The organism is Thioclava sp. ISO4 (assembly GCF_058105145.1).
The window spans coordinates 2420439-2477778 of sequence record NZ_CM176571.1 but is presented as its reverse complement, the minus strand read 5'-3'; the positions used below and the strand labels follow the sequence as shown (position 1 = coordinate 2477778).

The following is a 57340-nucleotide window of genomic DNA, read 5'->3' as shown; positions in this document are numbered from 1 at the left end:
GGCCCGACCCATTGGGACACTTTCGCCGCCACGCCGGGCAATGTCGTGCGCGCCGAGAACGGTGCAGTCGCCTGCGACCACTATCACCGCTGGGAGGAAGACCTCGACCTGATCGCCAATGCGGGGTTCGACATCTACCGCTTCTCGACCTCCTGGGCGCGGGTCATGCCGGAAGGCCGCGGCCCGGTGAACCGTGAGGGGCTGGATTTCTACGACCGGCTGGTCGACGGGATGCTGGAGCGCGGGTTGAAACCGGCGCTCACGCTCTATCACTGGGAACTGCCCGCCGCGCTCGCCGACAAAGGCGGCTGGCGCAATCGCGACATCGCCTCGTGGTTCGCCGATTTCACGCATGTGATCGCGGATCGGCTCGGCGACCGCATCTGGTCCGCCGCCCCCATTAACGAGCCGTGGTGCGTCGGCTGGCTCAGCCATTTCCTCGGCCATCACGCGCCGGGCCTTCGCGACATCCGCGCGACCGCCCATGCGATGCATCACGTTCTGCTCGCCCACGGCAAGTCGATCCGGGTGATGCGCGGCCATGGGATGAAGAACCTCGGCGCGGTGTGCAATCTCGAATACCCGATCCCCGCCGACGAGACGCCCGAGGCCGCGGCGGCCGCCAATCTCTATGATGCGTATTACAACCGCTTCTTCGTCGAGGGCATCTTCAAGGGTCGCTACCCGGAGGAGGTTATGGAGGCCTTCGCCCCGCACATGCCGCATAACTGGGAAGACGACTTCGCGCTGATCGGCGAGAAACTCGACTGGCTCGGCCTCAATTACTACACCTGCAAACGCATCGCGCCTACCGAGGGGCCGTGGCCTGCGCATCACGAGGTCGACGGCCCGCTGCCCAAGACCGCGATGGGCTGGGAGATCTATCCCGAAGGCCTCTATCAGTTCCTGACCCGGCTCGCGCGCGACTACACCGGCGATCTGCCGCTCTACGTTACCGAGAACGGCATGGCCGCGCCCGATGTGGTCGAGGATGGCAAGGTCGAAGACCCGCATCGCATCGCCTATTACCGAGATCACCTCGCCGCCGTGCAGCGCGCGATTGCCGAGGGTGTCCCGGTGAAGGGCTATATCGGCTGGTCGCTGATGGACAATTACGAATGGGCCCTGGGATACGAGAAGCGCTTCGGGCTCGTCCATGTGGACTTCGACAGCTTGCAGCGCACCCCGAAAGCGTCCTATCTGGCATGGAAAGACGCATTGGGGAGCCGCGGATGAGCGATCAAATCACCCTGCTGGCCGATATCGGCGGCACCAATACACGCGTGGCGATGGCCCGCGACGGCAAGCTGATCCATGCCACGATCCGCCGCTTCTCGAACAAAGGGCGGGGCGCGCTGGAGGACATTCTCGAGGAGTATATCCGCGACGAGGATTGCGGCGAGATCGCGGGCGCCTGCGTGGCCGCTGCCGGTCCGGTGCGCGACGACGTGGCCGAAATGACCAACCTCGCCTGGGTGATCCGCGCCGATAACATCGCGCGGCTGACCGGGACGGATCATGTCTTCGTGCTCAACGATCTGCAGGCGCAGGGTCATGCGCTGGGAAGCCTCGCCGACGATGCCGTGCACCCGATCCTGCCCGGCCTGCCTGCGAAGGAGGGTTCTGCGCGGCTGGTGGTCGGCATCGGCACCGGCTTCAACGCAGCTCCCGTGCATGAGGGGCCCGGCGGGCGCGTCGTGCCGCCCTCCGAGGCAGGCCACACCACCTTGCCGATCGAGACCGAGGCTGATTTCGCGCTCAAGACCTATCTCGATGCGAAACACGATTTCGCCAGCGTCGAGCATGTCGTGTCGGGGCGCGGTCTGGAACGGCTCTACGCCTATCTCAGGGGCGAGGACGACGCGACCACGTCGGGCCAGGAGATCCTCGAAGCGATCACCCGTGGCGAAGAGACAGCCGTCGCGGCCGGACAGCTTTTCGTGCAGATGCTGGGCCGGGTCGTGGGCGATCTGGCGCTGACCCACCTGCCCTTCGGCGGCATCTACCTGATCGGCGGGGCTGCGCGCGGCGTCGTCCCGTGGCTCGACGAGTTCGGTTTCGCCGAGGCGATGCAGGCCAAGGGGCGCTTCTCGGAATTCCTGCGCGCCTTCCCGGTCAGCGTGGTCGAGGACGACTACGCAGCGCTTCAGGGCTGCGCCTCCTATCTTTCTTCGCGCATGATGCGATAGGCGCGTTTCCGTCAAGGCTATTTTAACGGCTTGGGCTTAGACCTCTTTCACGGATGTGTTTGAAAGAGGTTGCCGATGCGTACGCTCTGCCTTCGTGACTTTGTGGTGGCGCCATGACCGCGCTTGCCCTGCCCGACCGGATCGACCTTGCGACCGTGCGCCCCCTGCAAGCGTCGCTGCAATGCGTGGCGACAGAAGATGTCGCCCTCGATGCCTCCAGCGTGACCCATTTCGGCGCGCTGGGGCTGCAACTGCTGCTTTCTGCGGCGAAGACTGCCCGCATCGCAGGTCACCGCCTCGAGATCGCGTCGAGTTCGGAGGCGTTCGACAGCGCCCTGACCCGGTTCGGCCTCTCGCGTGAGGATCTCCAGCACCTGCCGGATGCGGAGGCCCCATGTCACTGAAAGTCCTCGCGGTCGATGACAGTCGCACCATTCGCGACATGCTCAAGCTCACCCTCGAACATGCCGGGATGGAGCTGTACCTCGCCGAAGACGGCGTGCACGGGCTGGAGGTGCTCGACGGGCTGGAGCCTGACGCGATCATCTCCGACATCAACATGCCGCGCCTCGACGGGTTCGGCTTCATCGAGGCTGTGCGCGGGCAGGACCGCCACCGCGCGACCCCGATCCTCGTCCTCACCACCGAATCCGCGGCCGAGCTGAAAGCCCGCGCCCGCGCCGCCGGGGCGACCGGCTGGATCGTGAAGCCCTTCGACCCGACCAAACTGGTCAAGGCGCTCAACATGGTTGCCGGATAAGGAGCGCGACATGTCCGACCCGATGGCAGAAATCAAAGCGTCCTTCTTCATCGAATGTGAAGAACTGCTCGAAAGCCTGCAAGACGCGCTCTCCGACCTCGACGAGGGCGCTGACGATGGCGAAACGATCAATGTCGTCTTCCGGGCGGTCCATTCGATCAAGGGCGGCGCAGGCGCCTTCGGCCTCGATGCGCTGGTCGCTTTCGCGCATCGGTTCGAAACCGTGCTGGACGAGCTACGCGCCGGCAGGCTCGACCTGACGCCTGAGGCGGTCAAACTCTTTTTCCAGGCGGCCGATCTGCTTGCAGACGAAATCCGTGCCGCGCGCGAAGGGTCTCCCGAACCCGAGACCGCCGAGGAGTGCCTTCAGGCGCTTGAGGCGCTTTTGGGGGATCGGGGGGCTGCACATGCGGCTGATGCGGAAGACGAGGTGGAGACGGCAGATTTCCAGCCGATGGGCCTCGCGCTCGATCTCGACTTCGATTTCACGCCAGAGAATGCGTCCCCGACCGGCTTCACCCTGCAGTTCCGTCCGGACGGCGCGCTCTATGCTTCGGGCAACGAGCCGCTGCAGCTTCTCCGCGCCCTCGCCGAGATCGCGGAGATCTCGATCACGACCGATGCATCGGCGGTCCCGCCCCTCGATACGCTCGACCCGGAGGAGAACCATCTCTGCTGGACCGTCCAGATCACGGGGGATGTGACGGAAGGCGAAATTCGGGAGGTGTTCGAATTCGTCGAGGACGTCTGCCAGATCGATATTTCGTCGATGCTTGATTCATCTGAAACGCCCCTCCCGGAGCTGCCCGAATTAGAAAGCGAACCGTCCGGTGACCCTGACGAAGATGAAAAAATTGACCCCGCGGCGGCAGTGGATGGCCCCGGTTCCGTCAATCCCGCGCCGCCTCCAGCCGATGATGTAGCGAAGATCGCAACCGAAGCTCCCGCGCGCACGCCTGACCCGGCCCCGGCCGAGCAACAGGCAGAGGCCGCGAAGCCCTCCGCCGCTCAGCCTGCGGCATCCAACACCGCTCCCGCTGCAGAGCCCGGCGCCACCGTGCGCGTCGATATCGAGCGCATCGACCGCTTGGTGAACCTCGTCGGCGAATTGGTGATCAACCAAGCCATGCTTGCCCAATCTGTCGCCGAAGCCGGTCTGCCGCCCAACTCCGCCGTGAATACCGGGCTCGAAGCCTTCATGATGCTGACCCGTGACATTCAGGACAGCGTGATGATGATCCGTGCTCAGCCGGTGAAACCGCTGTTCCAGCGGATGGCCCGCATCGTGCGCGAAGCTTCTTCCGCGATCGGCAAGGACGTCCGGCTCAAAACCGAAGGTGAAACCACCGAGGTCGACAAGACCGTCATCGAGCGCCTCGCCGACCCGCTCACCCATATGATCCGCAACGCCGTCGATCATGGCCTCGAATCCCCCGACATGCGCGTAGCCGCTGGCAAACCACGCGAAGGAATCGTCACCCTCTCAGCCCACCACCGATCCGGCCGCGTCGTGATCGAAGTCAGCGATGACGGTGGTGGCATCGACCGCAAGAAGGTCTTTGAAAAAGCCATCGAAAAGGGGCTCATCGCTCCGGATGCCCAGCTTTCCGATAGCGAAATCGACAACCTTCTCTTCCTGCCCGGTTTTTCTACCGCAGACCAGGTTTCCGCGCTCTCGGGCCGCGGCGTCGGCATGGATGTCGTGAAAAGCTCGATCCAATCTCTAGGCGGTCGGATTTCGATCACCTCGGACCCCGGCAAGGGCAGCTGCTTCTCGATTTCCCTGCCGCTGACTCTTGCCGTGCTCGACGGAATGGTCGTCAATGTCGCTGGCGAAACCCTCGTGGTCCCGCTCTCCTCGATCCTCGAAACCGCGACGCTCACGAGCGAAGACATCCGCGCGCTCGGTCCATCGACGAATGTCATCCATCTGCGGGGCGCCTTCGTCCCTCTTTTCGATCTCGGTGCCGAACTCGGATATCGCGGACCGAAGCGATCCTACAGCGGCGACGTCGTTCTGCTCACCGCTCAGGAAGATGGTGCCCGCTCTGCCCTCGTGGTCGATTCAATTCTCGAGCAGCGCCAGGTCGTCATCAAGGGATTGCAGCAATCCTATGGCCATATTCCCGGAGTCGCTGCCGCGACGATTCTTGGCGACGGTCAGATCGCGCTTATTCTCGACCCTGCCGATCTCGTTCAAACCGCCTCGGGCAACACCCGCGCCATAGATATTTCACTCGCAGGATAAGCCATGACCGAAGACACCACACCCCAAAACGATGCCGCTGAAGTCGAGCTTCTCTCCTTTCGCCTCGGCGAAGAAGAATACAGCGTGGACATCATGTCCGTGCGCGAAATTCGCGGCTGGACTCGCGCGACACCGCTGCCTCACGCGCCCTCCTTCGTCCGCGGCGTAATCAACCTGCGCGGCACCGTCCTGCCCGTTGTCGACCTCTCGGTCCGCCTCGGGATGGAACCAGTCGCGGGAGATGCCCGGAACGTCATTATTGTCGTCCAAGTTGGTGGCCAGACCGCGGGGCTTCTCGTTGATGCCGTCTCCGACATCCTCGCCCTGCCCCGCTCAGAGATGCAATCTCCGCCCGATCTCAATGCCGACGTCTCGCAACGCTATATCTCTGTGCTTACGATCGTCGAAGGCCGGATGATCCGCATACTCGACCTCACGTCCGTACTGCCGCAAGAGGCAATCGAGGCCGCATGAGCGCGCACCCGTCCACCCTTGGGCAAGTCACGCCGACCGATGCCGAGTTCAGAGCGATCGCACAGCTCTTGTACGAGACGACAGGAATCGTGCTCGCACCCGGCAAAACCTCAATGGTGCAAAGCCGCCTTGCAAAGCGACTCCGGGCCCTGGGGCTCGCGCAGTACAAAGACTATATCACGCTGGTGAATTCCGACGCAGGTGGCGATGAACGCCGTCAAATGATATCCGCGCTCACCACAAACGTGACCCATTTTTTTCGTGAGAAACATCACTTCGAAACCCTGCGCAGAAACGTTCTTCCTTCCCTTCTGGAGGCTGCTCGGCGCGGCAGTCGCGTTCGACTTTGGTCTGCGGGATCGTCGAATGGTCAAGAAGCTTATTCGATCGCCATGACGATTGCCGAAAGCGCACCTGATTTCGCCAATCTGGATCTGCGCATTCTCGCTTCCGACATCGATCCTCTCATGATCGCCGCCGGTGCGAAGGGACGCTATCCCGCAGCCGCACTCGAGTCGGTGCCGGATATTTTGCGACAGAGATATTTCGAGCTGCAGGGTGAACAATATCAAGTCGTCTCGGGACTCCGCGATCTCGTCCAATTTCGTGAACTCAATCTCCATGATCCCTGGCCGATGCGCGGAAAATTTGACGTTATCTTCTGCCGAAATGTCGTCATCTATTTCGCTCCTGAGGCACAGGCCCGGCTATGGGAGCGGTTCGAGGAGCAGCTCACGCCGGGTGGTTTCCTGTTTGTCGGGCATTCTGAACGCGTAACCGACGGAAAACACACGAAGCTCCGCACCGCCGGCGTCACGACTTATCAATTGAACTCAATCTAACCGGACAGGATTTCACTTCATGGCATTGAGAGACCAATTGCGTATCCTCGTGGTCGACGACATGTCGACGAGCCGGGGGCTTATTATGCAAGCGCTCGACGCGATGGGCATCCGGCAAGTCGGATATGCAACTGATGGACAGAGCGCGCTTCAAAGCCTAGAGGCCAAGCCAGTCCACCTTGTCATCTCTGACTACAACATGCCGGGAATGGACGGATTACAATTCCTTCAAGCCATGCGGAAAAATGCCCGCACCAAAGGCTTAGGCTTTATCCTGATCACCGGGCGCGCCGATCGTGAAATCGTCGACACCGGCCGACGGCTCGGAATGAATAACTTCATAAAAAAACCGTTTACCCCGCCCGAACTAAAAGCCTGTATCGAAGCCGTTGTGGGACGTCTGTAATGCATCAACAACGACGCCGACTTCCGATTTCAGACCTCACTGCGCGCGTCGGGCGTGAGTTGGAAGCGCTCGCTCGTTTGTCTGTTGCGCTCCAACGCGCACTGAGCTACTCCCCATCTCTTGGACAGGATCTGACGTAAATTAAGCTACTCGTTGCACCTGCTGACCGGGTTGGTTGATATCATTTCTCTGCCAATACACCAGCGCCGGTGGCTTGCCGCCGAGGGCTGAGTGAGGGCGCTGGTGGTTGTAGAAGGTCATCCATTTCCGGATGGCCGCCTTCGTCTCCGATCCTGTCTCCCAAGCGTGCAGGTAGACGCACTCGTATTTCAGGGTGCGCCACAGCCTCTCGATGAAGATGTTGTCCAGGAAGCGGCCTTTCCCATCCATCGATATGCGCACGCCGGATCGACGCAGCGTGTCCGTCCAGGCGAAGGACGTGAACTGAGACCCTTGATCGGTATTCATGATCTCGGGCGGGCCGAACTTGTGGACGGCTTCGTTCAGCGCTTCGACGCAGAAGTCGGCCTCCAGCGTGTTCGAGATCCGCCAGGCCAAGACCTTTCGCGTGTGCCAGTCCATGATCGCAACGAGGTATAGAAATCCGCGCCTCATGGGCAGGTAGGTGATATCCGAGCACCAGACTTGGTTCGGGCGATCCACTCGCAGACCTCGCAGCAGGTAGGGATAGGTCTTGTGGCCCTTTGCGGGCCTGCTGGTGTTGGGCTTCTGGTAAATCGGCATCAGCCCCATCAGGCGCATCAGTCGCCGTATCCGCTTCTCGTTCACCAAGTGTCCGTCGTTACGCAGATGCCAGGTCATTTGCCGGACGCCGAAGAACGGGGTCTCCAGGAACTGCTCGTCGATCCGTCGCATCAGGCCGAGGTTCTGTTCGGTCTCGCCCTTGGGGGTGTAGTAGAAAGACGAGCGCGCGATCGACAGCAGCTTGCACTGCTGGCCGATCGACAGGTCCGGGTGGTGAGGCTCGATCATGCCGCGCCTCACTTCCCGCCCCAGGGCTTCAGCTTTCGTTCCAAAAAAGAGTTGGCCACCGCCAGCTCCCCGATCTTGGCGTGGAGCTCCTTCACCTGCTCCTCGTCGATCTCGGGCTTCTTGCGGCCCCCGCGCTCGAACACGCCGGACGCGCCTTCGAGCAGGGCCCGCTTCCATTGATGGATCATCGTCGGATGCACCCCGAACCGGCTCGCCAGTTCGGCCGCTGTCTCTTCACCCTTCAGGGCTTCCAGCGCGACCTTTGCCTTGAACTCGGGCGCGTGCTGCTTGCGTTTCGACATCTCTGATCTCCTTCTCGTCGAAGATCAGCAGACTGCAAATCGTAGCTTATGTCAGTGTCCGAATTTCAGGGGGTAGCTCAGGCATATGTTGTGCAATGAGCGTGGGCGGGCAATTACTGGGAAAGCCCTTCAAGACCGTTTCCAGAGCGTCAACACCACCTGTCGAGGATCCGATGAGTACGAATTGACCGCCCCAATGGAAGTTTTGTGCTGGCATGATCGAAGCTCGATCTCGCGCTTTCTGAGGCAGTCGAGCACTTGCGGCCGCGAGTAGAATATCTGGGAGCGACTCGAAACTTTTTTCGAGTTGACCAAATCGTGGTTTTCCAACGCAGTCGATCGCGCCGAGGGCAAGCGCTTCGATTGCGGAGCGGGATCCCTTATGCGTTTCGGTCGACACCATAACGACGGGGATCGGCCTCAGCCGCATGAGACGTTCGAGGAAATCGAGCCCGTTCATGCGCGGCATCTCGACATCGAGCGTAATTACATCCGGCAAAAGCGATTTGATTTTTTCACGCGCGTCGAACGCGTCAGCCGCTTCTCCGATCACAGCCAAGCGCGGTTCCTTTGTGATGCGTGCTCGAATGAGTTGACGCATCGTCGCGGAATCATCGACGATGAGAACGCTCTTGGGGGGCGGAACCACTTTCGGCATCGCGTTTCCTTCGTGCGACTTCAAAACTCTTCCCAATCTTCGGCGCGATATGTGGTGCTACGCGATGCGGTTTCCCCGACCACGCGGGGAAGCTCTTCGACGGACTCTTCTTGGGGCCAAGGCTCTTCTTGGCCTTGTGGTAACGTGGGGCATGCATACGCGGGAGGCTCGATCACTTCGTTGCCGACTTTGAACTGAGCGGTAATGTCGCGCAGGGAGGTCGCATTTGTGGTCAGAGCGTGACTGGCCGCGGTGGTTTCTTCGAACATCGCGGCGTTTTGTTGCGTGACTTGGTCAAGCTGATTGACTGCGGTGTTGATCTCCTTGAGCCCCTGAGCCTGTTCGCGCGCTCCACCTGCAATTTCGGAGACACGCCCGGAAATGTCGACAACTGCGCCGAGTATGCCTTCGAGCGCGCGGCCAGTTTCGCCAACGAGCCCCACTCCGCGCGTGACCTGTTCACTTGATGCGGTGATCAGAGTATCGATTTCGCGAGCGGCTTCCGATGAGCGCTGTGCAAGGGCGCGTACTTCCGACGCCACGACGGCGAAGCCACGCCCGGCCTCGCCTGCACGCGCGGCTTCGACGCCGGCATTGAGCGCGAGCAGGTTCGTCTGGAAGGCGATCTCGTCGATCACGCCGATAATTTTCGAAATCTGCTGCGAGCTGGTTTCGATTTCACTCATCGCCTGAATGGCTTGCTTGACCACTTCGCCGGAGGTTTCCGCGCTTGTGCGGGCTTCGGAGACTACCCTATCCGCTTCAGCCACGCCCTGCGCCGAGGTTGTGACGGAAGACGAGAGTTCGTCGAGGGCAGCAGCCGTCTCTTCGAGCGTGGCGGCCTGCTGCTCGGTTCTCCGGCTGAGGTCATCCGAGGCAGATGCGATTTCGCGGGCCTCCGTATCGATCGCGGTGGCATTTTCGATCACGGATTCGATTGCCGCGGCAAGATTTTTTGCCGCCGCATTGAAGTCGTTTCGGAGCGCTTCGTACTCTCCGGAGAACTCCATATCCAGCGTAAGGCTCAGATCGCCGCGCGAGAGCGCCGCGAGGCCGACCTGAAGCGCCTCGACCACCGATTTCTGCGCCTCGAGCATCGCGAGGTTACGGTTTTGTGCTGTAGCGAGCGCAGCTTCTGCGGCGGTCACGTCGTTCGCCATGAGCACGATCTTCATCAGGCGGCCCGCTTTGTCCGAGATCGGATTGAGCGCACCATCAAGCAAATAGCTATTGCCCTGCGGGTCGCTCATCGAAAATCGAGCGGTCACCGGCTCACCCGCGGCAATCGCGGGCCAAGGATCACTGCCATCTACCGGGCTCAGCCATTCCTTGAGCGATTGTCCTGTCAGGCTTTGCGCCTGCGGACCAAGGAGCGCTTGGAAATTTGCGTTCATCCGGCTCACGACGCCCGCAGGGTTGGCTTCGCAAACGAGCTGGCCGCGATCGATTGCGGCAATGAGCGCATCTTTCATTCGACGCTCTGTCACGTCGCGCCATTCGACCACAAAACCGGCCTGATTGCCCTCCGCATCGACGAAATCGGTGATGTCGACCCCAAAACGGCCGTCACCCACTTTGATGTCGACTTGGAGGGGCAAGTTGCTGCGATCGTCGAGCAACGCACGGGCATGGCTTTGTTTCGCGTGAAAATCGTCCATCGAACGGCCCACCAGGTCTTCGGGATCGAGGTCGGGGCTGACGCTACGAAACTCGTCGAGCCGCGATGCGACAAGATCAACGAGCGCGCGATTGACATGCGTGATGCGGAAGTTTTGGTCGACGATCATGAGAGCGGCCGATGCGTTGGCATAAGCCGCCCCTTGTTGCGTGGCTTCACGCTGAACCCCCTCGGCGCGTTCGAGATCGTCGCGCAGATGGCTCAGCGCGGAGGCGATCGCGCCGACCTCGTCGCCGCGGCGGGTCTGTACGATATCACCGGTATAGTTGCCTCCGCTGATCTCACGAATGGATTTTTCCAATTGCTTGAGAGGGTTGGAGACGGATCGCGCCATCCAGGCAGAAAGCGCCGCAAGCAGAAGGACGAGCCAGGACGCATTGAAAAGCATCGCACGGGCGAGCGACGTGGCAGGACCGAACAGCTCTGCACGGTCCTGCTCGACGACTGCCCAATAGGGTTGATCGAAAAGAGTGACCTTCTGGGTTCTCTCGATCGCCGGATGCCCCTGCAAAGACAGCACCTCTTCCTGCGCCTGTTCCACAGCACTCACGGTAGCCGCAGGCAAAACCTCCCCCGGTTTTGGAGCGCTGCCCGGAAAGCGCAGATCGCTCATCAACCTCCCTTCCGCGTCGATCAGGAAACCTTCGCCGGTCTCGCCGATGCCGCGCGGGTTGGCCATGATCGCCCCGAGTTCGGTCATTGGCTTTCGCAAGACCACAGCACCGAGTTTCAGACCATTTCCGCTTCGCACGGGGCGTGCTGCGAAGAGCCGACCCTTGCCATCCTCTAAATGCGGGGGCGAAACGGCGACGGTATCGGCCGCCACCATTCCCGCCGGCGCGCTCAACCAATCCAGCGCAGCGGTCGCGGCCTCGATCAGCCCCGCCGGTTCATCCGCAAGCGCGTGACCAATCGCGCTATGATCACGCGCGGCATAAACAATGCGACCGTCGCGATCGATCAGATAGAGATCGTTCAGGCCATTCTCTGCCAGTATTTGATCAATAGAGGGACCATAGCGATCCAATAGCAGGTGGTAGTCCCGGAGGGTGCCGCTCATCTCTCCCTTGGACGCCCCGGCCTCTGCGGCCCCGGTTCTCAAACTTTCGATGGCGGGAGGATCGAGCCGGTTGAGGCTTTTGGTGAAATCGTAAAGCGCCCGCGCCGTGTCGGGATTGGCGGCGATCGTGCGGGTGTTGGAGGCGAATGTCTGCGCCCAGTTCTCCGCGATGGCGACGCGTGCGGCCAGCGTTCGTGTGAGCCGCTGCGTCCCTTCGCTTTCCAGCAATCCGTGGGCGGTGCAATAGGCCGAAATCCCCATGATCGTCAGGGCGACCATCGCGATCGCCACCAGCATCAGCGGTAATTTCAAGCCAAGTTTGAGATTGTCGAAAAAGCGCATCAACGTCCTCCGGCGAACTGCGACAACGACCCGACCTATCGGGGCAATCGCGATCACCATCAGGCGAAGAGTTGAAGATTCCTCTAATTTCCGGAAATTTCCCGCACGCTGCGCCTTAGGGGGGCTCAGACGCCAAGCAGCGCGGCGCGCAAAAGTCCCGATCTGCGGCGGAATTCCGACAGCGCCAGCGCACCCGGTGCCAGCGGGTCTTCTATGGCGCGCGCGCGCGCGAGGAGTGCCCTAGCCTGCCATCCCGGTAGAAGTGCTGCCTTCGCCGGCCCCAGACGCAGCTTGCGGGCGGGTTCCAGCCGCGCTTGGCCCTCCGCCGCGAGCTGATGCAGCGTTGCGCTGTCTGGCGCGGCAAGCGGTGGACGGCCCCGCGCGACGAGATCGGGCCATGCTTGCAGGAGCGCCGCGAGGCCGGCGCCTGCGCCAAAACTGCGCACGGTGATTTCCGCGTCTTCGGGCGCGCCGAGTGTCTCGGCGGCGGCCCAGTAAAGCGCGCCGGAGGTCTGATCGAGATAGGCCCAAAGGCTTGAAATATCGTCGAAAGGATCGGGCCAGCAATCGGAACGGCGGGCCTCCGCCGCTGCAATCAGATGGCGCGCGGGCTGTGCCACCGAGACAAGCGCCGGCCCGATCTCATGCGGCGGTTCGCGGCCCTCGGACAGAGCCTCCAGCGCATCGACCCACCATTGCAGGCGCATCTCGGCGACCATCGGCTCTGACGACGCCCAGGGCGCGCGCGCGATCTCGAGATTGGCGGCGTAGAGCGGCCAGAGACGGTCGCGCAGATCGGCGGGCGCGGCCATGGTGGCGGCGAACCGATCGGGATCGCCCTGCCGCACGGCCTCGGCCGCCGCTTGAAGGGACGCGGCCAGATCGCTCATGCCGGTTTCGCCCCGTCGCGCATCAGCTTCCAGATCATCGCGTCGAGCAGCGCCTCGAAACTCGCATCGACTATGTTCGGCGACACGCCCACGGTCGACCAGCGCTGGCCCGCGCCGTCTTCGCTATCGATGATGACGCGGGTGACAGCCTCGGTGCCGCCTTGGGTGATGCGGACGCGGAAATCGACCAGTTTCATGTCGTCGATCAGGCTTTGATAGGGGCCGAGATCCTTCGACAGCGCTTTCGAGAGCGCGTTCACCGGGCCGCGGTCATGGCCCTGCTCGTCCATGCTTTCCGAGACCGAGAGCATCTTCTTCCCGCCGACTTTCACCACCACGACGGCTTCCGAAATCGAGACCATCTTGTCGTAACGGTTCTTGCGGCGCTCCACCGTGACCTTGTAGCGCTTCACCTCGAAGAACTTCGGCAACTGCCCGAGTTCGGCGCGCGCGAGCAGTTCGAAACTCGCCTGTGCGCCGTCGTAGGCATAGCCCTGATCCTCGCGCTCCTTGATCAGATCGAGGATGCGGGCGAGGCGCGGATCGTCTTTCGCGACCTCGATCCCCATGCCCTTGAGCCGCGCGCGCAGGTTCGACTGGCCCGCCTGATTGGACATCGGGATGAGGCGCGCATTACCGACCAGCTCGGGGTCGATATGCTCGTAAGTGTCTGGATTCTTGAGGATCGCCGAGGCATGCAGCCCCGCCTTGTGGGTGAAGGCCGAGGCGCCGACATAGGGCGCGGAGCGCAGCGGCACCCGGTTCAGGATATCGTCGAGCTTGCGCGAGAGCTTGGTGATGTCGCGCAGGCTTTCGGGCGCGATCCCGGTGTCGAGCGTCGAGGCGTAGGGTTCTTTCAGCAGAAGCGTCGGGATCAGCGTGATCAGGTTCGCGTTGCCGCAGCGCTCGCCGAGACCGTTGAGCGTGCCCTGAATTTGGCGCGCACCGGCCTCAACCGCCGCGAGGCTGCCCGCCACGGCGTTGCCGGTATCGTCATGGCAATGGATGCCGAGACGGTCGCCGGGAATGCCCGCCGCGATCACCGCCTCGACGATCTTGCCGATCTCGCCCGGCAGCGTGCCGCCATTGGTGTCGCACAGCACGATCCAGCGCGCGCCCGCCTCATGGGCCGCGCGGCAGCACTCCAGCGCATAATCCGGGTTCGCCTTGTAGCCGTCGAAGAAATGCTCGGCGTCGAACAGCGCCTCGCGGCCCTGCGCCACCATATGCGCGACCGAGGCGCGGATATTCTCGAGGTTCTCCTCCAGCGTGATCCCGAGCGCGGTGGTGACGTGGTAGTCATGCGTCTTGCCGACGAGGCAGACGGCAGGCGTATTCGCGTTCATCACGCCCGCCAGCACGTCGTCATTCGCAGCCGAGCGCCCTGCCCGCTTGGTCATCCCGAACGCGGTGAAGGTCGCCCGCGTCTCGGGCCGCGCCTCGAAGAAGTCGCTGTCGGTCGGGTTCGCCCCGGGCCAGCCGCCTTCGATATAGTCGATGCCGATCGCGTCGAGCGCCTTGGCGATCTCGATCTTCTCAGGCACCGAGAACTGGACGCCCGCCGATTGCTGCCCATCGCGGAGCGTCGTGTCGTAGAGATAGAGGCGGGATTTGGTCATTGGTTGCCTCCGTTGGAGCCGTGGTTCGCCCGACGGCACGCCGGGCCGCGCCCGATGGTCCCAGGAGCCACCGGATCGCCTGCGATCCGGTTCGCCCCCGACCCGCCCCCCAGGGCGGGGGCGAAAATGCCCCCACCCTCGGGCCGGGGGCAAACCTTGTGTATGGGAGCGAGCGCCATCACCGAACCAACTTTCGTAACTGCTCTGCGCCGATATCCGGAGGAACGTTTACGATACAACCATTGACCCCATTCGCAGATCGAACTGCTCTCATTTCGATTTTCAGAATCGTTGCTTCTGCCTTGAGGCAGTCTGCTTCTGACCAGTTTTTTTCTCGCCTAAACGCCATCCACTGGCGACCGAGTTCCATCCCCGCATCTACTACCCCCTCAGATAGTTCTCCCCACCCCATGACAGAGATAGTGGGTTGAAAATCCTTCCCCTCGACTGCGACCGATCCGTCAGTACGAGTAATCTCGAAGGGTGATGCCCAAGGCTGTTTAGCGATTGCACGTAGATCAAAGCCCAGCAACTCAGCCCCAGAGAGCAATTCTCCAAAGTCATCGTTCCTGAAAGCAGTCTCCAAACAATCGAGAGCCAAAGAGGTATTTAGATCGTCAGAAAGAGCCCAAATGAGTTCATCGTCAATTACTGCGGGCTCCGCTATCTCGATTGCGTTGGCCCATTTACGAAGCGTCTCGATCGCCTGCCGCGCCTTCTCAGCCGTCCAATCCATCGGCTTCGTGTAATGCGTCTGCAGGAACACAAACCGGATCACCTCGCCCGGAATACCCTTCTCGCCGTCATGCCCGTCGAGCAGATCGCGCACGGTGAAGAAATTGCCCAGAGACTTGGACATCTTCTTGCCCTCGACCTGCAGCATCTCGTTATGCAGCCAGTAGTTCGCGAAGGAGCCCTCGGGATGGGCGCAGCAGCTCTGCGCGATCTCGTTCTCATGGTGCGGGAATTGCAGGTCGATGCCGCCGCCATGGATGTCGAACGACGCACCGAGCAGTTCGTAAGACATAGCCGAGCACTCGATATGCCAGCCCGGACGGCCCCGGCCCCACGGGCTCTCCCAGCCCGGCAGCCCCTCGTCGGAGGGCTTCCAGAGCACGAAATCCATCGGGTCTTCCTTGAAGGGCGCGACCTCGACCCGGGCGCCCGCCATCATGTCATCGACCGTCCGGCCCGACAGCGCACCATAATCCTTGTAGCTGCGCACCCGGAACAGCACGTGCCCCTCGGCGGCATAGGCGTGACCGTCGGCGATCAGCGTCTCGATCATCGCGATCATCGCGCCGATATAGTCGGTCGCGCGCGGCTCCTGATCGGGACGCAAAGCGCCGAGCGCATCCATGTCGGCATGATACCAGCCGATGGTCTCCTCGGTCCGCGCGCGGATCAGCTCTTCGAGCGAGCCCTCGGCCCCGGCCTCTTTACGCGCCAGCGCCGTCGCGTTGATCTTGTCATCCACATCCGTGAAATTGCGCACATAGGTGACGTGCTCCGGCCCGTAGACATGCCGCAGCAGCCGGTAGAGCACGTCGAACACCACCACAGGACGGGCGTTGCCGAGATGCGCCCGGTCGTAAACGGTCGGCCCGCAGAGATACATCCGCACGTTGTCGGCATCGATCGGACGGAAATCCTCGACTTTCCGGGTCAGGGAATTGCGCAAACGGATCTGGGTCATATGTCCTCGCAAAGGGTCGGCGGCACCTGCCGGCGGGCTTACAAGGTCATGAGAAATTTGGAAAGAGAAGACCAGCCCGCGTGACGTATGTCAGCGGATAATGCAGCAGATGATGATGGTCTTCGTGGTCATGGCCGCAGCATAGGACGCAGCGCGCCCGAAGGTCCAGAGCAAAAACGAAAGGGTGCGGCACCATAGAAAAAGGCGGCCGCAGCCGCCTTCTTAATGGTTTCTGATCAATGCCTTACAGGCCGATCTTCATTTGATTTCGACGTCGTCCATCGCTTCGACGATCATCAGGTCGCGCTCGGATGCGCCTTTGGCATGCGCGAGCGCCGCCTGGTAGTCGTCGGAGTAGTAGCAGGTCTCGGCCGCTTCCAGCGACGGGAACCATGCGACGACGTTGCGCGCGCGGTCATTGCCTTCGAGCTGCACGTAACGCGCGCCCCGGGCGAGGAAGCGCCCGCCATGTTTCGCAATCGCTGGGCCCGCGCCCTCGGCATATTTGCCATAGGCCTCGTCGTCGAGCACCTTCACATGGGCGATCCAGAATGCGCCTGCCATTACAATCCCTCCAGAACAGTTTTCACGGCCGCAATGGCCTCATCGGCTTTCGACGGATCGGCCCCGCCGGCTTGCGCCATATCGGGACGACCGCCGCCGCCTTTGCCGCCAAGCGCCTGCGCAGCGGCCTTCACCAGATCGACCGCGCTGACGCGCTCGGTCAGGTCCTTGGTCACGCCAACCGCCACGGCCGCCTTGCCGCCCGCATCGGCCACCACGAGGATCACGCCAGAGCCTACATTCTCCTTCAGTTCGTCCACGATGCCCGGAAGGTCTTTGCCGGTCACGCCGGAAACAACTTGAGGAACGAACTTCAAGCCGTTGATTTCGCTGACTTCCGGACCGCCTGAGGCGCCGCCACCCATCGCAAGCTCGCGACGCAGCTGCGCAATCTCGTTGGCCTGCGCCTTGCGCTCGTCGAGGATCGCCTGCAGACGAGCCAGCACATCCTGCTCGGAGGTCTTGATCAGGCCTTCGATCTCGCCCAGCAGCTTGTCGCGGCGGCGCAGTTCGGCCATCGCGATGTCGCCGGTCAGCGCCTCGATCCGACGCACGCCCGACGAGGACGCACTTTCCCCGGTCAGCACGAAGGTGCCGATATCGCCGGTCCGCTTCACATGAGTGCCGCCGCAAAGCTCGAGCGAATAGACATTTCCGTTCGTGCCTTTGCCGGAATTGGCCAGCTCACCCATCGAGACGACACGGACCTCATCACCGTATTTCTCACCGAACAGCGCCTGCGCGCCCAGATCGCGCGCATCGTCCGGCGTCATGATCCGGGTATCCACCTGCGTGTTTTGGCGAATGAATTCATTCACTTCGCGTTCGATCTTCGCGACTTCCTCGGCCGAGAGCGCCTTGTTATGCGAGAAGTCGAAGCGCAGACGGTCCTCGGCATTGAGCGAGCCACGTTGCGCCACGTGATCGCCCAACGTGCGGCGCAGCGCCTCGTGCAGCAGGTGCGTGGCCGAGTGGTTCGCGCGGATCGCGCTGCGGCGGGCGTGATCGACTTCCAGCTTCGCGCCCTGCCCCTTGGCGATCTCGCCTTCGGTCACGCGCGCGAAATGGATGAAGACGCCTGCGACTTTCTTGGTGTCGGTAACTTCGGCTTTACCCGTCTCGGTCACGATCCAACCGCGATCGCCGACCTGACCGCCGCTTTCGGCGTAAAACGGGGTCTGGTTGACCACGATCTGCACCTCGCCGGAGGCTTTGTCGATCTCGGCGCCCTCGGTCACGAGCGCGGTGATCTGACCTTCGGCGGTCTCGGTGTCGTAGCCGAGGAATTCGGTCGCGCCGAGCTTCTCGGACAGGTCGAACCAGATCGCGGCATTGGCCGCCTCGCCGGTCCCGGACCAGCTGGCGCGCGCCTTGGCCTTCTGCTCTTCCATCGCAGCGTCGAACCCTTCGGTGTCGACCTCGCGCTCACGTTCGCGCAGCGCATCCTGCGTCAGGTCGAGCGGGAACCCGAACGTGTCATAGAGTTTGAACGCGGTCTCGCCCGGCAGCTTCTCCCCTTCGGGCAGGTCCACAAGCGCCTCGTCGAGCAACTTGAGCCCACGATCGAGCGTGGTCTTGAAGCGGGTTTCCTCGCCCAGAAGCGTCTCTTCGATCAGCGCCTGCGCGCGGCCAAGCTCGGGGTAAGCCGCACCCATCTCTCGGATCAGCGACGGCACGAGGCTGTGCATCACCGGGTCCTTCGCGCCCAGCAGGTGCGCGTGACGCATCGCCCGGCGCATGATCCGGCGCAGCACGTAGCCACGCCCGTCCGCCGAGGGCATCACGCCATCCGCGATCAGGAACGAGGTCGAGCGCAGGTGATCCGCGATCACGCGGTGATGCACGTTGCCCGGCCCGTCCGGCGCGCCATCGGTCGCATTGGCCGAGGCCTCGATCAGGTGGCGCATCAGGTCGGTGTCGTAATTGTCGTGCTTGCCCTGCAGCAGCGCGCCGATCCGCTCGAGCCCCATGCCGGTGTCGATCGACTGCATGTCGAGCGCGCGCATCGAGCCGTCCTCGAACTGCTCGTTCTGCATGAAGACGAGGTTCCAAATCTCGATGAACCGGTCGCCATCTTCCTCGGGCGAGCCGGGCGGGCCGCCCCAGATGTGATCGCCGTGATCGAAGAAAATCTCGGTGCAGGGGCCGCAGGGACCGGTCGGGCCCATCTGCCAGAAGTTATCCGAGGTCGGAATGCGGATGATCCGCTCGTCGGGCAGACCTGCGACCTTCTTCCAGATATTCGCCGCCTCGTCATCAGTGTGGTAGACCGTGACCAACAGCTTATCCTTCGGAATGTCGAAATCCTTGGTCAGCAGCTCCCAGGCGAACGGGATCGCGTCTTCCTTGAAATAATCCCCGAAGGAGAAATTCCCCAGCATCTCGAAGAAGGTATGGTGGCGCGCGGTGTAACCGACATTGTCGAGGTCGTTGTGCTTGCCGCCGGCGCGCACGCATTTCTGCGCGGTCGTTGCGCGGTTGTACTCGCGCTTTTCCACCCCGGTGAAGCAGTTCTTGAACTGCACCATGCCGGAATTGGTGAACATCAGCGTCGGGTCGTTGCGCGGAACGAGGGGCGAGCTGTCAACGACCCGGTGGTCGTTACGCTCGAAGTAATTAAGGAAAGTGGAGCGGATTTCGTTAAGGCTGGGCATATCGTCCTGTCTCGCCTGATCGGGCATGTTCGGTCCCGTTTAACGCCGCCCTTTCCCCCTGTCCAGCAATCGCAAAAAGGCCGGGAGACGACGCTCCCGGCCTTTGCATGGATTTGCGGTGACGATCAGTCTTCGGTCAGCGCGTCATCTTCGGACATTTTGTCGAATTCGAGCCCGTGGCTGGCGCGAATCTTGTCCTCGATCTCATAGGCGACATCGGGATGTTCGCGCAGGAACGTCTTCGCGTTTTCGCGGCCTTGGCCGATGCGTTCGTCCCCGTAGGAATACCAGGCGCCAGCCTTGTCGACGACCCCGGCCTTGACGCCCAGATCGACCAATTCGCCCATCTTCGAGATGCCCTCGCCATACATGATGTCGAACTCGACCTGCTTGAACGGCGGGGCCACCTTGTTCTTCACCACTTTCACGCGGGTCTGGTTGCCCACCACCTCGTCGCGATCCTTGATCGAGCCGATGCGGCGGATGTCGAGACGCACGGAGGCGTAGAATTTCAGCGCGTTGCCGCCCGACGTCGTCTCCGGCGACCCGAACATCACCCCGATCTTCATCCGGATCTGGTTAATGAAGATCACCATGCAGTTCGAACGCCCGATCGAGGCGGTCAGCTTGCGCATCGCCTGGCTCATCAGACGGGCCTGCGCACCCACGGTGTGATCGCCCATATCGCCTTCGATTTCGGCCTTCGGCGTCAGCGCCGCGACCGAGTCGACCACGACGAGGCTGACCGCGCCGGAACGCACCAGCGTGTCGACGATTTCCAGCGCCTGCTCGCCTGCGTCGGGCTGCGAGATCAGCAATTCGTCGAGATCCACGCCAAGCTTGCGCGCATATTGCGGATCGAGCGCGTGTTCAGCGTCGACGAAAGCACAAACGCCGCCCTTCTTCTGCTCTTCCGCGATCGCGTGCAGCGTCAGCGTCGTCTTGCCCGAGCTTTCCGGACCGTAGATCTCGACGATCCGGCCTTTCGGCAGCCCGCCGATGCCGAGCGCGATATCGAGTCCCAGCGAACCGGTCGAGGTCGCCTCGATTTCGCGCGCGGGCGTGTCGCCGCCGAGCTTCATGATCGAGCCTTTGCCGAATTGCCGCTCGATCTGCGCCAGCGCCGAGTCGAGCGCCTTTTGCTTGTCTGCCTTGGGAGATTTATCCATGTCGAAAAGCTTCGCTACTGCCATTTGTCCGCTTCCTTATTTCACAGCGACGGCTGGTCGGCAATGCGACGCCCTCGCGCGGATGTTCACCTCATGTTCTATTCGCACTATGCGCACAGACCATGAACATTTCAACATTTTTTTCCGCAACTCACTGAACCCCAATTACCGTTAAGAAACGGTTTACCCGCGTGTGCCGAATGATTATCACCGGCTCAGTTAGGAGCTGACCCGCCAAGATGCTGATTTTCTGGAAACAAAAACTCGTTTTTCTCGCCACCCCCAAGGCGGGATCCTCTGCGGTTGAAACAGCGCTGGAGGCTCTGGCCGATGTCGCGCTGACCCGACCGGCCGTTCTCAAACACGCCTCGGCCCGCGATTTTCGGGATCATCTCCAGCCCTTGCTTGCCGCAAAGACCGATGCCAGCTTCACCACGGTCGCCCTGATGCGCGAGCCGCTCGACTGGTTGCGCTCGCTCTATCGTTTTCGGCTGCGCGATTTGATCGAGGAAAGCGACATTGCGGCCGGCTATTCCTTCGAGCAGTTCGCGCGCGATTACATCGACGATCCGCGCGCAGGGTTCAGCGATGTGCCCAGTCAGGCCGCATTTCTGTGTGATGATGCGGGCACGCCGCTGGTGGACCGGATTTTTCCCTATGAGCGGATCGACGATTTCGTGCATTTCCTCGAGGATCAGCTCGGATTCGCGATCACCCTGCCCCGCGTGAACGTGCCCCCTGCGGTCGAGACCGGGCTCGCCCCCGAGACCGAGGCTGCGCTGCGGGTCGCGATGCAGGACGATCTGGAACTTTATGACCGGGTCACCCGCGCCTTAGCGTGACAGCAGTTCCTGCACCGTCGCGGTCAACTCGCTCAGGGAAAAAGGTTTCGGCAGGAAGACCGAATCCGGTACGGGGGAAGTCCCGTTCTGGAACACTTCCTCTGCATAGCCCGACATGAAAACCGTGCGCGTGCCCGGCCTCGCCTCGAGCGCGCGGCTGACCCAGCTTGGCCCGTCGAGCCCGGGCATGATCACGTCGGTGACGAAGATATCGACCCGCAAATCGATATCTTCGAGCAGCGCCAGCGCCTCTTCCGCGCTCTCGGCCTCCAGCACGGTGTAGCCGCACAGTTTGAGCGCGCGCGCGGCGAAGGCGCGCACCGGGGGCTCGTCCTCGACCAGAAGCACGGTCGCCTCGCCGGCAATCACCGGGGTCGCCTTTGTCGCGAGCGGCGCTGCTTCCGCTTTGGGCACGACCGAAGGCGTCGTGGAGCCATGCGGGGCAGTTCGCACGTCCGTCGTTGCGTCGTCGGTACTGGACACGTCCGCCTCTTCGACGGCGTCATAGGCGGGCAAGAGGATTGTGAAACTCGTTCCGGTCCCGATGACGGAATCGCAAAAGATATAGCCTCCGGTTTGCTTCACGATGCCATAGGCCGTCGAAAGCCCCAGCCCCGTGCCCTCGCCGGTGCGTTTGGTGGTGAAGAAGGGCTCGAAAATCTTGCTTAATTTATCGGCCGCGATGCCAGTGCCAGTATCGGTGACCTTGACCGCGACATAGTCGCCCTTGGGCACCGCCACGCGATCGCGCGTGCGGTTTTCGGCAAGGTGCACCGCGTCGGTCTCGATCCGGATCTCGCCCCCGCCGGGCATCGCGTCGCGCGCGTTCACCACGAGGTTCATGATGACCTGTTCGAGTTGCCGCTTGTCCGCGCGCACCCATCCGGGATCGCTTTCATGCTTGACACTGAGCACGACCTTTTCGCCAACGAGCCGGTTGAGCAGATGGGTCAGATCGGAAAGCGTGTCGTGCAGATCGAGGATTTCGGGCTTCAGCGTCTGCTTGCGTGAGAACGCGAGCAACTGACCCACCAGCGCCGCGGCGCGATTGGCATTCTGGCTGATTTGGTCGAGATCGGCATAGTCGCCATCGCCCTTGTCATGGCGCAGCATCAGCAGGTCGCAATGGCCCGAGATCGCGGTGAGCAGGTTGTTGAAATCATGCGCGACACCGCCGGCCAGCTGACCGATCGCCTGCATTTTCTGGCTTTGCACGAATTGCGCCTCGAGCGTCTTGAGCTGCGTCGCGTCGGACAGGACGGCGAGCAGCCCGGCGCGCCCGTTTTCCACGATCCGCGAGAGGGTGACCTGAAGAAAGACCTCCTTGTCGCCGCGCCGGGCGCGCAGCACCTCGGGACGTCCATCGGCACGGCCTGCGAGCGCGTCGTTCACCCAGTCGGAAACCGGACGCCCGAGCCCCTCGAGAAGGTCGGAGAGGCGGGTCTGCGGCTCGATCCCGCCCAAGAGGCCACGTGCCGCGCGATTGGCGGCGCGCACGCGACCATGGGCCGACAGGCGCAGCAGAGCGACCGGCAGCGCCTCGAAATTCGCACCTTCCTCGGCAGAGCGCGGTCCGCCGATCGGCAGCAGATAAACCTCGGATCGGCCGCCCACCCCTTCAAGCTGGGCCACGACTGCGGTGACCGGGCCGTCCTCTCCCTTGATCTCGTGCTCTTCGCCCGAGCGCAGCGGCAGATCGGTGAAGATGCGATCGAGGGAGCGCACCCGCTCCCCCACGAGCCGCCGCAGTGCCTCGTTCATGAAAAGGATCGTGCCGCCGTTGGAGACGGTGAGCATCGGAAGGCTGATCGTTTCCGCGCCGCGCCCGCCAATCGCCCGTTCGGCCATATCTTCGAGCCGCCAGAGAAAATCGCCCGAGCCGTTACGATGAACCGAGAGCCTCAGATGGCCCCGGCGGGTCACGAGATCCTCGCGCGCGGCCCCCGTCGCCTCTGCCTTGCTTTGCAGGCGGCGCAACACCGCGCCCGGGTCGGCGAAAAGCTCCGCCAGGGTCCGCGCCAGCCCCTGCCCGCCGCGCGAGCCGAAACGATCCAGCGCGGCGCGGTTTTGATAGCCGATTTCGCCCTCGGGATCCGTAGTGAAGCTGGGGGCTGCGTCATGGGCGATGAAGTTCGCGAGCGTTTCCTGCTGTCTTGCGCGCCGCCTTCGGTCCTGCGCCAAGGCCAGACGCAGCCAGACCGCCGTTATCACGAGCGTCCCCGCAACGGAGAACATGGCCCAGGTCACCACCTCATCGGGCATCACGAAGGCAATCGCCGCAGCATTTCCCGCTGCAAGCAGTAAATAGACCGCACCCGGCGCCAGCGCCGCCATCGTCTTCGAGAGTGGCTGCAGCATCAATTCGTTCCGCCCCACGCTCGCCTCCCTGCCTGACACGTCGGCCCCATAGCGCGGTAAAATAATTAAAACCCAATTAACGCGACTAGACTTTCAACTGTCGATTGAGTCAATCACGCGACAGTCGGAATAGGGCACGCAAGGGCGGAAAAATCAGAGCTGGAGATGGGCCACGAAGAACCCGTCGCCACCCGAGAGCGGCGTGAACTGGCGCTGTGACCGCACATCGCAGCCGTGGCGCGTGGCGAAGTCGGCGATCTGCCCGCCATTTTCGACCGAAAGAAGCGAACAGGTCATGTAGACGAGGCGCCCCCCGGGGGCGACAAGGTCGCGGGCGGCGTCGAGAATTGCGCTCTGCAGGGCGACGAGTTCCGCCAGTCGCGCGGCGCTCAGGCGCCATTTCGCATCCGGCGTCCGGCGCCATGTGCCGGAGCCCGAACAGGGCGCGTCGACCAGCACGAGGTCATAGCCCGTCCCGGGATCGCCCGGCGCGCGCAGGGTCACTTTTGCCCCGGCCCTCTTCGCGCGGATGGGCAGATCGCGCATCCGCCCCGCATCGATGTCATGCGCCGCGATCTTGGCGTCGGGACAGGCCGCGGCCAGCGCAAGCGCCTTGCCGCCGCCGCCCGCGCAATAGTCGAGCACCCTCTGACCGGCATGAAGCGGCACCGACGCGATGGCCGCTTGCGACGCCGCATCCTGCAACTCCACCAGACCGTTCGTGTAAGCCTCAGCCTGCTGAATGCGCCGCGCGCCGTCGCCAAGCTCCAGCGCGGTCTCTGCGAGCGGATGCGGGGTGGCCTCTATCCCGTCCTTCGCCAACGCTGCGATCGCCGCATCGCGTCCGGTCTTCGCGAGATTGACGCGCAGAAAGACCGGCGCGCGCGCACGCATCGCCTCGGAAATGGCTTTGAAATCCCGGCCGAAATCGGTGGCGAGCTGGTCGCGCAGCCAGTCGGGCCAATCCATCTGCGCGATATCCTCAGGCAAGGCCGGGGTCAGTGCGGCGCGCTCGTCTTCCGAGAGGGGGGCCGGCGCAAAGCCCTCACCGGTGAAGATGGTCTGCGGGTCGACGCCTTGCAGCCGCAGCAGCCCCGCGACCAGCGCACGCCCCTGCGCCCCGCCCCCGGCAAGCGCGGCACTGGCCTTGCAGCGCAACACATCGAAGACATGATCGCGGATCGCCGCGCGATCCTTGGAGCCTGCAAAACGGTGGCCGCGGGCCCAGTTGGTCAGTGCCCGCTCGGCCACCTCGCCCGTCTGGATGCGGTCGAGAATATCGATGGCGGCGGCATAGCGCGCGGCGGGCGTCATGGGCGGGCTCCGAGGTAAGCTGTGATCTGAAGCGCGTTGTAGGGGGCCACGAAGGCCGGCGCAACGCCGCGCTCGAGAGGCCGCATTCTGGATGCGCTCCACGTATAAATGGGCCGTTTCCTGCCGTTTTCTCTCGCGAATTCGCAATTTCGACACATTTACGCGGCGGTAATTTCGCTTTTCTCGGCTGGAGATAGTTAATCAACCGTTTTCAGCCATGGGACGTCCCCTCTTGAAACGATTTACGAGTTTCTTCTCCGCCGAAGACGGCGCCACTTCGATCGAGGCATTGCTTTGGCTGCCTTTGTTTATCGGAATGCTGGCCGCGACCGTCGACGTCTCCCTCATCTTCAACGCCCATTCGCGTATCCTCGGCATCGTGCAAGATGTCGATCGCGCCTACTCGGTCGGGCGGATCGAGAATGACGACGACACGATGGCCCGTCTGCGAGCGCTGCTGCCCTATGACGAAGACACCTACACGGTCGACACTCAGGTGACTGACGGGATCATCGAGACCCAAGTGATCATCCCGATGTCCGAGCTTGTCGCGACCGGTCTTTTCACCAGAGTTCTGAATATGGACCTCACGGTCCGCGACTACCGTTATATGGAGTCCTGACATGCGCCGCGTAACAATTTCCGATTTTACCACTGACGAAGACGGCATGATCACCCAGCTTTCGCTGTTCTGGACGATCCTGTTCCTCGGTGTGGGCAGCCTCGCGCTCGACGTCTCGAATGGCTATCGCGAGCGGGCTCACATGCAGGACGCGGCCGATGCGGCGGCGCTCGGCGCGATGTATCTCTCTTCGGACCCGCTGATCACCAAAGACGAGGCGAAGTCCCGCGCCGCCCAACTGGCGCATTCCAACCTCGGGTCGGATGACGCGACCTCGGTGATCACCAGCAATGACGTGACCTTCGGCTATTACGACGCGACCAACAATCGCTTCAGCACCGAGTACTCCACCGATCTCGACCTGAACCCGGCGGTCCGCGTCATGGCGCATCGCAACACCGATCGCGCGAACGCGACACCGACCTTCTTCGGCAGGGTGATCGGGCAGAATGGTTGGCAGATCAACACCGGCGCCGTGGCGGAGGCCTATCAGCCCGCCTGCCTCACCGAAGGTCTGGCCGCGAAGGGCGTGATCGACCTGCAATCGGGCAACAGCTTCGCATCCGGCTTCTGCCTCTATGCGGCGCAATATGTGTCGCTCAACCAGAACAACCTCTTCGAGAGCGGCTCGATCGTGTCGATGCCCGACACCAGCGATCTCGACATTCCCGCCTCGGGCTTCGCCAAGAACGACGGGCTGCAAGAGGCGCTGCGCACCTCCTTCTACAAGCTGCGCGTGCTCGACCGGATTCCGAAAATCATCGACTCCATGCGGGACGGCACCGGCTACCTGCCAGCCTATATCACGAACAGAACCCCGACCGTCCTTACCGGGACGAAGCTTGAAACCACCGATTTCACCCCCGGAAATCTCTATGTGCTCGACTGCAATTCGAGCGTGACGATCTCGGTGCCGAACAAGGTCGACGACACTGTGACGACCGATCCGAGCGTGCTCTCGGAAGTCGCGGTGATCGCGAGTTGCCCGGTGAAATTCGGCAATGGCGTCGCGCTCGAAAACGCGATCTTCGCGAACACTTCGACCGATGATCGCAGCTTCTCGGCTCCGCAGGGGCTGCGGATCGGGCGTAACGACAATTGCGCCCCCGATGGCGGCGCGAAGCTGATCACGATGGGCGGTGTCTCCTCGGCGGCGAAAATCTCCTTCTACGGCGGTCAGATCCTCGCAATGAAGGATGTGAGCTTCTCGGCGCAGGCCGACGGGATCGAAGGCGTTGCGATCGTCTCCGGTGGCAAGATCGACGGCACCTCGAACTCGCGCTTCGGTCATTGCGACACCGGAATGGAAGGCAATATCGAAATGAGCTACTTCCGGCTGCGGATGTAACCGGCTTGCGGCGGGGCGTCAGTCGCGCAAAGCGCGATTGAAACGTTGCGCCCAAGATGGGATAGGAGAGGCTAGGTTATCGCCGCTCCTGTCTCACCAGTTCCGAGGTCGCCATGCAAGATCGCGCTGCTTCCGCGCAACCGCACCCCCTGCCGCGCGTCGTCGCAATCGGTTTCAACAAATGCGGCACGCGCTCGCTGGCCGAGCTGTTTCGCGCTGCCGGTCACCCCACCGTTCACCACAAGATCCGCGAAGGACGCCCCGTGCCGCGCCGCATCGGCCGGGTGATTCGCGAGAACCTCGCCGCCGGGCGCAAGGTCTTTGCCAGCGCCGAGGATTTCACCTTCTATTGCGACCTGATCTACAGTGACGGCACCGTGACCTGGGAAGGCGCCACGGCCTTCCGCGAGATCCTGCGCGACTATCCTGACACGATCCTGCTTTTGAACTTCCGCGACCGCGAAGGCTGGATCGCCTCGCGGCTCAAGCATGGCCATGGCGAGTTTGCAAAGCGCGAACTTGCGGCACGGGGGCTGACCGATCTCGAGGCGCTGAAAGGTCAATGGCGCGCGGAATGGGATACGCATCTGGCCGATGTGCGCGCCTATATGGCCGACAAGCCGGATCAATACGTGGAATTCGATCTCGACAATGACAGCGCCGACGACCTCGCGGCCCGCCTGCCCGCCTATGGGCTCGATGCGGCGGATCTGCAGGATATCGGACGCACGCGCGGCAAGAAGATGCACCCGCTCAAACGCTTGGCGAAAAAGCTCAACGCCCATCTGCGGCCGCGCTTCTTCCGCTAAAAGACCCGCCATGATCCTCAGCCACGCGCATCGCTTCATCTTCCTGCACAACCGCAAGACGGCGGGCAGCTCGATCTCGGTCGCGCTCGCGCGCCATCTCGGGCCCGACGATCTGCAATTGAGCGCCATCGTCGAGACCCTGCGCGAGAGCATCCCGCTGAGCGCACGCGTCTTGCGCGAAGCGAACCGCCAGATGAACGGCACGCTGCCGCTGTTTCGAATGCTGGGCACACAGCAATACGGCCGTGCGGTCACCCGCGCCATCGACCACGCCTACCGCCCCAGACTGGGTCGCAAGCCACCGCACAGCCCCGCCGCGAAAATCGCGCAGGTCTTCCCGGAAGAATGGCGCGATCACACGAAGTTCTGCGTCGTGCGGAACCCTTGGGACAAAACCGTCTCTGACTATTTCTGGCGCATAAAGGGCAAGAAAAACCCACCCGCTTTCGCGACTTATGTGAACGCCCTCGCGGCCGGAGACGATCTCGGCGGCATCGTGCCGCTGGAGTTCCACGACAATTGGCCGCTCTACACGATCGACGGCCAGATCGTTGCCGATCATGTCATTCGCTTTGAGGCCCTGACCGAGAGCCTGCACGAGACGCTCTCGGCAATCGGCATCGACTGGGATGGCTGGCTGCCCCATGCCAAGGGCGGCACGCGCAAGAAAGGCCACCGCAAAGGCGATTATCGCCGCCACTATGATGATGAGAGCGCCGAGATCGTGGCCCGCCTCTACGCGCCCGAGATCGCCGCACACGGCTACAACTTCTGAGCCTCCCCCCATTGCCCTTTTCCATGCCGAAAGGGTAAGGAGGCCACAAAAGGGAGACGGGGACCGTGATGAAGAAGCAGATCATCTGTATCCGCTGGGGCGAGAAATACGGCGTCGACTACGTCAACCGTCTCTTTGCGATGGTCGCGCGCCATGTGACGCCGCCCTTCGATTTCTACTGCTTCACCGACACGTTCGAGGGGCTCGATCCCGGTATCACCGCGATGCCCCTGCCCGAACTTGATTGCGACATGCCCAATGTGCGTCAGGGCATCTGGGGCAAGTCGCGACTGTGGCGCTCGGATCTGGGCGGTCTGTCGGGACCGGTGCTGTTTCTCGACCTCGACGTGGTCGTGACCGGCAATCTCGATGCGATGTTCGAATACGGCGACCCCGACGACGTGATCCTGACCCGCAACCCGAACACCCCGTTCGAGCGGCTGGGCCAGACCTCGCTCTACCGTTTCCCGATCGGCAAGCTGGCACCGCTGCGCGAGGAATTCCTCGCCGATCCGCAGGGCACGGCGGAGAAATACGTGTTCGAGCAGCGCTTCGTGACGCGGCGCACGCCGGGCGGCGTGAAATTCTGGCCAAAAGGCTGGGTCGCGACCTTCAAGTGGCATTGCATCCGGCAATTCCCGATCAACTTCTTCGCGCCGCCGAAGCTGCCCAAAGACGCGAAAGTCGTGATCTTCCCCGGCGGGTTGAACCCGATCGACGCGATCGAGGGGCGCTGGAACAGCCGCTCCACCCATATGGCGCCGATGGAGCATGTGAAGGCGGGCCTGCGCGGCGAGCGGGACGGATCGATGCTGCGCCACCTGCGCCACTTCCTCTGGCCCACGAAATGGGTCGAGGAGAACTGGCGCAAGGATCCTTAACCGGTGATCCCGAGGCGCGCGGCCAGATCGCGGGCGCGCGTATCCTCGACCGTATCCGCCTCGACGCTGTTGACCGTGCGCATCACCTTGCGCCGATAGGCCTCGCGCTTGGCCACAAGGTTCGGCCCGCGCGCGATCTTGGCCTCAAGATCGGCTTTCGAGCGCGTGTAATAGTGGTTCAGCTGCACGGCGGCGGTGGAGTAGAACTCCGGCTTGTCGCGCGCGCTCATGTCGGATTTCACCCCCGCGTCGTTCCACGTCGCCGGCCCGCCGTCGGTCTCCATCGAGTGGACGCGCAGCGCCGTCAGGCGGCACGGATCGACGAGCATCTTGAACGCCCGCAGCCCCGGCGCGTCGCCCATCGGATCGCGCGAACGGGTGGTGAAATTGGCGAGCATTCCGCCCTCGGGCGTCGTCTCATGGCCGGAGAAGCCGAACATGTGCCACGGCAGCGAGACATTCGGGATATCGCCCAGAGGCGCAAGCGCGGCGTTCAGATCGTCGCCCGCAGTGGGGATCAGGAATTCGTCCACGTCGATGAAGGCCATCCAGCGCACGTCGCTCCCGAAATTCCCTGCGGCATGCGCATAGGCGAGCACCTGATTGTGGATTTCGCGCCCGAGACGAATATCGCTGAGCCGCTGTGCCCAGGGGATGATCGTCAACGCCTCGGGCGGTAGCGCGCCCTGCAGCACCGCGCGGGTCTCATCCGTGCTGGCATCGTCGTAAATCACGAAATGCCGCACGCCTGCCGCATGGTGGAACCGCGCCCATTCGCCGATGAACCGCGCTTCGTTGCGCACGATCGCGGCGATGGCGATGCCGTGACGGTCCGGACGCGGCTCGGGCGTGGTGATCCCGAGCTTCGAGATTTTCGCCCGGCCCAGCAATTTTCGCAGCATTCGCGCCTCCCGTCCGAGTCACGAACGGGAGGTCCCCGCTCAGTCGTCGGATTTGTAGCTGTAGCGGTAGTTATAATGATATTGGTAATGGCCGCCATAGCGCTCGGTCGCCTCGGCCTTGAAGCCGTTGAGGACCGCACCGGTGATCGACGTGCCCGCCGCCTCGAAGCTCGCCTGCACCGCCCGCACCGCGCCCTGCATCGTCTCGAGGTGGCGCGCGATCGCGATGCTTGCGCCCACGGAGCGCCCGATCACCACCGGATCGGTCACGGCCAGCGCGGGCGGCGCATCGATGATGATCAGGTCGAATTCTCCGTCGAGCTGTTTCAGCATGGTGCCGAACTCGGCCCGCATCAGCAGTTCTGACGGGTTCGGCGGGTAGCGGCCCGAAGTGATGACCTTCAGCCCCTCGACCGGCCCGTCGCGCATTACCTCGGCGAGCGATTTCTCATGGCCGAGATAGTCGGACAGGCCTTCCACCGTTTTCGGCAGATGCAGGAAGCGCGCGAGGTAGCCTTTGCGCATATCCGCATCGATCACGCAGACCCGCTGCCCCGCCTGCGCCGCGACCACGGCGAGGTTGATCGACATGAAGGTCTTGCCGACGCCCGGTGCGGCAGAGGTGATCTGGATCGAGTTGGTCTGCGCATCCAGCAGCCCGAAATGCAGCGAGGTGCGCAGCGATCGCAACGCTTCGGTCGTGACCGCGTCGGGATGCTCCAGCGCAAAGATCGGCAGGTCGCCCTTGCGGTTGCGCAGATCGGCGGCTTCCTGTGCGAAGGGCACGGTCGCGAAGACCGGAAGGCCGAGCGCCTCGATCTCTTCTGCGCCCTTGATCCCCCGGCGCAGCGCGCGACGGATCAGCACGATGGCCGCCCCGATGATCAGGCCGAGAATGGCTGCGAGGGCCACGATCCGCGATTTGCGCGGCGCGACCGGGATCGTGCTCGCATAGGCTTTGTCGATCACGCGCACCGAACCCACCGTGGAGGCGCGCACGACCTTCAGTTCCTGCGAACGGTTCAGAAGCTGCGTGTAGACCTGCTGCGCCACTTCGAGATTGCGCTGCAGGTTGAAGATGTCCTTCTGCGTCTCCGGCAGACCTTGGGTCGCCTTCTTCGCCTGATCCAGCTGCGCCTGCAGCTCTTTGCGGTTCTGCAGCAGCGCCTGATAGGCCGGGTGATTGACCGTGTACTGGTTCTTCAGCTCCGCCTCTTTCAGATCAAGCGCGGACAGCTCCCCTTCGATCTTGGTGACGCGTTCCAGCAGGGCCTGCGTCTCGTATTTCACGTCGACCGATTTTTGCTTCTGACGATAGGCATTCAGCGCCTGCTCCGCGTCGGACACGTTCTGGCGGGCGTCGGGAAGCTGTTTTTCGATGAAGTCGAGGCTGTTCTCGGCGGAGGCCGAGTTGCGCTCGATATTCTGTTCCACGAAGGAAGCCGCGATCGCGTCGAGGATCGCTTCGGCCCTCTGGCGATCGGTGTCCTGATACGAGGTCTGAAGGATGTTCGAGCCGCGCGGACTTTCGGAGACCGAGAAATTCTCTTTCATCGTCTTGATCGCCGCGTTGAGCGATTGCCGCCCGACGTAGAATTCCCGACCGGTCGGCGCATCCATCGACGCCACGGCCAAGGTGAAATCGCCGTCACGCGCCGTGATCTCATGGCCGACCGTGCCCGCGAGACCGGTCCCGTCCGGCAGCGTGACTTCATAGCTATCCGCACCGGTGACGCGCAGGTCGATCATCTCGCCCAGCCATTGCTCCGGCACCTTCATGCGCCCGATCTGAAGGCTCTCATTGCCCCATTGATACTGATCGAGCAGTCCCGGATCCGGCAGATGCAGATTGGTCGGCAGCATGCCGATCACCGGCAAGCGCTGCGGGATCACGAAGTTCTGCAGATTGAGCTTGTTGGCCGCCTCCCCCAGAACAAGCCGCGAGGACATGATCGCGATCTGGGTTTCCGCCTCCGATTTGCCGCCACCGTCGCTGCCCAGAATGTCCTGCATCGAGGTCGGCAGCGCGGCCAGCGCGTTTTGCGATTGTTCGAGCTGCAAGAGCCCGGTGGCCTGATAGATCACCGGTTTGCGCAGCGCGATGAAGGCACCGAGGATCACGGCGACGACGAAGGCCAGCGCGATCCATTTCCAGCCCGCCAGAAGCGCGCCGGCCAGCGCCATCAGGTCGATCTCGTCATCCTCGACCTCCGGCTGCGCGGCGTGTGTCTGCGTTATCTCGGAAATTTGCTTCATCTGTCCCGCTCAAACTCTCAAATTCTTATTCAAACCCGTGCGCATGCAGCCGTCACACGGATCAACCTTTCGGCGCGAGACGCGAGACCCAGGCCTCGCTCGCGGCGGAAATCTCGGTGAAGGCCTTGCGATGGGCGTCGATCGGTTCCCGGTAGGGGTCGGCGATCCCTTTGCCCCCCATCCATTGATCGAACAGCATCACCCGCCCGCCCAGTTGCGGCGCCCGGCGCGAGATCTCGCGCTTGTGGCCTGCCTCCATCACGAGGATCAACTCGTGCTCGGCACCGATCTCGGCGGTGAACTGGCGCGCGACGTGACCGTCGAGGCTCAGCCCGTGTTCCGCACAGACCTCGGTCATGGTCTTGTCCGCACTCGCGCCAACGACCGCTCCGATGCCCGCCGAACTGACCTTGCAGTCCGGCAGGGCCGCGGCCAGAAGCCGTTCGCCCACCGGGGAGCGGCAGATATTGCCGACGCAGACGACGAGGATGGATCCGACTTTCGCCATGGATCAGTTCGCGAGCGCGGAGGCCGCGCGCGCCGTGCTCAGCGTCGGAAGGATGTTGGAGACCACGCGGTTCCATTTCGCGACCGGTGCGGTCGTGACATAGACGACGTCCTGCGGATGCAGGAAGAATTTCGTGCCGACCACATAGGCCGCCGCGCTCGAGGTATCGAGCTGGAACACGACCACCCCGCTCGGCGTGTCGCGGAACACGAAGACACCGCGCGCATCGGCCTGATTGGTGTTCAGCCCGCCGACGGAGGTGACGGCTTCGGTGAGGCTCACGTCATCCTTGGTCAGGTCGATCGGACCGGGTTTCACCAACTGCCCTAGCAGATAGGCTTCGAGCTTCGTCGCGCGCTGCACCGAGACGACATCGCCATTGCGCAGCACGGGGTTGTTCGAGGCGATGCCCTGATTGAGGAAGGCCTGCAGATCGACCGCGTAGCTTTGACCGCCACGGCGAACGAGCACTTGGCGCGCATCGGCCGTCTCGTTCAGGCCGCCCGCCTCGTTGATCGCATCGAGCAACGTGAGCGACTTGGAGGTCAGCGGGATCCGCGCAGGCTTGCCCACCTCGCCGGTGACGGAGACGGTCTGCGAATTGTAGCCCACGACGCGCACCGACACCTGCGGCGAGGGAATGAACTCCTTCAGCTGGCTCGAGAGATCGGCACGCACCTGCTCCGGCGTGCGGCCCGCGGCGCGCACATTGCCGACATAGGGATAGTAAAAGGTGCCGTCCGAATTGACGCGCAGACCGCCCTCGGCGGGCGTCCGGGTCGAGCCCGCGGGCGAAGTCAGCTCGGGATGCTCATAAACCACGATATCGAGGAGGTCGCCCGGGCCGATGCGGTAATTCCAGTAGCCGTTCGACGGCAGCGTGGTCCGCCCGCCGCTCAGATCGGACGGCGCTCCGAAGGTGGAGACGTTGGCAAGGCTGAGCCGCACGATCGCGACATCGCCCGCCGCCGGATCCTCGACGGAACTGACATTGCGGGTGTTGACCGGGAAGTTCGTGGTCGAGGTGTCGCAGGAGGCCAAAAAGAGCAACGCGCAGAGCGCCGCAAAAATCCTCGTCATTGCCCCCATCGTGCCCTCCTGAGCCTCATAGTCTACGTATAAGACCTGCGCCTCCGCCAAGGCAGCGGGGACAGGTTTCATCTAGCGCCTCTGAATAGAGAAGCTGTCGCTGTTTTCAACCATCCATTCATACTTCGGCACGAATCGTTCTCCAAGTCACTCAACCTAATGGCGAGCATCTTGAGTGGCGCAAATGCATGCATTCCGCCTCATCCCACACCAAACGAACGCGACGCGGGGTCAACTCAACGCCTCAAAAATCCGTGAGCGAGTTTTTTAGCGAGTATTCGCCTAAAGCGTGTCAAAGGACGTTGACCCCCGGGAATTAACTTCTGTAAATCATTAAGCAGCGTATCCGTACGATTATCATTATTTTTTACTATGTCGTGTTAGCAGAAAATTAATGTCTGCCGCCACGATACTAAATTTTTTGCCTGGGGGCAGAGTATGGTTGGCCTTGAATACGTTGTGACGGCTTTCGTGGCGTCGCTATTAATGGCGTTCCTGATTGTTGCAACAAAGAGCTTTCACGGCAAACTTACGCTCGATGGCGATCACGGCATCCAGAAAATCCACGCAGCCCCGACGCCACGCATCGGTGGCTTCGCGCTCCTCGCAGGCGCGTTGGCTGCGGGTCTGACGCTCGATGCGCAGACGCAGGCGCTGTGGTGGACGATCTGCCTCTGTGCGATTCCGGCCTTCGGCTCCGGCGCGATCGAAGACATCACCAAGAAAGTCTCCGCCAAATGGCGCCTGATCGCCACCGTGTGCGCAGGGCTGATCTTCTGCCTCGTGTCCGGCTATCATATTCATCGCTCGGATATTCCCGGCCTCGACTACCTGCTGCTGCACTACCCGGCGTTCGGCATCGCGCTCAGCGCCATCGCGATCGGCGGGATCGCAAATTCGCTCAACATCATCGACGGCGTGAACGGCCTCGCCTCCGGTACCGCGATCATCGTCTTCTCCGCCTTCGCAGTGATCGCCGGGCAGACCAATGACGGACCGGTTCTGGCGATTTGCCTTCTGATGATCGGCGCGATCGCAGGGTTCTTCGTGTTGAATTTCCCTTCCGGGAAGCTGTTTTACGGCGATGCCGGGGCCTATGCGACGGGGTTTGTTCTGGCGGTAATCGGTATCGTTTTGCCCGCCCGCAACCATGAGATTTCACCCCTGATCGCCGTGCTCGCACTCTCCTATCCGTGGATTGAAACCGTCGTTTCGATCCGGCGTCGCATGAAGCGGGACGGCACGCACCCTGGGGCTGCGGACCGCCTGCATCTGCACAGCCTCGTCTATCGCAGCCGCGCGAAGAGACTCGCCGAAACGATCGGCCGCCCGGAGATGCGCAATCCAATCACCTCGGTCGTCCTCTGGTCGCTGAGCTTGATCGCGTGTTCCATCACCGTGCTCAGCGCGACCGTGCCAGCGGCACTTGGCGCGGGCGTTGGCCTCGTCTTCGTCTGCTATGTGCTGATCTATCGCCGGGTCGCGCTTGGCAGCAAGCTGCGCCGCGCTTTTGCGACAGCGCGCCGCGAACGGGTCGACATCTGACGCAAAGCGCGCGCGGCATTTCTGCACGGGTCTCGAGCGGTGGAGCCGGACGCTAATGGGCGCGTTAACTCTTACCTATCCCGCGCGGATCGGCGCCCGTCACCACCTCGCCGGGGCCGAAACCGGCCCGAGCGATCTCTAAATTATGCCTCTTCGCGGCACGGCGCTTCATCCTGCATCGGCGAGACGCTCTCGCACAGCATCATCCACGCCAAAGCCGCGAGGGGGAAAATCACGAGTCCCGTCAGCATCGCTTCCTACCCCAATACTGAAACATCCTTCACATAAGTGTCATATCACATCTCGCGCATGTCGGCACGAAATTTAATTGCGCGACACCCTATCCATTTGGACAGTTTTTCAGCGCTCGCTTGTACTTAGACGGAATCAAAAAGGCCTCGCGAGGAGCGAGGCCTTTCGAAAACCGCGGATCGAACCGATCAGAGGTTCGTGCCGTTCGTGCCGTTCGTGCCGCTGGTGCCGCCGCCGCCGCCCATCGCAGCCGCTGCGAGGCCGACACCGATGATCACCATTGCGACCGGCGTCGAGCCACCAAGGGTGCTCTTGGTCGCCTTCGGCGTGCAGGTCACGGCGACGTTACCGTCGGCGTTGTAAACGGCGTCAGAGACGGCCGTTTCACAAACGTTATTGGCTTTCGCCCAGGCAACGAGCGCGTCATGGCTGAGATTGGCCGGCGCTTTCAGATCCTGGGCCGCACCCGGAAGGGCGCCGGCGAGAGTGGCTGCCACTGCAATGGCGCCGGTAAAGAACTTGGTCATCGAAACCTCCGATCAGGTTGGGATAGGTAAGACACGATAATCTTACATTAATCTTTTGGTGAACCATAGGGTTAATTGGTCCCTGAGGTACACCCGATTTAGTTGAGCACACCGATTGCGATCTGCCCCACAGTGGGGGAAACCCACTGCCGCCCGGCTTGGATCCGTCCCGTTTTATCGGTCCAATATATATTGGTGACGGCCATCGCCGGATTGCGACACTGTTCTTCGTGGCGCAGCAATTTTAACCCCACGAGCGTTTCGTTTCCGACCGTGCTCATCTCGCAACCGAGGAGCACATAGTCCGAATGATTATCCGCCGTAAGGAAGCGGTAGGTCCGGCGATAAGGGCCGATTTTCGTACCGCGAAGAGCGGCGAGCGTCGGCTCCGAATCCGCAGCCATCAGATCATCGCCCAGGCCCCGGGTCGCGACCACCACGCCACGATCGACCGAGACCGTGATCTGATCGTCGGTGCGCCAGGTCTCGACCGTGCCGTTACGCCCCGCCAGAGACAGGACCGCATTCGCATCGCGCGACGGAATCACCACTTCGAGCCCGCGTGCAGGAGCGGTCTGCGTCACCACTTTCACGCTGACGCCCTCGCCCTTCGCCGGCGCGGTTGGCGCGGTCGCGCCCTGCCCCGCGGAACGGCTGCCCGACAGCGTCACGGTATTGCTCAGATTTTCGAGCTGCGCACAGCCCCCCAGCGCCAGCAGCGCCGCACCGAAAACGAGTGATCTCATCGCCAGAACCGCTCCCAATTGCCGTCGAAGGAGGCGGGCTGATCCTCGCGCACCATCCCGTAAAGCCGGTTCGACACCCCCAGCCGCGCCCCGCCATCGCGCACGATCGGCTGGATCACGGTCGAATAGCGCTGCTTCGTCGTTTGACCCGTCGCCCAATGCAGCGGGATCGTGATCATGAAGCCCTTGTCGAAGGAGCCCTCGCCGAAATCTGCCGAGGACACATCGGTCTTCGTCGCATAGACGCCGACCTTCCAGCCATTGTCGAAAACGCGCGAGAAGCTCAGCGTCGCCCCCCAGTCGCCCGCCAGATACCGGCCCACATCGAGCTGCGTATAGAACTGGTCGGTGACCTGGTAATAGGCCGACAGATGGCCCGTCGTGACCTCGTAATCGCGCAGATCGAAGCGCTGGTCATAGCCGCGCTGGCGCACCCGGTTCAGCTCGGCCCCGAGCGCGAGGCGGCTGTGCTCCGGCGCCCAGAGCAGCTCGGTCGAGACGCCCGCGAACATCGGCTCCAGATAACCGGCGGTCACACGCCCGAAGAGATCGCGACCGGGACGGAAGAAATAGGCCCCCGTCAGTTCGGGAACCGTCGGGCCGGAGCCTTTGTAATAGAGCCACGCATCCGAGCGCACATGCGGCAGCACCGAGTCCGAGGGCCGGTTCGCCTGATTGAGATTGCCGATCACCTTCTGGTTCACGCGCCCGGTCAGCAGCAGGCCCGGCGCGATCTCGTATTTCGCATTGACGCTGACACCCAGATCGGCGCGCAACGGATCGTCGGGATCGAACAGGCCTGGGCGCAGATACGGCCCGACATTCCACGAGAACCGCGGATAGGCGCCCGGTGCAACCGGAAGCTGTACGGGCGCGCCGTCGATCTGAGCATGGGCGCGCATCAACTCGCCGCCCACCGGGTGGAATTCATAGGCCTCAAGATCGTCGCGGCGGATCGTCGTGGTCGAGACCGGCTGCGAATTTTCCGACAGGGTGATCGCGAAGCGGTCGACGCTCGCCGGGGCCTGCGCACTCAGCACGCGGGCCGCGCGCCCAATCGCCTCGGGCGGCGCGTTGTAGCGATCGTTGCGGATCTGGATCGCGAGGGCAGAGCCGCTGAGCTTCGCACCTTCCAGCACGAGGCCTTGCTGCGCCAAGCCCGGGCGGAGCTTTGCTGCGAGATAAGCGGGATCGTTCGTCCAGCTTTGCGCGGCCTCGACGCCCGCCCGCGGCACGACCGGCGGCGGCGCATCGTTGAGCCCGCTTGGATGCGCGTTGTGTTTGGGGTTCAGCGCATAGCTCAGCTGAACGCTCAGATCGGTGCCGTAGAGATAGCCCGCCGTGATCGAGGCGTTGTCGCTGAGCTTGTATTGCGCGGCGACATTGATCGGGGATTTCCGATCGAAGGTCGGGCCGTCCTCGCGCGTATAGGCGTCGGAGGAATACTCCGCCATCAGCCGCAGCTGATCGCTCGCCTGCCACTCGACGCCCGCAAACAGCGCCGCATCCCCGGTAAACCATTGCTGCGGCTGAAAAGTCCCGCCCTGCGCCCCGGTGCGTTCGCCGCGTGTCTTGAAGTGATCCCCCAGCACGCCCAGCGGATTGTCGAAGCCGTTATTCGACCCAAGCCGCCCCCAGCCGATCCCTGCCGTCGCGCGCAGTTTCGGCGTGATCGACTTGGTCGCCACGACATATTCGCCAGAATAGACACCGGTGCCGGTCATGTCGTTGATGCCGAAGGCCATCGCGGGCCGGATCCGGCCCTCGTCGAGGAAACGATACTGGATCGAGAAGCTGCGATCGTAGAGCGTATCGCCGCCCATGTAGTTCTTGATCGTCGAATATCGGAAGCCTGCCGAAAGGCGCGGCGTGATCTGGAACGCGGCCGACACGCGGGTCTGCCCGGCGAAGGTGAAGACGTTGAAGCCCAGCTCCGCATCCTCGCGGCTGCCCGCGACGGGCATGTCGATCAGGCCGGGGATGCCATAGCTGTTATAGCCCCACGCGCGGTCGGCCGATTGCGCGCAGGCGGGACCAAACCCGATCCCTGCGAGCGCGCTGCTCGCCATCGCGAGGAAGAGGAAACGGGAGCGGTAGGGGCGCACCAACATGTGTGTAGAAATCCGGCTCGGTCACAATCAGTTGGAGACCTAGCAGAGAGTCGCACTCCTCCGAAACGCGAATTCATGCTTTCGTAAGGAGATGTCGCAGATTTGCACAGTTGGGCGGCGACGCATCGCCGAGCGGGCCGCTATTCGCCTGCCAAGCGCATGTAGACGTCTTCGTATCGGATGATGTCATCCTCGCCCAGATACGCGCCGGTCTGCACCTCGATTAGCACCATCGGCAGTTTGCCGGGGTTTTCGAGCCGATGCGTCTCGCCGATCGGGATGTAGACGGATTCGTTTTCCGTCACGAGGCGGGTCTCGTTGCCCAGTGTCACCAGCGCGGTGCCCTGCACGACAATCCAATGCTCCGCCCGGTGGTGATGGCTTTGCAGGCTGAGCGCAGCGCCGGGCTTCACCGTGATCCGTTTGACCTGAAATCGGTCGCCTGTCACGAGGCACTCGAACCACCCCCAGGGCCTGTGATCGCGTGGAAAATCCGTGGCTTGCGCGGCGTTTCTCGCCTTGAGCGCACTCACCGCCGCCTTCACGTCCTGTGCCCGCGAGCGATGCGCGACAAGCACCGCATCGGGCATCGCCACCGCGATCATGTCCTCAAGCCCGATCCCGACCATCTCGATGCGCGGATCTTCGGAGCGCAGCAGGCTGTCGCGGCAGTCGATGGCCGTCGCGGGGCCCGAGAGCGTCACCCCATCGGGGCGCGAGGAAGCATGAGCGCGGCGCACCGTTTCCCAGTCGCCAAGATCGGACCAGCCCGCCTGCACCGGCATGACCGAGACAGTCTCTGCCCGCTCCATGATCGCGTAATCGATGGAGATGTCGGGGGCGTCGCTCCATGCCTCCGGATCGAGGCGCAGAAATCCCAGATCGGCGCGCGCCGCGGCAAAGGCTTGTTCAACCGGAGCGAGAACCGTCGGCGCATGGGTTCGGGCTGCCGCGAGGATTGCGCCTGCCGCAAACAGGAACACCCCGGCATTCCACAGGTAATCCCCGCTCTCATGCATCGCGCAGGCCTGCGCGATGTCGGGTTTCTCGATGAACCGGACCAAAGGCACGACGCCCTGCGCATCTGGCTCCCGACCGGGTTCGAGATAGCCATACCCCGTTTCCGCGCGGTCGGGTGTGATGCCGAAGGTCACCAACCGCCCTGCCCGCGCCGCGGGCTCCGCCGCCGCGATCGCGTGCCGAAACGCGTCTGGATCGGCGATGACATGATCCGACGGGGCGACCAGCATCAGCGCCTGCTCTCCGGCCTTTTGCGCGACCCAAAGCGCGGCCGCGAGTATGGCGGGCGCGGTATTGCGCCCCTCCGGCTCGAGTATCACCGCGCCCGGGTCGATCCCGGTATCAGCAAGCTGCTCCGTCGCGATGAAGCGAAAATCGGACTGTGTCAGGACCACGGGGGGCGCGAACCCCTCGCCCGAGAGCCGTTCGGCCGTGGCCTGAAACAGCGTCTTGGGGCCAGTCAGTTCCGCGAATTGCTTCGGATAGCTGCGTCGGGACAGTGGCCAGAGCCGCGTGCCCGATCCGCCCGCGAGAAGAACCGGAGTGATCATGTGTATCCTCCCCAAAACAGCGGCAAATTTCCTGCCTGCCACGAGCCTGGCACAGGTATCCCTAACGCAAGGTTAACTTCGGATCGGACAACCTAAGCGCGCACGTTTTCGCGCAGGTTCGCCTTGCTTGATTGACTTTCCGCGCGCGATCCCGCAGCCAATACGGGCGTAATCCGATTGAACAGAAAGCCGTTTCATGACCGATCAAAGCCCGGCCCGCGCATGGCATGTGGCCCAGTTCAAGCCCAACAGCGCCGCGATCGCCCGGCGAAATCTGGAGCTGCAGCGGTTCGACATTTTCCTGCCGATGGTCGAGACGACGCGTCGCCAGACGGGCAAATTCGTGACCCGCAGCGCACCTCTGTTTCCGGGCTATCTCTTCGTGCGCGAACAAGAGAAATCGGCGCGTCTGGGCGCGGTGAACGGCACGCAGGGGATCACGCGGCTCGTGGCGCTCGCGGGGCGTCCGACGCCGGCGCCCAATGCGATGATCGAGGCGCTGCGCGCGCGCTGCGATACGCAAGATCAACTGCAGCCGCTGCCGGATTACGCGCCGGGAGACGAGGTCACGCTGGCGACCGGTCCCTTCGCGGATTTCGTGGCGACGGTCGAAAAGGTCGATGCCGAGAAACGGGTCTGGCTGCTGCTCGATTTCATGGGCCGCGAGACCCGGATCAAGGCGACATCCGACGCCTTGATCTGAGGCTGTTAATTACCGCGGCAACCTAGCCTTTGTGCTGCTCATACGCGGCCAAGGCGCGCGCGCGCCCCTCTTTCAGATCGATCAGTCGCTCGGGGCGATCCTGATCCGGCGACAGTTGCCAACTCTCTGGGATCGCTTCGAAATAATCCGTCGCCGTCTCGGGCGGGTTGGCCTGACCCTCGGCGATGAAATCCTTCCGGTAACGCCCGTCCTTGTCGAATTTCTCGAGCTGCGTCTCGGGGTTGAACACACGGAAATAAGGCGTCGCATCCGGCCCCGGCCCGGCCACCCATTGCCAGCCCATCGCGTTGCTCGCCGGATCCCAGTCGATCAGGCAATCCTCGAACCATCGCAGCCCCACCCGCCAATCGGTCATCAGGTGCTTGCTGAGATAGGAGGCCACGATCATCCGCGCGCGGTTATGCATCGTGCCGGTGACATACATCTCGCGCATCGCCGCATCGACGAAAGGCTCGCCGGTCATGCCACGCCGCCACGCCTCGGCATCGTTATTGTCGCGCCGCCAGTCGAAACCGTTCCACTCCTCGCGCCAATTGCGCTCGGCCATATCGGGCCAGTGGAAGAACAGATGCCACGCGAATTCGCGCCAGACGAGCTCCTTCAAGAAGGTCTCGGCACCTTGATTGCCCTCCGCCATCTCGCGATAGCCAGCGTGCCAGATCGTGCGCGGGGAAATCTCGCCATAGGTCAGGTTTTCCGACAGGCCCGAGGTGCCGCCCGAGGCGGGCACATCGCGCTGCGTCTTGTAGTCGGAGAGGCGATCGCGCAGGAAATTCGACAGGCGCGACTGGGCGGCGCGCTCGCCGACATTGACATGTTTCGCCACGATTGCCGCACCGCGCCGCATCGCCGCGCCCATCTTCCAGTCGTCCAGCTTTTCACTGTCAGGCCAAGCGTTTGGAGCACGAAGTTCAGACACCGTCTCAACTTCCGGCGGGATATCCGTGCCCTTCACCGCGTTCCAATAGGGCGTGTAGACCTTGTAGGGTCCGCCCGTTTTCGTCTCCACGGTCCACGGCTCGAACAGGAGATGCCCGGTGAAGCTCTTCGCCTCGATCCCCGCCTCCGAGAGCGTGGATTTCACCTCCGTATCGGTCTCCCGACCCGGCTTGTCATAGCGGCGCGACCAGTAAACCGCGCTCGCCCCCGTCTCCTCGATCAAGGCGCGCAGGACCTTCAGCGGCGCGCCTTTGCGCAGGATCAGCTGCGAGCCTTTCTCCGCGAGGCTCCCCGCGAAGGTCTCCACGGCAAGACCGAGCCGCCATTTCGCCGCCGCCCCCAAGGCTTCGACCTGATCGTCATGGATGAAGACCGGGATCACCGGGGCACCGGTCTTCGCAGCCGCCGCCATCGCCTCGTGATCGTGGAATCGGAAGTCGCGCCGCAGCCATAACAGGACGGGGGTGTCACTCATGCTCGTCTCCTTTGCCTCCCTCTCCCTACGCGCGGCGCCCGATCCGGTTCAGTCGCGCCCAAATTTTCCGCATCCGCCCCACTTCACCATGCCGCCGCACCGTCAAACCCGGCACGTCTGCCTATCTGCCGTGCAAATGCCTCTTGCGAGGGCGAAAAAGCCGCTCTAGCGTTTTCACAAAACGAACACAAAACAGGGAAAATACAATGAAGACTTCTGCTCTCCTTCTGGCGGGAATCGCCGTGGCAGCACTGAGCGCCCCGGCCCGCGCCGCCGATCCGGACCTGACGATCTTCGATTGGGCCGGTTTCGAGATTCCGGGCCTCTTCCAGCCCTATATCGACAAATACGGCGACAGCCCGACCTACGCTTTCTTCGGCGATGACGACGAAGCCTATCAGAAACTCGCCTCGGGCTTCAAAGCAGACGCGGCGCATCCCTGTTCGCAGATGATCTCTAAATACAAGGATGCCGGGCTGATCGAACCCTGGGACGTCTCGAAGATCCCGGAATTCAAGAATATCGACCCCAAGTATCTGAATTCGAAGATCTTCGTCGATGACGACAAGAACGTCTGGTATCTGCCGACCGACTGGGGCGCGACCGCGATCGCCTATAACCCCGACAAGGTTCCGGCCGAAGATGTGGCGAGCCTCAATGTCTTCATCAATCCGAAATATGCGGGCCGCACCTCGCTGCCCGACAGCTCGGACGATGTCTGGGCGCTGGCCTATCTCGCGACCGGCGTGACCGACTGGACCAATGTCACCGACGAGCAGTTCCAGGCCGCCGCCGACTGGCTGCGCGAAGCCAACAAGAACGTCCAAAGCTACTGGACCGACCCCTCGCAGCAGGCGCAGCTGATGGCGTCGGGCGAGGTGCTGGTCGCGTGGTCGTGGAATGACGGCGTCGCCTATCTGCAGGACGACAACTACCCGGTCGCCTTCCAGCGCGAGGCGAAAGAGGGCTCGTCGACGTGGTTCTGCGGCTTCGTGAACCTCAAGGACGGCCCCGGCTCGGAAGAAAAGCTCTATGATTTCATGAACGCTTGGCTGCGCCCCGAGGCGGGCCCGGTTCTCGTCGACGAGATCGGCTACGGTCACACCAACACCGAAGCGATGAAGCTGATCCCGCCGGAGCAGCTGGAAACGGCTGGCCTGACCGAGATCAACGCGCCGATCCTCGCCCAGACGCCGAACTCGCCGGAACTGCGCGAAAAGCAGCTCGCCGAGTTCGAGAAAATCAAGGCTGGCTTCTGACCCCTGCGCCGAATACATCACAGCGAAGGGCCGCGTCTAACGCGGCCCTTTTTAATTGCCCCCCTCGCCCTAGCTGCGTGCAACCGACCATTTGAGACAAGTTATGATACTCAACGCAGCCATTATCCTTCTCGCCCTGATCGTCCTCGCCGCGATGTTCCTGCCCCAGCTGCGCGACCGCCCGAAATGGCGCGCGATGGTGACGCCGCTGGCGTCGATCATCGGCTCGGGGTTTCTGGTGCTGGGGCCGATCCTGGAAGTGCGCTACGGCAGCTTCGCCCCGCTCGCGATGGCGGCTCTGTGTGCTCTGGGGTGGTTTTTTGGGGCGGCGGTGCGCGCCAATATCCGCGCCGAGGACGTGCCCGACACGCCCGTCATCAAGCGCATCGAAGACGTGGCGCAGCTGGCGCTTGCCTTCGCCTATGTCATCTCGGTCGCCTATTACCTAAATCTGTTCGGAGCCTTCGCCGTCTCGCTCACCCCGTGGAACACGGATTTCGCCGCCCGCGCGGTGACCACGACCATGCTGGCCGTGGTCGCGATCGCCGGGTTCTCCGGCGGGTTCAAACGGCTCGAACAGATGGAATATGCCTCGGTCGCGCTTAAACTCGCGATCATCGCCGGGCTGATCCTCGGGCTCGCGGTCTATTTCGGCAAGGTCGCCGTCGCGGGCGATCTGGTAATCGATGCGCCGACGCTGGGGCCTTGGGACTCGCTGCGGCTGCTCTTCGGTCTGATCGTGACCGTCCAGGGGTTCGAGACCGCGCGCTATCTGGGCAAGAGCTACGATGCCGACACCCGCGTCGCCGCGATGAAATGGGCGCAGATGCTCGCGACCGCGATCTACATGGTCTATATCGCGCTGCTGGCTTACATCTTCACGCCCAACGCCCATAACCTGACCGAGACCGCGATCATCGACATGATGCGCGTCGTCGCTCCGATCCTGCCCGCGATGCTGGTGGCTGCGGCTCTGGCGGCGCAATTCTCCGCCGCCGTGGCCGATACCGGGGGCGCGGGCGGGCTTATCGCGGAATTCTCGCGCGGGAAAATCCCGCAAAAAGCGGCCTATCCGGTGTTGATCGGCGCAGGCATCGCGCTGACCTGGACGACCGATCTGTTCCAGATCATCTCCTACGCCTCGCGCGCCTTCGCGGGTTATTACACGCTGCAGGCGGTGCTCGCCGCGCTGCAGACCGAGGGCACGAAGCGCTACGCGTTCTGGGCGCTCGCCGCTTTGGGGGTGGCGATCACGCTTCTCGGCATTCCGGCGGAAGGCGACTGATCGGTGGGGCCGCTACGGCTCAACTCTCGGAAAGCGCCTGCGCATGCAGCCGCGCATCGAGCGCGTAGTAATCGCCTATAAAGCCACGAATATCGTCGGTCAGGAACGCCTCGTAGGGCGGCGTGCGTGCGCCCATCCACTCTCCCGGAAGCGCATCGGAGAGATCGCGCGCAGCTATCCCGCGCGCCTTTTGCGCGGCATTGGTCAGCCCCAACCGGATGTCGCGAAGCTCTTCGGGCAGGCGGTCCCGCAGAAAGCTCTCGAAACTCTCGATCTTCTCCAGCGCGAACAGCTGGTCCCAGCGGCGATTTTGCAGGTAGCTCCACTGTGCGGCCCAATGGCTGTCCTGCACCTCGCGCGCGGTGGCGTTGATGTAGAAACAGACCTGCCGAAAGCTCAATCCGCGCTCGATCATCTCCCGGTCCGGATCGTCCCCGTCTGCGAAAAACGCATAGACCGGGCGCGTATGATGCAGCACCGAGTCCTGCATTCGGTTGCGTCCGAACTTGTCGCAATAACAACTGACCAACCGGGCAATGGGATCGCGCAGCAGCGCGACCGAGACCCAGTCCGGCGCGTGATCGACGCGGTCGCGCGCGGCGAAAGCCCAATGGCGCGCCTGCATCCGGCTTTGCCCGGAATCGAGCCAGTAATGCGACATTCCGGGTTCGGGCCGCCCGTCGCCCACAAGCCTCAGCGCCCAATCCTTGACCGATGTATTGGCGACCTTCGCGATCGGGCAGAAAACCACGCGCGCAGGTGCGATATACAGCATCGCGCCATCATATTGGCTGCGATCGTGATCGCGCAACAGCCGCGCCTTGCGGCGATATTCCTCCGATCCCCGCAACTCTCGCTCGACATCGGCCACGCTCGCGCGCCGCTCCTTCAACGCGCTCTGCGCCCCCTCTTTCGCGGGGCGACCGAGATAGGCCTGAAACAAGACGTCGATCGCGGCCGGAGTGGCCTGCGTCTGCGCAGCGAGGTCGGGATCGGCAAAGGCGACGGGGTGCGGAGGTAAATCTTTCATGCGGCAAGACTTTCATAGCGGGAGATCAACGGCGCGAGCTGCGCGGGCCAGCCATATTGCGCCACCTCTTCTGGGCGGCGCTGCGAGCCTATCGCGCCGGTCATGGCACCACACAGCAGGCGGCGGAACTGCACCGGGTCGTCTGCGACATGGACGCCGCTGAGGCTTTCCGCCTCTTCGAACCCGCGCATCGCGGGGCGCATCGCAACCACCGGTTTGCACGACATAAGCGCCTCGGCGGTCTTCAGGTTGGTGCCGCCGCCTTCGGTGATCGGCAGGCAGATGGCGCGGGCGTGATGCAGAAGGCCGCTCAAGTTTTCTTCCGCCACCACGCCAAGGGGCGCGACGAATTCCGCGTTCATCTGAGCATAGCGGCGGAAGCGGTCGTCGGCGGTGATCAGATGGGTCATTGCACCTGCTACGGCGAGGCGGCTGCAAGGTGGCAGGAAGCCGGGGATTTCACCAAAGGACGCCCAATAGCCACGCGCATTCGGCGGATGGGCGGAGCCCGCGACAAGCGCATAGGGTCCGTCGAGCGGCGCCGACGGGCACGCCTCGGGATCGGGCGCCCAGCAGCCGTTGGGCGCTACGACGACCTCTGCCGCGCCCGGCAGGCGCGCGAAATGGCGCGCATCGGCCCCGCAAACCGCGACGGTGAGATCGGCCCTCGCGACGAGCGCCGCCTCGAGCGCCTCAGCCTCCGCGCGCCAATGCGGATCGATCAGCGCGGCCTCGACATTATGCGCGGAATAGACCAGCCGGGCGCGGCGCAGGACCGGATCGCGGTTAAACGCCTCGGCAAAAAGCGGATAGAGCCAAGGCTGTTCGAACTGCACCGCATCGGGGTCGAAATCGCGCAGCTCCCTGATCAGCCCTTCGATCAGCGGATGATCTTTGAGCGTGTCGGAGAAATGAAGATCCTCGCGGCGCTGCGGATCGTGAAGACGCGGCAGCAGCGCCTCCGGCACCGCCGTGCGGCGCTCGTCCGGCGAGCCGTCGGGATAGCCGCGGGTCGAGTAGATCGGGACGTAGCGGAAGATGTGGCCCGCCGCGCGCGCCTGCCGGGCGATGGCCGCGACCCGTCGTTGGCCGCCATGCAGCGGGCGGTGGATCGGGTAATGACCGAAAGCTGCGATCCTCATGCGGCATCCTCGCGATATGGGATCAGCTGGCGTCTCTGTTGGGGCCATGCAGGGTCGCGCGTGGAGGTGTCATCGCCGGTCGCGTCGAACCCGGCGGTGAGCGCCGCTCGGAAATCGGCCCATCGACGCGGCGTGAACCGCTCCGCTTGCGCACAGGCCGCGCAATAGGCTGCCTCGTCTTCCATCAGCGCCTCGGCCCGCGCAATCCATCGCTCGCCCTCGAAAAGCCCGATCGCCTCCGCGCAGCCCTCCGCCGCCTCGATCAAGGCGGGCGCATTCGATGTCAGACAGGGTTTGCCATGCAGAAGCGACTCGACGACCGGGAGCCCCCAACCCTCGTAATGGGACGGGTAGATCGTGTAGCGGCAATGCGCATAGAGCGCCTGCAGCTCGGCGTCGTCGACATCATCGAGGATGCGGATCGCGCCATGCGGCAGGCCGGGATCCGCGCGCACCATCTCAAGCAGCGGGCCGATCGACCAGCCGGGCTGCCCGACCCAGACCAGCGGCATGATATCGTCCTCGCGGCGCGCAGCCAGTTCTCGCCAGAGCCGATAGGCGAAATCGTGGTTCTTGCGCGGCTCCTGCGTGCCGACCATCAAAACGTAGCGCCCTGGCTCCAGATCGCGATGTGCGAAGAGCCCCGCGAGATCGGTGGCGGGCGCGGTCTCGCGTAGCGCGTCCGCGCCAAGCGTCACGACGCGCACTTTCTCTGGCTGCAACTCGGGATAGCCGCAGCGGGCGGCATGGGCGAGCAGATCGCGCCGAGTCACCTCTGAATTCGTCCAGACCCGATCTACCCCCCAGAGCATCCAATGCAGCGCGGGCGGAAAGGTCTTGCGCGTCGTGGGTTCGGCGACATGCCCCCAAAGGATCGGGATCAGGTCATGAATGTAGTAGCTCAGACGCCACCCGTGAGCGGCTCGCAACTCATAGGCGGCCCGGTAGCGCGCATCGCCCCAGAACCCACCGGCAGAGACATACTCGCCCACCTCTTCCGGCGCGATCCGATTTTGCTCCGCGCAGATCTGGTCGTGGACGGTATGCACCAGCCCGTAATGCGCCCGGTGATTGAGCGCATCGAGCGCCCGGATGCGCGGTGCGATCCCCGGGGCGACCCGTTCCAGAGCCACGAGCCCACGGCGCATCAGGGCAAGTTCCTCCCCGCTTAACCGCAGCAATTCCTCCGCCACGGCGCTCTCGCGGCGCAGGCGGGTTTCGGCCTCGTCGTATCGCTCGCCCTGCCCGAGGACCCGCATCCTGCGCCGGGCGCGCCAGAAAAACCGGCCGATCCGCGCCCAGGAACGCCAGCGCCGCGGCGCGGTGAGCGCGCGTGAAGGCACTTCCGGCTGACAGCCATTGCGGAAGATGACCTCCTCGAAGATCGCCTGGGGAATGCGGTAAAACCCGCCGCGCGCCGCGTCATAGATCACCGGCACCGCGCGCGCACCGAACCGGGCCGCAAACGCCCGCCAGACCTCATGCTCCACCCGCAAGATGCCCATCGGCCGCCAATAGCGGAACTGATAGCTGGTGCTGAGATCGATCAGGATCGACTTGTCGCGCATCGCGCCCCTCCGTGGCCAGTTCTTGGCCCGACTCGAGCTATAGCGCACGGCAAGTTCACGTCCGGTTAATGCGCATCAGGCGCGCGCGACGCCTTGAAGCGCCCCGATCTTCCCCCTATATTCCAAGACGTTCCCGGCGACGGGGACTATGGGCATAAACGCGCATGTAATAAGCGGATCGGACCCGGGGGCGGTACCCGGCGGCTCCACCAATCAACCCTCGTTGGGGGAGAATGGGGCCGAAATAGGATCGACGAACGTGTAAAGATGTTTGCTTTGTCCCGGTGAGCTACCACCGTTATCGGTGCGATTTGTACAGTTGCCAACGACAACCGTGCTCCGGTCGCTCTGGCTGCGTAAGCAGCTCGGGTAACCGAAACTTAACTCCTTGCGCTTAGCCGCGTAAGGCGGGGCCCGCAGGAGCCTTGCAACAGAATCCTGCACTTTCCCCCTCTTTTTACGATGCGACCGGCGTTAACCGGTTCGAAATCCGTGCCTGCCATGGTGCCCCCAGGACCGACGGTAAACGGAGGGGCGCGATGTCCCGGCTTGCGAGGATCGAAACGTGGCTCCACGCCGTATGGGGCGAAGGCCGGCTGGACGAGGTCGACGGGCTGTTCGACGCCGAGGCGCAGGCGGACGGGCTGATGCCGGGGCTCGAATTGCGTCCCGAAGAGTTTCGCGAGCTGGTGCCGGCTCTGCGCGCGCATCTGCAGGACATCAAGATCACCGTGCTGCGCCATGTCGAGACGGAGGACTGGCTTTGGACGCTTCTGAAAATCGCGGGAAAATCGGCACAATCGGCGCGCGCGGTCGAATTCACCGGGCAGCTGACGATGCGCTTTCGCGGCGACAGGATCGTGGAGGCGTATAATAATTACGATGTGATCGCGCTTTTCGAGGCGTTGGAGATGATGCCGCGCGACACCGTTGCGCTCTGCCTGTCGGGCGAAGTGCTGGGATAGGCGCCGCCCCCGTGAGGTTCTCCCCAAGGTTGCGCGGGATCCGATGCCTCCACGCCCGGCGCACGCCCTCGACGTCAGCCTTCGCGCGGCTCTGCCCGCCTTGCGGCCCGCCACGAATCCCCTATGCTGAGCCCGAGAAGAAAGGGACCCGGCCATGACGCAATCCATTGATTACGGCAACCTGATGCATCACGCGATGCGCGGGCTGATCCAGACAGTGCTGAGCGACATCGCAGCCAATGGCCTGCCCGGCGAGCACCACTTCTTCATCACATTCGACACCCGCCACCCCGATGCCGAGCTGGCCGATTGGCTGCGCGAACGCTACCCCGAAGAAATGACCATCGTCATCCAGAACTGGTATGACAATTTCGAAGTGGGCGAGGACGGGTTCTCGATCACGCTGAATTTCGGCAATTCGCCCGAACCGCTCTATGTGCCGTTCGACGCGATCACCACCTTCGTCGACCCCTCCGTCGAATTCGGCCTGCGCTTCGAGACGCAGGAATATGACGAAGACGACGAGATCGAAGAGGATGAGGTGACCGAGGAGGAAGAGGCCGCCCCTGCCGAGCGTGGCGAGGCCGAGGTCGTCAGCCTCGATCAATTCCGCAAGTAATCCAGCGCCTCAAGCGGCAGCCGATCATGCGGTTTGCTATCGACCGTGCGCCGATCGGCATGTACTGCGATCTGCCGTCGACCGCCGCACAGATCTGAGAGCCACCCCAAGTATACCTCCGTATACCGTTGCAAAATCCCTCCGCGCGCCCTATCAGTGCGAGCGAAAGATTGCGCGCAATCATGGAGGCCCAGATGACCGCGACCCGCACCGAGACCGACAGCTTCGGCCCGCTTGAAGTTCCCGCCGACAAATATTGGGGCGCGCAGACGCAGCGCTCGATCATGAACTTCCCGATCGGCTGGGAGCGCCAGCCCGTCCCGATCATCCGCGCCCTCGGCGTGATCAAGAAAGCCTGCGCGATGGCCAACAAGGCGCAGGGCAAGATGGACGCGAAGATCGCCGATGCGATCATCGAGGCCGCGGGCGAGGTGATCGAAGGCAAATTCGACGACAACTTCCCGCTGGTGGTCTGGCAGACCGGCTCGGGCACGCAGTCGAACATGAACGCGAACGAGGTGATCTCGAATCGCGCGATCGAAATTCTGGGCGGCGAGATGGGTTCGAAAGACCCGGTCCACCCGAACGATCACTGCAACATGGGGCAGTCCTCGAACGACACCTTCCCGACCGCGATGCATGTCGGGATCGCGATGCAGGCGCGCGACGTGCTGCTGCCGGGTCTGCGCAAGCTGCACGTGGCGCTGGAAGCCAAGTCCGAGGATTTCAAGGACATCATCAAGATCGGTCGCACGCATACGCAGGACGCGACGCCGCTGACGCTTGGTCAGGAATTCTCCGGCTACGCCCATCAGGTGCAAAAGGGGATCGAGCGCGTCGAAGCCTCGCTCGGCGACATCTACGAACTAGCCCAAGGCGGTACCGCCGTCGGCACTGGCCTGAACACGCAAGTGGGCTGGGCCGAGACGGTCGCGGCGAACATGGCCGAGATCACCGACCTGCCCTTCGTCACCGCGCCGAACAAGTTCGAGGCGCTGGCCGCGCATGACGCGATGGTGATGTTCTCGGGCGCTCTGAAGACCGTGGCCGCCTCGCTCTTCAAGATCGCCAATGACATCCGCCTGCTGGGCTCGGGCCCGCGCTGCGGTCTGGGCGAGCTGATCCTGCCGGAGAACGAGCCGGGCTCCTCGATCATGCCGGGCAAGGTCAACCCGACGCAGGCCGAAGCGCTGACCATGGTCTGCGCGCATGTCATGGGCAACGACGCCGCGGTCGGCTTCGCCGGCTCGCAGGGTCATTTCGAGCTCAACGTCTACAACCCGATGATGAGCTACAACGTGCTGCAATCCATGCAGCTTCTGGGCGACAGCGCCTCGGCCTTCACCGACAATATGGTCGCGGGCATCGAGGCCAACGAGCCGCGCATCGAGAAGCTGCTGCACGAGTCGCTGATGCTGGTCACCGCGCTCGCGCCGACGATCGGTTACGACAACGCGACCAAGGTCGCGAAGACCGCGCATAAGAACGGGACCACGCTGAAGGAAGAAGCGATCAAGCTTGGCTTCGTCGACGAAGAGACCTTCGACAAGGTCGTGCGTCCCGAGCAGATGATCGGCCCGAAAGCCTGATCGAGCTCCGATGAATGACGAAGGGCGGCCCCGGTGGCCGCCCTTTTGCGTTTGGGGGCTCTGCCCCCTTCGTCTTGTTCAAATATCCCGGGGTGAATGCCGCAGGCAGAGGGGCAGCGCCCCTGCCCGGCCCACAGCTCTCAGGCCAGATGAAGATGCACGCGGCGGTTCAACTTGCCCTTCTTCTCGATCTTGCCGATCCTGAGGCCACCGATCTCGCCGGTCGAGGCGACATGCGTGCCGCCGCAGGGCTGCAGGTCGATCCGGTCCGCCTCGTCGCCGATCGCGACCAGCCGCACCCAGCCCTGACCTTTGGGCGGCGCGACCGAGAGAGTCTTGACCAGATCGGGCTGCGCGTCGAGTTCGGCATCGGTGATCCAATGCTCGACCACCTTGAGGTCCTGCGCGATCCAGTCGTTCAGCTGCCGCTCGATCGCCTCCAGATCCTCGGGCCGCTCGGGCATATCGAAATCGAGCCGTCCCTTTTCAGAGCCGATCTGCCCGCCCGTCACCGGCAGCGGGATCGCGACCGACAGCAGGTGCAGCGCGGTATGGACGCGCATGTGACGGTGACGCCGTTCCCAGTCGAGATGTTGCTGGACCTGTGCACCAACAGGCGGCAGCGGCTGCGGCTCTGCGGGTACGAGGATCACCGCTCCGGGCGCACCGGGTTCCGCCTTCACCGCCGTTGCAATCTCGATCTCGCCGCCATCCCAGACCAGTTTGCCACTGTCGCCGGGCTGACCGCCGCCGGTCGGGTAGAAGATCGAATCCGCGCAATAGATGCCGCCCTCATCGGTCAGCCCGGTCACCCGAACCTCGAGGTCGCGGGCATAGGGGTGAATGCGGTAGCTTTGCTGCTGCGGCTGTTTAGCGGTCTCCGGCATCGGCCTCTCCGTCTGAAGTGTCGTGGCGCTGCTCTTCCATCCCCTCGGGCCCTTCGCCGGGCTGGGGCTTGCCGTAATCGGCGCGGGTGACGGGGCGCTTGGCGTCGCTGTCATCTTCGCCTGCGTCCTCGGAGGTCTCCGCCTCGTCCGCGTCCTTTTCGGCCACGTCCTCCTTGGGGCGCAGCGCCTCGGGGTTGCGCAGCCAGACGTCGCGCTGTGCGAAGGGAATTTCGATCCCGGCCTCGGCGAAGCGTTGATTGATCTCGTGGTTCATCTCGCTCTGGACGCGGAGGATGAAGTTCACGTCCGAGAGGATCACGCGGACCTCGAAATCGAGGCTGTCCGCGCCGAAGCCTTTGAACATCACCATCGGTTCGGGGTTCATCATCACCATCGACTGGTTCGCGGCCACCTCGTGCAGGATCTTCTCGACCTTGCGAGTGTCGGTGCCATAGGCCACGCCCACCGGCACGATCAGGCGACCCGTGACATTGCCGCGGGTCCAGTTCGTCACCTGCCCCGAAATCAGGTCCGCATTGGGCACGATGACTTCGGTGCGATCGAAGGTCTCGATCCGGGTGGAGCGCACAGAGATCGCCTTCACGATCCCCATCTGGCCGTTGACCTCGATCCAGTCGCCCTCGGAGATCGGGCGCTCAATCAGCAGGATGATGCCCGAGACGAAGTTCTGCACGATGGTCTGCAGACCGAAACCGACACCAACCGAGAGCGCACCCGCGACAATGGCGAGCGAGCTCAGATCGATCCCTGCCGAGGAGATCGCGATGATCGCAGCGAGGAAGATCCCGAGATATCCAAGCCCCGAGACGATGGCATTCTGCCCGCCCTTGTCGATCTTGGTCTTCGGCAGCAGCGAGGTCTTCAGCGCGCCTTGCAGGAGTCGCGTCACCATCAGGCCGATCACGAAGACGATCGCGAAGGTCAGGAAGATGCCGGGCGAGATCGTGACCCCGCTGATCGAGACGCCATTCTGGAACCGCGTCCACATCTCGGCCAGATCGGCCGGGCGCGCGCCCCAGATCAGCGCCGCGGGCGGCATGGCGAGCAGGCCCAGCAGGAAGCCGATCAGCGCCGGGATCAGGGAGTCGCGGCCGTCATCCTCGCGCCGGGCGACCAGAACATAGACATCGGTGAAAAACTGATGGAGCACCAGAACCAGCGCGATGAGCCCAAGCGTCACGATCGTCGGGAAGATCAGCGCGTTGGCGGCGTTGATATAGCCGATAGCGCCCAGAACCGGCGCGACCACCGCGACGCCGATCAGCGCATTGCCGAGCGCGCCCACGAGCCGGTCGCGAAACGCGCCTTCCTCGCTCCCGTTGGTCTCGTTGCGCAGGTGACGGCGCAGCAATTGGCCGAAGCGGAACAGCGCGATCGCCGCGAGAACCTGCAGCGGGAAGACCAGAACACCGAAACCGGCATCGAGCGTGTGCCCAGCCGCGTCGATCTCCTTGGCGGTTTTCGCGCTGGCCTCGAACACGTCCTGCCCGCGAGCCACAAGCCAGTCGCCGAACGGGCCCTGGATCGCCGCGAACACGGCCAGCGAGATCGTCAGCACCCGGCCTTCGCGGCGCCGTTCGCTTTGCAGCGTAAAGGGCGCGGCCTGCCGGTCATTGCGCGGGAAGATGCGGCCCGAAAGCCAGAAGGCCGCGAAAGCCGCGCTCAGCACCACGCCTATGGCGATGAGCAATTCTATCCAGCGCGAACCGAACAGCTCGGTCTGCACCAGCGCGGCCTCGAGCAGCGCAATCCCGGCGATGGGCAGCAAAAGCTGGCCCAGAGAGACGATGAAGTCGATCACCCGCTGCGCGTTGCGCGCAAGCCGCGCTTCCATCGCATCGGCCAGCCTGTCGATCCAGACCCGCCCGCGCAGCACCAGCAGAAGCGCCACCAGCAGCAAGCCCACGATCGCGGGCGCGTTGTTGCGCGCATTGGCGTAAGGGTCCGGCTGATCGAGTTGCTGCCCCATCTCGGAGGCGAGCTCGGAGGTCAGCCCGGTGAGCACCTTTACGCCTTCAGGCCAGTTTATCGGATTGAGCGGTGAGGGTGTCAGCCGCAACAGCTTGTCGGTCTGCCGCGCGCGCAAAAGCTGGTCGATATTGGCGACGATGGAATCTGCGCGGCTGGCGGCCTCGGTCGCGCGCAGCCCCGGCGATTGCAGCTGCGCCAGCTCGTCATTGAGCTTCTTGCGCCGGTCGGCAATCGCCTGATCCTCGCTCTCGCCCTCCTTAGGCGGGGGCCCGAGCGCCTCGATCTGCGCTTTGACGGTCGAGATCTGGCTGGCGTTGATATCCTCCGCCGCCTTGAACTTTTCCCGCCAGTCGACGACCTCCTGCCGGATCTTGTCGAAGGACTGGCGTTGGGCCTTGTCGGCCTGCACCATCTGTTCGGCTTCGCTCGCGGTCTTTTCCCACGCCTTGTAATCGGGCACTTCGGGGCTTTGCGCGAAACCAATCCCGGGGAGCGCCAGCGCGACGGCCAGCAAAAGCAGACGCGCCAGACGCAGGATCATCCCTCAAAAACCTCCGGCATCTCACGCGGAGTCCGGTCGAGCCATTCCGGCACCGGCAAGCCCTTGCCCTTGAGGAAGTCGGGGTTGAAGAGTTTCGACTGGTAGCGGTTGCCGTAATCGCACAGCACCGTCACGATCGTGTGGCCCGGACCCAGCTCGCGCGCCATATGCATCGCGCCCGCGATATTGATCCCCGAGGAGCCACCAAGGCAAAGGCCTTCTTCCTGCAGCAGGTCGAAGACCACCGGCAGCGCCTCGCTATCGGGGATGTTGAAGCTCATATCCGGGGTGAAGCCCTCGAGATTGGCGGTGATCCGCCCCTGCCCGATGCCTTCGGTGATCGAGGAGCCCTCGGATTTGAACTCGCCGGTCGTGTAATAGCTGTGCAGCGCCGCGCCGTCGGGATCGGCGAGGCCGATCTTCACGCCCTTGGGCTGCAACGCCATGCCGGTGCCAGCGAGCGTGCCGCCCGAGCCCACCGCGCAGATGAAGCCGTCGACCTTGCCGCCGGTCTGATCCCAGATTTCGGGGCCGGTCGTCTCGATATGGGCCTGCCGGTTCGCGGTATTGTCGAACTGGTTGGCCCAGATCGCGCCATGCGGATCGGTCTTGGCCAGCTCCTTCGCGAGCCGCTCGGAATAGCGCACGTAGTTGTTCGGATTGCGATAGGGTGCGGCCGGAACCTGCACCAATTCGGCTCCCGCCAGCCGCAGCATGTCCTTCTTTTCCTGGCTTTGCGTCTCGGGGATCACGATCACCGCGCGGAAACCCATCGAAGCGCCCACGAGCGCGAGGCCGATGCCGGTATTGCCCGCCGTGCCTTCGACGATCGTGCCGCCGGGCGCAAGCTCGCCGCGCTGGATCGCGTCACGGATGATGAAGAGCGCCGCACGGTCTTTCACCGATTGGCCGGGATTGAGGAATTCCGCTTTGCCGAGGATCGTGCAGCCGGTCTCTTCCGATGCCTTCCTGAGCTTGATGAGCGGGGTATTTCCCACCGCCGACGCCAGATCGCTGCAGATACGCATCGCGCATTCCTCCCGTATCGAGTAACCCCCAACGGGGCCGTTGAAATCAGACTTAGGACGCGGCGCGCGCCACCTCAACCCCGCGATTACGCGACGCCAGCCATCCGCCGCAGTGCGGCGCGCTGCCCGGCAAGCCAGAGCGCGAGCACGACCAGCGGCGCATTGCCCGCCTCGCCGGTCGCAACCAGCGTCATCAAGCGCTCGAACGGCACCAGATGCGCGCGGATATCTTCGTGCTCATCGGCCTTGCCGCCAAGCTGTGCGGCCTCGTCGGGCAGATCGGTGATCCCGATATAG

48 protein-coding genes and 1 other RNA gene (2 of these 49 only partly in view) are annotated in these 57340 nt (G+C 63.3%); 22 read left to right on the top strand and 27 right to left on the bottom strand.

The features are described from left to right. The 8 genes from AC2TZ7_RS12165 to AC2TZ7_RS12130 all read left to right on the top strand — a co-directional run. Window positions 1-1236: the 3' portion of a GH1 family beta-glucosidase gene (locus AC2TZ7_RS12165; protein ID WP_489864433.1), read on the top strand. It extends 93 nt beyond the left edge of the window; the window shows 1236 of its 1329 coding nt (coding positions 94-1329); the start codon falls outside the window, past its left edge; it ends in the stop codon at window positions 1234-1236. After that, the gene (locus AC2TZ7_RS12160) at window positions 1233-2189 is read left to right on the top strand and encodes a glucokinase (protein ID WP_489864432.1); all 957 of its coding nucleotides are present in this window, start codon (window positions 1233-1235) and stop codon (window positions 2187-2189) included. Before AC2TZ7_RS12165 ends, AC2TZ7_RS12160 begins: the two co-directional genes overlap by 4 nt. 113 nt (window positions 2190-2302) lie before the next feature. Further along, entirely contained in the window at window positions 2303-2593 is a 291-nt protein-coding gene (locus AC2TZ7_RS12155) for an STAS domain-containing protein (RefSeq protein ID WP_489864431.1), read from the top strand. After that, window positions 2584-2949: a response regulator gene (locus tag AC2TZ7_RS12150; RefSeq protein ID WP_078520611.1), complete on the top strand. Its 366-nt coding sequence runs from the start codon at window positions 2584-2586 to the stop codon at window positions 2947-2949. The genes AC2TZ7_RS12155 and AC2TZ7_RS12150 overlap by 10 nt, the downstream gene beginning before the upstream one ends. A gap of 10 nt (window positions 2950-2959) precedes the next feature. Next, window positions 2960-5197 (top strand): chemotaxis protein CheA, encoded by a 2238-nt coding sequence (locus AC2TZ7_RS12145; protein ID WP_489864430.1) that lies wholly within the window; start codon window positions 2960-2962, stop codon window positions 5195-5197. Between the two features lie 3 nt (window positions 5198-5200). Then, window positions 5201-5671, top strand: coding sequence for a chemotaxis protein CheW (locus AC2TZ7_RS12140; protein ID WP_489864429.1), 471 nt, complete (start codon window positions 5201-5203; stop codon window positions 5669-5671). Beyond that, window positions 5668-6513 carry a CheR family methyltransferase gene (locus tag AC2TZ7_RS12135; protein ID WP_489864428.1) on the top strand — a complete coding sequence of 282 codons (846 nt, stop codon included), beginning with the start codon at window positions 5668-5670 and terminating at the stop codon, window positions 6511-6513. Before AC2TZ7_RS12140 ends, AC2TZ7_RS12135 begins: the two co-directional genes overlap by 4 nt. Window positions 6514-6532: 19 nt before the next feature. After that, window positions 6533-6919 (top strand): response regulator, encoded by a 387-nt coding sequence (locus tag AC2TZ7_RS12130; RefSeq protein ID WP_489864427.1) that lies wholly within the window; start codon window positions 6533-6535, stop codon window positions 6917-6919. Between the two features lie 141 nt (window positions 6920-7060). Here the strand turns inward: AC2TZ7_RS12130 and AC2TZ7_RS12125 are convergent. The 9 genes from AC2TZ7_RS12125 to recA form a co-directional block, all read right to left on the bottom strand. Continuing rightward, a protein-coding gene (locus tag AC2TZ7_RS12125; RefSeq protein WP_489864349.1) for an IS3 family transposase occupies window positions 7061-8214 on the bottom strand; the annotation gives its coding sequence in 2 pieces (ribosomal slippage) (window positions 7061-7962 and window positions 7962-8214; 1155 coding nt in all). Between the two features lie 46 nt (window positions 8215-8260). Continuing rightward, entirely contained in the window at window positions 8261-8872 is a 612-nt protein-coding gene (locus tag AC2TZ7_RS12120; protein WP_489864426.1) for a response regulator, read from the bottom strand. 20 nt (window positions 8873-8892) lie between these two features. Further along, window positions 8893-11952, bottom strand: coding sequence for a methyl-accepting chemotaxis protein (locus AC2TZ7_RS12115; RefSeq protein WP_489864425.1), 3060 nt, complete (start codon window positions 11950-11952; stop codon window positions 8893-8895). A 125-nt stretch (window positions 11953-12077) separates the two neighbouring features. Beyond that, window positions 12078-12842 carry a squalene/phytoene synthase family protein gene (locus AC2TZ7_RS12110; protein ID WP_489864424.1) on the bottom strand — a complete coding sequence of 255 codons (765 nt, stop codon included), beginning with the start codon at window positions 12840-12842 and terminating at the stop codon, window positions 12078-12080. Beyond that, window positions 12839-14461 carry a citramalate synthase gene (gene cimA, locus AC2TZ7_RS12105; RefSeq protein WP_489864423.1) on the bottom strand — a complete coding sequence of 541 codons (1623 nt, stop codon included), beginning with the start codon at window positions 14459-14461 and terminating at the stop codon, window positions 12839-12841. Before cimA ends, AC2TZ7_RS12110 begins: the two co-directional genes overlap by 4 nt. 178 nt (window positions 14462-14639) lie before the next feature. Then, window positions 14640-16157 (bottom strand): cysteine--tRNA ligase, encoded by a 1518-nt coding sequence (gene cysS / locus AC2TZ7_RS12100; protein ID WP_489864422.1) that lies wholly within the window; start codon window positions 16155-16157, stop codon window positions 14640-14642. A gap of 258 nt (window positions 16158-16415) precedes the next feature. Further along, window positions 16416-16721, bottom strand: a complete 306-nt coding sequence (locus AC2TZ7_RS12095) for a DUF1330 domain-containing protein (protein ID WP_078523379.1) — start codon at window positions 16719-16721, stop codon at window positions 16416-16418. Continuing rightward, on the bottom strand, window positions 16721-19375 hold the full coding sequence (gene alaS, locus AC2TZ7_RS12090) for an alanine--tRNA ligase (RefSeq protein WP_489864421.1): 2655 nt from the start codon (window positions 19373-19375) through the stop codon (window positions 16721-16723). The genes AC2TZ7_RS12095 and alaS overlap by 1 nt, the downstream gene beginning before the upstream one ends. 125 nt (window positions 19376-19500) lie before the next feature. Then, the gene (recA, locus tag AC2TZ7_RS12085) at window positions 19501-20568 is read right to left on the bottom strand and encodes a recombinase RecA (protein WP_078550501.1); all 1068 of its coding nucleotides are present in this window, start codon (window positions 20566-20568) and stop codon (window positions 19501-19503) included. 215 nt (window positions 20569-20783) lie between these two features. Between recA and AC2TZ7_RS12080 the strand changes: the two genes are divergently transcribed. After that, window positions 20784-21386, top strand: a complete 603-nt coding sequence (locus AC2TZ7_RS12080) for a hypothetical protein (RefSeq protein ID WP_489864420.1) — start codon at window positions 20784-20786, stop codon at window positions 21384-21386. On the opposite strand, the gene AC2TZ7_RS12075 is transcribed toward AC2TZ7_RS12080, so the two are convergent. Both AC2TZ7_RS12075 and AC2TZ7_RS12070 read right to left on the bottom strand, forming a co-directional pair. After that, a complete protein-coding gene (locus AC2TZ7_RS12075) occupies window positions 21378-23744 on the bottom strand; it encodes an ATP-binding protein (protein WP_489864419.1) in 2367 nt (788 codons plus the stop codon). The two genes, AC2TZ7_RS12080 and AC2TZ7_RS12075, sit on opposite strands and share 9 nt — an antisense overlap. A gap of 153 nt (window positions 23745-23897) precedes the next feature. Further along, window positions 23898-25058, bottom strand: coding sequence for an RsmB/NOP family class I SAM-dependent RNA methyltransferase (locus tag AC2TZ7_RS12070; RefSeq protein ID WP_489864418.1), 1161 nt, complete (start codon window positions 25056-25058; stop codon window positions 23898-23900). 232 nt (window positions 25059-25290) lie between these two features. Between AC2TZ7_RS12070 and AC2TZ7_RS12065 the strand changes: the two genes are divergently transcribed. From AC2TZ7_RS12065 to AC2TZ7_RS12045, 5 genes are all read left to right on the top strand, one after another. Beyond that, entirely contained in the window at window positions 25291-25680 is a 390-nt protein-coding gene (locus tag AC2TZ7_RS12065) for a TadE/TadG family type IV pilus assembly protein (protein ID WP_489864417.1), read from the top strand. Window position 25681: 1 nt separating this feature from the next. Beyond that, window positions 25682-27028, top strand: a complete 1347-nt coding sequence (locus tag AC2TZ7_RS12060; protein WP_489864416.1) for a pilus assembly protein TadG-related protein — start codon at window positions 25682-25684, stop codon at window positions 27026-27028. Window positions 27029-27141: 113 nt separating this feature from the next. Beyond that, complete coding sequence (locus AC2TZ7_RS12055) at window positions 27142-27837, top strand: sulfotransferase (RefSeq protein WP_489864415.1); 696 nt, start codon at window positions 27142-27144, stop codon at window positions 27835-27837. A gap of 10 nt (window positions 27838-27847) precedes the next feature. After that, window positions 27848-28612, top strand: a complete 765-nt coding sequence (locus AC2TZ7_RS12050) for a hypothetical protein (protein ID WP_489864414.1) — start codon at window positions 27848-27850, stop codon at window positions 28610-28612. Window positions 28613-28680: 68 nt separating this feature from the next. After that, a complete protein-coding gene (locus tag AC2TZ7_RS12045; RefSeq protein WP_489864413.1) occupies window positions 28681-29493 on the top strand; it encodes a glycosyl transferase in 813 nt (270 codons plus the stop codon). On the opposite strand, the gene AC2TZ7_RS12040 is transcribed toward AC2TZ7_RS12045, so the two are convergent. From AC2TZ7_RS12040 to AC2TZ7_RS12025, 4 genes are all read right to left on the bottom strand, one after another. Next, window positions 29490-30395, bottom strand: a complete 906-nt coding sequence (locus AC2TZ7_RS12040) for a glycosyltransferase family 92 protein (protein WP_489864412.1) — start codon at window positions 30393-30395, stop codon at window positions 29490-29492. The genes AC2TZ7_RS12045 and AC2TZ7_RS12040 overlap by 4 nt on opposite strands. A gap of 39 nt (window positions 30396-30434) precedes the next feature. After that, window positions 30435-32651: a polysaccharide biosynthesis tyrosine autokinase gene (locus AC2TZ7_RS12035; protein ID WP_489864411.1), complete on the bottom strand. Its 2217-nt coding sequence runs from the start codon at window positions 32649-32651 to the stop codon at window positions 30435-30437. 61 nt (window positions 32652-32712) lie between these two features. Then, complete coding sequence (locus AC2TZ7_RS12030) at window positions 32713-33159, bottom strand: low molecular weight protein-tyrosine-phosphatase (RefSeq protein ID WP_489864410.1); 447 nt, start codon at window positions 33157-33159, stop codon at window positions 32713-32715. A gap of 3 nt (window positions 33160-33162) precedes the next feature. Continuing rightward, a complete protein-coding gene (locus AC2TZ7_RS12025) occupies window positions 33163-34239 on the bottom strand; it encodes a polysaccharide biosynthesis/export family protein (protein WP_489864409.1) in 1077 nt (358 codons plus the stop codon). A 447-nt stretch (window positions 34240-34686) separates the two neighbouring features. Between AC2TZ7_RS12025 and AC2TZ7_RS12020 the strand changes: the two genes are divergently transcribed. Beyond that, window positions 34687-35793: an MraY family glycosyltransferase gene (locus AC2TZ7_RS12020; protein ID WP_489864408.1), complete on the top strand. Its 1107-nt coding sequence runs from the start codon at window positions 34687-34689 to the stop codon at window positions 35791-35793. A 440-nt stretch (window positions 35794-36233) separates the two neighbouring features. Here AC2TZ7_RS12020 and AC2TZ7_RS12015 read toward each other — a convergent pair whose 3' ends face one another. From AC2TZ7_RS12015 to AC2TZ7_RS12000, 4 genes are all read right to left on the bottom strand, one after another. After that, entirely contained in the window at window positions 36234-36572 is a 339-nt protein-coding gene (locus AC2TZ7_RS12015; RefSeq protein ID WP_489864407.1) for a hypothetical protein, read from the bottom strand. A 98-nt stretch (window positions 36573-36670) separates the two neighbouring features. Then, window positions 36671-37318: a YjbF family lipoprotein gene (locus AC2TZ7_RS12010; protein ID WP_489864406.1), complete on the bottom strand. Its 648-nt coding sequence runs from the start codon at window positions 37316-37318 to the stop codon at window positions 36671-36673. Continuing rightward, window positions 37315-39429, bottom strand: coding sequence for a YjbH domain-containing protein (locus tag AC2TZ7_RS12005; protein WP_489864405.1), 2115 nt, complete (start codon window positions 39427-39429; stop codon window positions 37315-37317). The genes AC2TZ7_RS12010 and AC2TZ7_RS12005 overlap by 4 nt, the downstream gene beginning before the upstream one ends. Before the next feature lie 140 nt (window positions 39430-39569). Then, window positions 39570-41000, bottom strand: a complete 1431-nt coding sequence (locus tag AC2TZ7_RS12000) for a mannose-1-phosphate guanylyltransferase/mannose-6-phosphate isomerase (RefSeq protein ID WP_489864404.1) — start codon at window positions 40998-41000, stop codon at window positions 39570-39572. Window positions 41001-41196: 196 nt separating this feature from the next. Here AC2TZ7_RS12000 and nusG point away from each other — a divergent pair, with 196 nt between their 5' ends. Next, on the top strand, window positions 41197-41703 hold the full coding sequence (nusG, locus tag AC2TZ7_RS11995) for a transcription termination/antitermination protein NusG (protein WP_489864403.1): 507 nt from the start codon (window positions 41197-41199) through the stop codon (window positions 41701-41703). Between the two features lie 22 nt (window positions 41704-41725). Here the strand turns inward: nusG and AC2TZ7_RS11990 are convergent, their stop codons facing one another. Then, entirely contained in the window at window positions 41726-43138 is a 1413-nt protein-coding gene (locus AC2TZ7_RS11990) for a cryptochrome/photolyase family protein (RefSeq protein ID WP_489864402.1), read from the bottom strand. Between the two features lie 206 nt (window positions 43139-43344). Here AC2TZ7_RS11990 and AC2TZ7_RS11985 point away from each other — a divergent pair, with 206 nt between their 5' ends. Further along, window positions 43345-44397, top strand: coding sequence for an ABC transporter substrate-binding protein (locus tag AC2TZ7_RS11985; RefSeq protein ID WP_078550536.1), 1053 nt, complete (start codon window positions 43345-43347; stop codon window positions 44395-44397). Window positions 44398-44500: 103 nt separating this feature from the next. After that, window positions 44501-45682: a hypothetical protein gene (locus AC2TZ7_RS11980; protein WP_489864401.1), complete on the top strand. Its 1182-nt coding sequence runs from the start codon at window positions 44501-44503 to the stop codon at window positions 45680-45682. Window positions 45683-45701: 19 nt separating this feature from the next. Here the strand turns inward: AC2TZ7_RS11980 and AC2TZ7_RS11975 are convergent, their stop codons facing one another. From AC2TZ7_RS11975 to AC2TZ7_RS11965, 3 genes are read right to left on the bottom strand one after another with little or no spacing between them, the layout of a single operon-like run. Continuing rightward, window positions 45702-46712, bottom strand: coding sequence for a sulfotransferase family 2 domain-containing protein (locus tag AC2TZ7_RS11975; RefSeq protein ID WP_489864400.1), 1011 nt, complete (start codon window positions 46710-46712; stop codon window positions 45702-45704). Beyond that, window positions 46709-47854, bottom strand: coding sequence for a glycosyltransferase (locus AC2TZ7_RS11970; RefSeq protein ID WP_489864399.1), 1146 nt, complete (start codon window positions 47852-47854; stop codon window positions 46709-46711). The genes AC2TZ7_RS11975 and AC2TZ7_RS11970 overlap by 4 nt, the downstream gene beginning before the upstream one ends. Then, window positions 47851-49422, bottom strand: a complete 1572-nt coding sequence (locus AC2TZ7_RS11965; protein WP_489864398.1) for a glycosyltransferase family 4 protein — start codon at window positions 49420-49422, stop codon at window positions 47851-47853. Before AC2TZ7_RS11965 ends, AC2TZ7_RS11970 begins: the two co-directional genes overlap by 4 nt. A gap of 89 nt (window positions 49423-49511) precedes the next feature. Here AC2TZ7_RS11965 and ssrA point away from each other — a divergent pair. The 4 genes from ssrA (at window position 49512) to fumC (ending at window position 52595) form a co-directional block, all read left to right on the top strand. Continuing rightward, window positions 49512-49867, top strand: a transfer-messenger RNA (tmRNA) gene (ssrA, locus tag AC2TZ7_RS11960). 94 nt (window positions 49868-49961) lie between these two features. Next, on the top strand, window positions 49962-50387 hold the full coding sequence (locus AC2TZ7_RS11955) for a nuclear transport factor 2 family protein (RefSeq protein ID WP_489864397.1): 426 nt from the start codon (window positions 49962-49964) through the stop codon (window positions 50385-50387). 154 nt (window positions 50388-50541) lie between these two features. After that, window positions 50542-51006 (top strand): SspB family protein, encoded by a 465-nt coding sequence (locus AC2TZ7_RS11950; RefSeq protein WP_489864396.1) that lies wholly within the window; start codon window positions 50542-50544, stop codon window positions 51004-51006. 194 nt (window positions 51007-51200) lie between these two features. After that, window positions 51201-52595 carry a class II fumarate hydratase gene (gene fumC, locus AC2TZ7_RS11945; protein WP_489864395.1) on the top strand — a complete coding sequence of 465 codons (1395 nt, stop codon included), beginning with the start codon at window positions 51201-51203 and terminating at the stop codon, window positions 52593-52595. A gap of 140 nt (window positions 52596-52735) precedes the next feature. Here fumC and AC2TZ7_RS11940 read toward each other — a convergent pair whose 3' ends face one another. The 4 genes from AC2TZ7_RS11940 to AC2TZ7_RS11925 form a co-directional block, all read right to left on the bottom strand. Then, window positions 52736-53482 (bottom strand): alanyl-tRNA editing protein, encoded by a 747-nt coding sequence (locus tag AC2TZ7_RS11940; RefSeq protein ID WP_489864394.1) that lies wholly within the window; start codon window positions 53480-53482, stop codon window positions 52736-52738. Continuing rightward, window positions 53466-56015: a DUF3772 domain-containing protein gene (locus tag AC2TZ7_RS11935; protein WP_489864393.1), complete on the bottom strand. Its 2550-nt coding sequence runs from the start codon at window positions 56013-56015 to the stop codon at window positions 53466-53468. Before AC2TZ7_RS11935 ends, AC2TZ7_RS11940 begins: the two co-directional genes overlap by 17 nt. Then, window positions 56012-57043: a cysteine synthase A gene (locus AC2TZ7_RS11930; protein ID WP_489864392.1), complete on the bottom strand. Its 1032-nt coding sequence runs from the start codon at window positions 57041-57043 to the stop codon at window positions 56012-56014. Before AC2TZ7_RS11930 ends, AC2TZ7_RS11935 begins: the two co-directional genes overlap by 4 nt. A gap of 86 nt (window positions 57044-57129) precedes the next feature. Continuing rightward, on the bottom strand, window positions 57130-57340 hold the final stretch of the coding sequence (locus tag AC2TZ7_RS11925; RefSeq protein ID WP_489864391.1) for an NUDIX domain-containing protein. It continues 923 nt past the right edge of the window; 211 of the gene's 1134 nt are visible here — the last part of the coding sequence; its start codon lies beyond the right edge, outside the window; the stop codon is at window positions 57130-57132.

What these genes read in the sequence shown, in the direction of transcription:
- AC2TZ7_RS12160 (WP_489864432.1), top strand. Translation starts at nt 1,233, where the DNA reads ATGAGCGATCAAATCACCCTGCTGGCCGATATCGGCGGCACCAATACA.
- AC2TZ7_RS12155 (WP_489864431.1), top strand. Translation starts at nt 2,303, where the DNA reads ATGACCGCGCTTGCCCTGCCCGACCGGATCGACCTTGCGACCGTGCGC.
- AC2TZ7_RS12150 (WP_078520611.1), top strand. Translation starts at nt 2,584, where the DNA reads ATGTCACTGAAAGTCCTCGCGGTCGATGACAGTCGCACCATTCGCGAC.
- AC2TZ7_RS12145 (WP_489864430.1), top strand. Translation starts at nt 2,960, where the DNA reads ATGTCCGACCCGATGGCAGAAATCAAAGCGTCCTTCTTCATCGAATGT.
- AC2TZ7_RS12140 (WP_489864429.1), top strand. Translation starts at nt 5,201, where the DNA reads ATGACCGAAGACACCACACCCCAAAACGATGCCGCTGAAGTCGAGCTT.
- AC2TZ7_RS12135 (WP_489864428.1), top strand. Translation starts at nt 5,668, where the DNA reads ATGAGCGCGCACCCGTCCACCCTTGGGCAAGTCACGCCGACCGATGCC.
- AC2TZ7_RS12130 (WP_489864427.1), top strand. Translation starts at nt 6,533, where the DNA reads ATGGCATTGAGAGACCAATTGCGTATCCTCGTGGTCGACGACATGTCG.
- AC2TZ7_RS12120 (WP_489864426.1), bottom strand. Translation starts at nt 8,872, where the DNA reads ATGCCGAAAGTGGTTCCGCCCCCCAAGAGCGTTCTCATCGTCGATGAT.
- AC2TZ7_RS12115 (WP_489864425.1), bottom strand. Translation starts at nt 11,952, where the DNA reads ATGCGCTTTTTCGACAATCTCAAACTTGGCTTGAAATTACCGCTGATG.
- AC2TZ7_RS12110 (WP_489864424.1), bottom strand. Translation starts at nt 12,842, where the DNA reads ATGAGCGATCTGGCCGCGTCCCTTCAAGCGGCGGCCGAGGCCGTGCGG.
- cimA (WP_489864423.1), bottom strand. Translation starts at nt 14,461, where the DNA reads ATGACCAAATCCCGCCTCTATCTCTACGACACGACGCTCCGCGATGGG.
- cysS (WP_489864422.1), bottom strand. Translation starts at nt 16,157, where the DNA reads ATGACCCAGATCCGTTTGCGCAATTCCCTGACCCGGAAAGTCGAGGAT.
- AC2TZ7_RS12095 (WP_078523379.1), bottom strand. Translation starts at nt 16,721, where the DNA reads ATGGCAGGCGCATTCTGGATCGCCCATGTGAAGGTGCTCGACGACGAG.
- alaS (WP_489864421.1), bottom strand. Translation starts at nt 19,375, where the DNA reads ATGCCCAGCCTTAACGAAATCCGCTCCACTTTCCTTAATTACTTCGAG.
- recA (WP_078550501.1), bottom strand. Translation starts at nt 20,568, where the DNA reads ATGGCAGTAGCGAAGCTTTTCGACATGGATAAATCTCCCAAGGCAGAC.
- AC2TZ7_RS12080 (WP_489864420.1), top strand. Translation starts at nt 20,784, where the DNA reads ATGCTGATTTTCTGGAAACAAAAACTCGTTTTTCTCGCCACCCCCAAG.
- AC2TZ7_RS12075 (WP_489864419.1), bottom strand. Translation starts at nt 23,744, where the DNA reads ATGCTGCAGCCACTCTCGAAGACGATGGCGGCGCTGGCGCCGGGTGCG.
- AC2TZ7_RS12070 (WP_489864418.1), bottom strand. Translation starts at nt 25,058, where the DNA reads ATGACGCCCGCCGCGCGCTATGCCGCCGCCATCGATATTCTCGACCGC.
- AC2TZ7_RS12060 (WP_489864416.1), top strand. Translation starts at nt 25,682, where the DNA reads ATGCGCCGCGTAACAATTTCCGATTTTACCACTGACGAAGACGGCATG.
- AC2TZ7_RS12055 (WP_489864415.1), top strand. Translation starts at nt 27,142, where the DNA reads ATGCAAGATCGCGCTGCTTCCGCGCAACCGCACCCCCTGCCGCGCGTC.
- AC2TZ7_RS12050 (WP_489864414.1), top strand. Translation starts at nt 27,848, where the DNA reads ATGATCCTCAGCCACGCGCATCGCTTCATCTTCCTGCACAACCGCAAG.
- AC2TZ7_RS12045 (WP_489864413.1), top strand. Translation starts at nt 28,681, where the DNA reads ATGAAGAAGCAGATCATCTGTATCCGCTGGGGCGAGAAATACGGCGTC.
- AC2TZ7_RS12040 (WP_489864412.1), bottom strand. Translation starts at nt 30,395, where the DNA reads ATGCTGCGAAAATTGCTGGGCCGGGCGAAAATCTCGAAGCTCGGGATC.
- AC2TZ7_RS12035 (WP_489864411.1), bottom strand. Translation starts at nt 32,651, where the DNA reads ATGAAGCAAATTTCCGAGATAACGCAGACACACGCCGCGCAGCCGGAG.
- AC2TZ7_RS12030 (WP_489864410.1), bottom strand. Translation starts at nt 33,159, where the DNA reads ATGGCGAAAGTCGGATCCATCCTCGTCGTCTGCGTCGGCAATATCTGC.
- AC2TZ7_RS12025 (WP_489864409.1), bottom strand. Translation starts at nt 34,239, where the DNA reads ATGACGAGGATTTTTGCGGCGCTCTGCGCGTTGCTCTTTTTGGCCTCC.
- AC2TZ7_RS12020 (WP_489864408.1), top strand. Translation starts at nt 34,687, where the DNA reads ATGGTTGGCCTTGAATACGTTGTGACGGCTTTCGTGGCGTCGCTATTA.
- AC2TZ7_RS12015 (WP_489864407.1), bottom strand. Translation starts at nt 36,572, where the DNA reads ATGACCAAGTTCTTTACCGGCGCCATTGCAGTGGCAGCCACTCTCGCC.
- AC2TZ7_RS12010 (WP_489864406.1), bottom strand. Translation starts at nt 37,318, where the DNA reads ATGAGATCACTCGTTTTCGGTGCGGCGCTGCTGGCGCTGGGGGGCTGT.
- AC2TZ7_RS12005 (WP_489864405.1), bottom strand. Translation starts at nt 39,429, where the DNA reads ATGTTGGTGCGCCCCTACCGCTCCCGTTTCCTCTTCCTCGCGATGGCG.
- AC2TZ7_RS12000 (WP_489864404.1), bottom strand. Translation starts at nt 41,000, where the DNA reads ATGATCACTCCGGTTCTTCTCGCGGGCGGATCGGGCACGCGGCTCTGG.
- nusG (WP_489864403.1), top strand. Translation starts at nt 41,197, where the DNA reads ATGACCGATCAAAGCCCGGCCCGCGCATGGCATGTGGCCCAGTTCAAG.
- AC2TZ7_RS11990 (WP_489864402.1), bottom strand. Translation starts at nt 43,138, where the DNA reads ATGAGTGACACCCCCGTCCTGTTATGGCTGCGGCGCGACTTCCGATTC.
- AC2TZ7_RS11985 (WP_078550536.1), top strand. Translation starts at nt 43,345, where the DNA reads ATGAAGACTTCTGCTCTCCTTCTGGCGGGAATCGCCGTGGCAGCACTG.
- AC2TZ7_RS11980 (WP_489864401.1), top strand. Translation starts at nt 44,501, where the DNA reads ATGATACTCAACGCAGCCATTATCCTTCTCGCCCTGATCGTCCTCGCC.
- AC2TZ7_RS11975 (WP_489864400.1), bottom strand. Translation starts at nt 46,712, where the DNA reads ATGAAAGATTTACCTCCGCACCCCGTCGCCTTTGCCGATCCCGACCTC.
- AC2TZ7_RS11970 (WP_489864399.1), bottom strand. Translation starts at nt 47,854, where the DNA reads ATGAGGATCGCAGCTTTCGGTCATTACCCGATCCACCGCCCGCTGCAT.
- AC2TZ7_RS11965 (WP_489864398.1), bottom strand. Translation starts at nt 49,422, where the DNA reads ATGCGCGACAAGTCGATCCTGATCGATCTCAGCACCAGCTATCAGTTC.
- AC2TZ7_RS11955 (WP_489864397.1), top strand. Translation starts at nt 49,962, where the DNA reads ATGTCCCGGCTTGCGAGGATCGAAACGTGGCTCCACGCCGTATGGGGC.
- AC2TZ7_RS11950 (WP_489864396.1), top strand. Translation starts at nt 50,542, where the DNA reads ATGACGCAATCCATTGATTACGGCAACCTGATGCATCACGCGATGCGC.
- fumC (WP_489864395.1), top strand. Translation starts at nt 51,201, where the DNA reads ATGACCGCGACCCGCACCGAGACCGACAGCTTCGGCCCGCTTGAAGTT.
- AC2TZ7_RS11940 (WP_489864394.1), bottom strand. Translation starts at nt 53,482, where the DNA reads ATGCCGGAGACCGCTAAACAGCCGCAGCAGCAAAGCTACCGCATTCAC.
- AC2TZ7_RS11935 (WP_489864393.1), bottom strand. Translation starts at nt 56,015, where the DNA reads ATGATCCTGCGTCTGGCGCGTCTGCTTTTGCTGGCCGTCGCGCTGGCG.
- AC2TZ7_RS11930 (WP_489864392.1), bottom strand. Translation starts at nt 57,043, where the DNA reads ATGCGTATCTGCAGCGATCTGGCGTCGGCGGTGGGAAATACCCCGCTC.